Genomic DNA, 51,871 nt, shown 5'->3' with positions numbered 1-51,871 from the left:
GTGCGCACAAAACCCGGGACGGTTCAGGATTGCCGAACGGTCCGGTGATGATATGGCGTTGGCCTTCGCCCGGGTGATTCTGTGTCTTGCACTTGTGCACCGCGACATGGATGCGGAACGTGAGCGCGGACAGAAGCTACTCGTGGAGATCACCGACGTGCTCGTACGCCGGAAGCACAACCTGAGCGAGCTACGGCTCATGAACGTGTATCTGGCACGTGAGAAGGCTCGGCGTGGAGACCGCGATGAGGCCATACCACTCATGCGTGCTGCCGTCGACGAACTGGTTCGTGAGGGACAACTGCTGTCGTGGGGAATTCCTGCGACGGCTGTTCTGGTGGAGACCCTGCTGAACCATGGGGATGCGCGCGACGTGGCGGAAGCCGAGGCCGCGATCGACCGGTTGGCGGCGGCGCCAGCTGATGACGGGCTGGTTATCCGGGAGGTCTGGCTCCTGAGGCTGCGCGCACTGCTGGCGCGGGCTCGCGGCGATGCCACGGCTTACGCGCACCTCAGGGATCGCTACCGCGCCATGGCGAAATCGCTTGGCTTCGAAGGACACATCGCCTGGGCCGAGGCGATGTTCGAGGGCGGGGAATAGCCGGCCATGGCGACACATCGAGCGTGATCGACCTCATCGGCGTAGTTGCCGCGTTGCGGGACTGTGCGTTTCGACGCCGGGCAGGCCCTGAAGGCTGGCGCGAACCATTAGGAATCGTGGCCGTCGTAGCCTGACGCGCCGCGTCAGGAGTTGCCAGTCGACGACGATGCGGCCGACGAGGATCGGCCCGTCGCCGCCCGTCGCGGTTCGGGTGGTTGGGCGGTCGCCTTCGCCGCGGTGGGACCGATCGGCGTGCCGCTGGCCCACCTCGAGTGAACCCCGCACCACAGGCCGAGGCTGCGCCGGCCGTCCGGCAGGCTTCGCCAGCTTGGGCGTTGAAGCGCCCCGACCGGTGAATTTCGCGGTACCCATGGCCGTTTCCCTTCTTGTCACCCGTTGCCGGCATTCGCGGTGTCGGCATCGTCCTTGTCGCTCTTGTCGCCACCCAGCGCCCGCTTGACACCCTCGGAAGCCTTGGTGACGGCTTTTGTGATGTCACCAGCTGCCTTGTTGACGGCGTCACGCACTGGCGTTTTGCGAGCCGGGTTGGCGGTGGTAACGGTTGAGTCTTGACCAGCCGCGGATCGCACCTCAGTGCGTCCGTTTCCGATGGCCGATTTCACCGCACCGATGGTCTCGTTGACGAGGTCTCGTGAATCCGCCAGTTTCTGACGAACTTTGCGCTGGCCTGATTGCAGTGCGTCGTGGGTGGCTGCGGGCAGAGCCTTTGTGAGGTTGCCACGCCCATCATGGCGCATGTTGTCGAGGATGGCCCCCGGCCGCGACTGGATCTGGTCGATCCCCTCGTCCTTGGCAATGTCCTGCTCTTCTGGAACGCTCAGCGGCGCCGGCAACGTGGATTCTTCTTCAGCAGCTTCGGTAGGTGCGGCAGAGAGCGGCAGCTGCGTGGGCAGGCCAAGAATGTTGGCAATCGTTTCGTAGATCGTCCCGAAGAACCAACCCACGGGAAGAAGCACGGCGAACCCGAAGATAATGGTGCCGAACAGGATTACCGGCCCGACGATCGGCGCCAATATCTGGTAGAGCTGGTTCTGATCCCAATTGATTGCAGCGGTCGTCGTCGGAAGAGCGGCGGCGGTCGCCGGTTGACCGCTGATCGCGGTATTCTCGGCGGCTTGCGTAGTGTGTGTCGGCCCGACGATCAGCGCCTGGCCCGCCGGTACGGCGGTTTGGGCTTGATCGATAGTGAATTTATCCAGAACAGTCCCCGGAGATGTCGGCCTAGGCAGTGCTAGAACTGCGAGCCGTACCGCGACGACTTCACTTCTCGGCTCGGAAACATCCGGTGGTGTCGTCACCAGGCTCACCACGAGGATGCCGGCGCTGCCGACGGCAACCCCGGCAGCGAGATGACGGCGAAAAGGCCTACGTGTGCTCGTGTTACCCATCATTCGTTCCTTTCATACGGCTTGGCGAAAAGTGGCCCGGTTAAAGCCTGTGCATTTCTCGTTCCATGGCAGCTGACTCGAGGAAGGCATCGCGCCGCGGCGGATAGTGACGCGGCACGCGACGTGACTTCTCCGATGAGCTCAGGAACATCGCGTGTAATACGGCAAGCACTCCGCGGTGGGACTTCGTCCGCGGCAACGGCACGGCCGCCGCCGTGCTGAGGGCCACAGCCTGCTCGGTGATGAGAACCGGTGGCTGACGCACCGTTTCGCTGGCATGTTCGGGATCGTCGGCGACAACCAGCGGATCTGCGGGTGTCGCAATTACTTCGGACACTTCGCGCCTCCTTTTGGGCGTTGTGACGGATCAACCGTCGCTCGCCTCCGGTGGCGCGAACCCAGTAGCGCCCTACTGCACTCTCGCCGGTCTCGCCGCGTCGCTACTTAGTCGCGAAAGGAGTTCACAGTGTTTGCGCTGTGTGGCGGCGCAGCAGGGCGCCCAGTTCCTCGCGGTTGGTGGTCCCGGTCTTCAACATGGCGCGGTAGATGTGGCTTTCCACGGTGCGTACAGACAACGTCAACCGCTCGGCGATTGCGCGGTTCGACAATCCCTCACCGATCAGCATCCCGATCTCCGCCTCGCGATCGGTCAGGGGGAGGGGTTCGGCGGCTTGACGAAGCGCAGGCGTACTCGCGCCGCCGCACTGCTCGGCCAGGGCGGACGCGCGGGTCGAGCAGCTCAACGCCGAGCCCCGCAGATCCTTGCCGCGGTATGCGTTGGCGGCCTGCGCAGCCGCGTCGAGCGCCGCCACGAGGTCTCCTATGCGTTCGAATTCCTCTGATACTAAAGCTAGTTCGGCACCATCGCCGTCGCGCAGTGCGTCGGCTAACCGCGCGGCCAGGCCTACGCGTGGCCCTTGCACCGTCGATTCGAGCTCCCGCAGCCTGGATGCGCCCGAATGGTCCCCGAACTGGGTGGCCGTTTGCAGACACATCACTTCGGCCGCGAATTGTCCCTTGCTGGCAGCCCTTTCGGCCGCCTCCCGCAAGACGGTTATTGCCTCACTGACGGCGCCCTGACCTGCGGACACCCACGCCCGGACCAGGCTCTGCTCATAGTCCAGTGACCGGAACGAACGCGGCAGCTCATCCAGCGCGGCAAGCGAGGCGGCCGCGTCCCCAATCGACCCGCGCATGGCGAGTGCAGCTGCGTGGGGGACGTGATAGCGATACCCCCAACCGATCTCATGCGAATCGGACAACCCCTGAGCGGCCAGCTCCAATAGCTGGTGCGCGGTGTTCAGCTCGCCGGCACCGAGGGCGGCGCGCCCCGCCACCGCCGCCCCCAGCAATTGAGCCGCCCCCGGCAGGTCGGCCGCCTCCTGCCGAACCCGTTTGGCCACCTCTACCGCGTCGTGGATCCGGCCGGCCAGCAGCAACGCCGTGAGGTGGGCGTCGGCGATGTTGAACCGCATCTGCGGAGCGTCGAAAGATCGTGTCGTGACGGCGTATCCCGCCTCTGCTGTGGCGACGGCCTCATCGACCCGGCCGGCGTCGGCGGATATCGCCGTGAGCGCCCAGGCAATCTCGGCACCGACCACGGGTGGCAGATCTTCTAGCGGCAGCTTTCTCGACGCACGTATCGCCGCCTGCGGCTGGTCCGTCGCAAACGAGTACACCGTCAGAAAGGCGTCGATGAAGCTGCGAGCCTGCGGCGGCGTGGAGCTGGCTGCGTCGTCGATGATCTTCTTAGCGCGCACGGGGTCGCCGAGTGCCCACAGCATGTTGCTGGCCCTCAGAAACGCGAACCTGGCACGGTCGTCATCGGTCAAGTCGCTGGTGCCGATCGCGGCGAGCACTGCGTCGGCCTCCTCGCCCCGGCCCAACCACGACAGCGCATGCGCGCGAACAAAACTGGGCTCTGGTCCGGCTCCGGCACGGATCGCGGCCTGCGCGAGCCGGTCTGCGAGATCCAGATCGGCCAGCCAGACGGCGCCATGCGCCGCCCGGGTCAAAAGATTGGTGTCGGGTGTGAGGTCGGAGTCCAGACTCAAGGCGGCCCGGCGGACGACGACCTGAATGTCGTCGCTGTCATCGGCTGCGGCCAGTTCGTTGGCGACCAGGCCCCGGAGCCGTCGCAGTCGGGTGAGTGGCGCGCGCCGGCGGCGAACCTCTCCGTACAGGGGATGCGCCACCCGCACCTCCACACCGCCGGCAACGGGTTCGAGCGTGATGAGGCTACGGGTGTCGGCCTCCTCGACCGCGGCGGGATCGGTGATCCGCGTCAGCGTCGTCAGTTCGATCGGCTCTCCGACGGCCAGCGCGTCGAGCACGTCGCTAACCGCCGCGGGTAGGGCGCCGATGCGGGACTCGATCAGCTCGATCAGGCCGGGTGGCATGATCGGATCGCCGATCCAGCGCCAGTATCCCTGCTGCTGCACGAGCCGGTCGTCGGCGAGCTCCCGTTCGACGATGTTACGCAGGTACAGCACATTTCCTCGGGTCAGGCCCCAAAGACGTTGGGCTGCATCCGGATCCATCAGACCGCCCAACACCACCGACAGCAGCTCGGCTGTTTCGTCGAGCGATAACGGCTGAACGTCGAGGCGGTCAAACTGGCCGCCCTTCCAAATCTCTTGCAACGCCGTGGGAATCGGCTCGCCATCGCGAAGAGTCAGGATGACTTTCGCCGCACCGCGCTGCACGATCTGGTGCACGACGAATATCGACAGGTCATCGAGCAGATGGGCGTCGTCGACACAGACCACCACTGGGGCGCCTGCAGGGGCCGCCGTCAGCGACTCGATCGTCCCCCGCACCAGCGCCACGGTGTCCGTCATATCGGGCTGTGTCCATGCGCTGAAGGCGCCGAGGGGAACCTCACGCGCTGACGAGGTTCCGACCACCCATCGGTCTTCGTATCCCCGCGTCGCGACTTCCGACAAGGCCTCACGTGCGATCCGGCTCTTACCCACGCCCGCCGGGCCGCAGACGACCATCCCGGGCACATCCGATCCCACGATGGCGGCTTCGATGGCCCGCAACTCTTCTGAGCGGCCAATTAACGGCCACGACAGTCGCACGCTATGAGCGTAGGAGCGTTGATCGCCAGTGGCCGGGAAACGGCAACTTTCCGCCGGCGCGAAGGACAGACCTCAGCGGTTGCGGGCCCGTTCGGGCCGACGCCGCCGTCGCGCAGGCCTTGTCTGGGCCGCTGCCGGTTCCGCAGTCGGCATCGGGCCGCCGAATGAGCGCTCGCCCGGCGCGATCTGCTGCAACACCGGGTGTGACGCGCCGCTGAACCGGGTGATCGTCGGCTTGACACCCGCCTTGCGGGTGAGGCTGCGCACGTCGGCGACCTGCGCGTCGTGCATCAACGTCACAACCGTGCCTTCCGCACCGGCGCGCGCCGTGCGGCCCGACCGGTGCAGGTATGCCTTGTGCTCGACCGGCGGATCCGCGTGCACCACAAGGCCGACGTCATCGACGTGAATGCCACGCGCAGCGATGTCGGTGGCGACCAGTACCGCTGCCGAACCGTCCGCGAACGCCGCGAGATTTCTCGTACGGGCGTTCTGAGACAGGTTGCCGTGCAGTTCGACTGCCGCGACACCACGCGAATTCAACTTACGCGCAAGGCCTTTAGCGCCATGCTTGGTGCGGGCGAACACGATGGTGCGGCCCGGCGACGCCGCGAGGTCGGTCAGCACGTCGATGCGTGCCGCGTTGTCGACATGCAAGACGTGATGGACCATCGCCGATACGGGCGACTGCGCCGAATCGACACTGTGCTCCACAGGGTTGCGCAGGTAGCGCTTGACGAGCACATCGACGCCGCCATCGAGCGTCGCCGAGAACAGCATCCGCTGGCCGTCGCGCGGCGTGCGGTCCAGCAGCCGCTTCACCGGCGGCAAGAAGCCCAGATCGGCCATGTGGTCGGCTTCGTCGAGCACGGTGATCTCGATTGCGGACAGATCCGCGTGGCCGGATTTGACGTGGTCTTCGAGCCGGCCGGGGCAGGCGATCACGATGTCGACGCCGCGACGCAGCTTGTCGATCTGCGGGTTGGGTCCGACACCGCCGAACACGACGACCGAACGCAGGTCCATCGCGGCGGCCAGCGGCGCAAGTGCGGCATCGATCTGCGCGACGAGCTCGCGGGTCGGCGCCAGGATCAGTGCCCGCGGCCGCCGGGCCCGACGCGGCTTGGGGTCGTCCGCGAGTCGAGCGACGACCGGCAGCAGAAACGCGTAGGTCTTGCCGGACCCGGTCCGGCCACGGCCGAGCACATCGCGGCCGCCCAGGGAATCTGGCAACGTCGCCGCCTGGATGGGGAAGGGGTTCTCGACGCCGCTGGCGGCGAGGGTGTCGACGATGACCTCAGGCAGGCCGAGGTCGGCGAAGGTGGGCATGGGTGACCCACCGGTGTCATGAACAGACAAAGTGAAACTCCGAAAGATTGAGTGGTCGTCCTGCCCGGCGCGGGTGGTCCCGCGGCGCTCGGTTTGACGATCGAACTGGGTCGATTATCGCCTTCGGCGATGCGGCAAAAGGCAGAACAGACGATGCCGCTGAAAATGAGCCTACAGGTCAGTCGCCGAAATCCCGCATTTGGTGGCCGGACTCACACCTACGGCAACAGCGCCTTCAATTCCTCGACGAACCGTACGGATTCGCGGCGGTCGGCGCTCATCGGGTGCACCAACAGCGTCGTGACGCCCGCCTCGGCGTAGGCGGCGACGCGTTCCTTGACGAAACCCCTTGGCCCGATGAGCGATACGTGTCGCACCAACTCGTCGGGCACCGCGTCGATGGCTTCGGTCTTCTTACCCGACAGGTATAGATCTTGGATGTGATTGGCCACCTCGCCGAACCCATAGCGGGTGGCGAGGTTGTGGTAGAAGTTCTTGCCGCGCGCGCCCATACCGCCGATGTACAGCGCCAGTTGGGGTTTCGCCCATGCCAGCCGATCCTCGACGTCGTCGCCGATCGCCAGGCTCGCACTGACCATGACATCGAGCGGTCCCAACGCAGGATCGCGTTTGGCGAAGCCCGCGCGTAGCGCGTCGCCCCACACGTCGTCGGCCTTCTCGGGATAGAAGAACACCGGTTGCCAGCCCTCGGCGATCTCGGCGGTCAGCTCGACGTTCTTCGGGCCCAGCGCCGCGATCGTGATCGGAATACGTTCGCGCACAGGGTGATTGATCAAATGCAACGGCTTGCCCAGTCCAGTGCCACGGTCAGGCGGCAGCGGCACCTGGTAATACTTGCCGTCGTAGCTGACGTTTTCGCGCCGCCACACCTGCCGGCAGATGTCGACGACCTCGCGGGTACGGCCCAGCGGCGCGTCGAACGGGACGCCGTGGAAGCCCTCCATCACCTGCGGGCCGGACGTGCCGATGCCCAACCGGAATCGTCCGTCGGACACGTAGTCCAGGCCGGCCGCCGTCATCGCCAACAGCGTCGGCGTACGCACGTAAATCGGCACCACACCGGAACCCAGCTCGATGGTGGACGTCTTCGCGGCCAGATAGCCGAGCTGGCTGATCGCGTCGAAGGAATACGCCTCGGCCACCAACGCGATGTCGACGCCGAGCTTTTCCAGTTCGACGACGTCCTTGACGGCCTCTTTGAAGCCGTCGGTGTAGTTGAGGAAGATCCCGGTGCGCATCGCCCAGTTATACACCCAACCGGTTGGTTGGTCCTGTGGGCCTCACGGCTTGAGCAGGGCGACCACCCTGTCCTCGAGATCGACCGGGTTGGCGTTCGGATCGGCGACCTCGGTCTTGGGCAGCGCTGACTCGGGATCGGCGAAATCGCGGTACGCCTTGTCGCCGGTCAGCATGTGCAGCAGGTAGCCCGTCAATAGCGCGCGCACGGTCTTCTGCGTGCTGCGGTCAGCGCCCGGCAACCCGGCCACCCGAGCCAGCCGGCGCCCCTCGATGAGCCCACCGGCCTTGGCCTTGCTGACCGTGCGCAGCGTGGCGGTCTTCCAGGCGCGCGAAAGCTCTACGGCGTTGGAGCGCAGAGTCACCGGATCGCCGGGGGCGGTGAGCACCAGCCCGGGCACCCGCAGCGTCGCAGCCGGATCCTCCGCGGGGGGTTTGGTGACCGTGGGAAACAGCGCGGCCACCGCTTTTGGCTTGGCCGGCATGCCCGCCGCCGCGAACACCGCCGCCGAACCGCCGAATCCATGGCCAACGAGGCCCAACTTCGTCGGGTGCACGCTGATCTTGCCTGGACCGAGCCGCACCCCCACGATGATGTCCAGCGTCGTGCCCAGATCGGAGGCCAGGTTCAACACCGACGGCGCAATGCCCGTCTCGGTGTCCGGTGCGGCGGCGACGATGCCCCACGACGCCAGGTGCTCGAGCGTGCCGTAGTAGCGCTCCGCCTTCGCCAGCCAGTCGTGTGCGAAGGCCACACCGGGCAGATTCATCCCGGATTCCGGTGTGTAGACGACCCCTGGCAGCCCGGCGAACGCCAGGTCACCGCGCAAAACGCGGTGCGGTCCGCGGCGGGTCAGGGCCTTGAACAGCTTCTTCGTGCTGGCCACCCGATGACCGTAGCTCACTGCGTTATGCGCGTTGATTCTGTGCTGGTGGCGAGGGTTACTCGCAGTTCTGCGCCCTGTGCGCAGAATCAACGCTTGGCACCGTGTGCACTACCCTGGATCCCTATGTGTGGGATCGTCGGCTACGTCGGGTCGCGTCCGGCCCGCGACATCGTGGTCGACGCGCTGCGCCGGATGGAGTACCGCGGCTATGACTCCGCGGGCGTGGCTTTGCTCGACGGCCGCGGGGGCTTGACTGTCCGTCGGCGCGCAGGCCGGCTGGCCAACCTGGAAGCCGCCCTGGCCGACACCGACGACACCGTCCTAACCGGCAGCACGGGCCTTGGCCACACCCGGTGGGCCACCCACGGCCGACCCACCGACCGCAACGCCCACCCGCACCGCGATGCCGCCGGCAAGATCGTCGTCGTCCACAACGGCATCATCGAGAACTTCGCCGCGCTGCGCCGCGAACTGGAAGCCGCCGGCGTGGAATTCGCCAGCGACACCGACACCGAAGTCGCCGTGCACCTTGTCGCACAGCAGTACCGGCACGGCGACACAGCCGGCGACTTCGCGGCCTCCGTGCTGGCCGTGCTGCGCCGACTCGAAGGCCACTTCACCCTGGTCTTCGCCAACGCCGACGAGCCCGGCACCATCGTCGCCGCGCGGCGCTCCACTCCGCTGGTGCTCGGTGTCGGCGAGGGCGAGATGTTCGTCGGCTCCGATGTGGCCGCGTTCATCGAGCACACCCGGCACGCCATCGAACTCGGGCAGGACCAGGCGGTGGTGATCACCGCCGACGGCTACCGCATCTGCGACTTCAACGGCGACGACGCCTCGGAGTTCCGCGAGTTTCACATCGACTGGGACACGTCGGCCGCCGAGAAGGGCGGCTACGAGTTCTTCATGCTCAAGGAGATCGCCGAACAGCCCGCCGCGGTGGCCGACACACTGCTCGGCCACTTCGTCGACGGGCGGATCGTGCTCGACGAGCAGCGCCTGTCTGATCAAGAGCTTCGCGAGATCGACAAGGTCTTCGTGGTGGCCTGCGGCACCGCCTATCACTCCGGACTGCTGGCCAAGTACGCGATCGAGCACTGGACGCGGTTGCCCGTCGAGGTCGAGCTGGCCAGTGAATTCCGTTACCGCGACCCGGTTTTGGATCGCAGCACGCTCGTCGTCGCAATCTCACAGTCCGGCGAGACGGCCGACACGTTGGAGGCGGTGCGGCACGCCAAGACACAGAAAGCCAAGGTGCTGGCGATCTGCAACACCAACGGCAGCCAGATTCCGCGCGAGGCCGACGCGGTGCTCTACACCCGCGCGGGGCCGGAGATCGGCGTCGCGGCCACCAAGACGTTCCTGGCGCAGATCGCGGCCAACTACCTCGTCGGGCTGGCGCTGGCGCAGGCCCGCGGAACCAAGTACCCCGATGAGGTCGAGCGCGAGTACCGCGAACTGGAATCCATGCCGGACCTCGTGCAGCGGGTGCTCACCACCACCGAACCCGTTGCGCAACTTGCCCGCCGGTTCGCGCCGTCATCGACGGTGCTGTTCCTCGGCCGCCATGTCGGCTACCCGGTCGCGCTCGAAGGCGCGCTCAAGCTCAAGGAATTGGCGTACATGCACGCCGAGGGTTTCGCGGCCGGTGAGCTCAAGCACGGCCCGATCGCGCTGATCGACGAGGATCTGCCGGTCATCGTGGTGATGCCGTCGCCGAAGAACGCTTCGACGCTGCACGCCAAGCTGCTCTCGAACATCCGGGAGATCCAGGCGCGCGGCGCGATCACCATCGTCATCGCCGAGGAAGGCGACGACACGGTACGGCCGTATGCCGATCACCTGATCGAAATCCCTGCGGTGTCAACACTTTTTCAGCCACTGCTGTCGACGATTCCGTTGCAGGTGTTCGCCGCCGGAGTGGCGCAGGCGCGCGGCTACGACGTTGACAAGCCACGCAACCTGGCCAAGTCCGTCACCGTCGAATAGTGCCGGTCGGACACTTCAGGAGCGAGCGGGCACACGCGCATTACCGGCAGGCGTACCGCGATGCCATGGCGCTGCTGCCGCCCGTGCTGCGGCCCGGGCGCGGAGCCTCCTACAGCGCGGGCAGGTCGAGCTGTGGCCGGACGCGTCGCACGCCATCAACGGCGAGAGTATCCGGACGCGATCGCCGAGCGCGCCGGTCGGTTCTGGGATGAGGTCGACGCGGCCGTATAGCCCGGCTCGAAACTGAGCTTATGTGCGAGATTTGCCCGGAATCTCGCACATATCTTCAGTTTCGACGACTCGATTGCCATCAGTGTGCTGCTCGGGGCGTCGGTCACCGGGGCGGCCGCGGTCGCTCGGGTGGCACAATTGTAGGTACACGTAGGTACAAATCCACCTGGGAGGATTGCGCCATGACCACGGTTTCGGTGCGCGAGTTCTCCTACAACCCGAGCGCGATGTTCGCCCGCGCCGAAAAGGGCGAGACCATCGAGATCACCCGCCACGGCAAGGTCATTGCCAAATTGATCCCGGGCCATACGAGTTCCTGGCACGTCACTCGGCGTTTACGGGGGCGACCAGCACCGTCGGATTAATCGAGACGGTGCGCACCTGTGACCGCGTGGGCAGCTACCCGAATCTGATGAGCCAACTACTCCGTGACTATGACGAGCTCGAGATAACCAACGAGATCCGTGACCGGGCGGCAGCACTACCCGGTCGACTGAAGGCGTCAGACGCCATCCACGTTGCGACTGCCGAGATGCTGGGAGACGAACTCGTCTCGTGCGTCACCTACGACGAAGCGATGGCAGCGGTCGCCAGATCCCGCGGACTGCCCGTCGCCTCGCGGGCCTGAAACTCTGACGCTAGGCCAGCTAATCCACGTAACGTAGTTCACCGATGCGGACCTACTACACCGCCGACCAAATCCGCCACGCCGAAGCGCCGCTGCTGGCGTCACTGCCCGATGGTGCTCTGATGCGTCGGGCCGCCTATCCGCTGTCCATCGCGATCGCCTGCGAACTCCGAGCGCGCACCGGCGGCATCGCGGGACGCCACCTCTGCGCCGTCGTCGGCTCCGGCGACAACGGCGGTGACGCGCTGTGGGCGTCGACGTTCCTGCTGCGCCGAGGCGCCGCTGCCGCCGCGGTGTTGCTCAACCCGGAGAAGGCGCACAAGAAGGGCTTGGCCGCGTTCCGCAAGGCCGGCGGCCGCGTGGTGGAAAGCATCCCGGCGGCAACCGATCTGGTGATCGACGGCGTGGTCGGCATCTCCGGGTCCGGCCCGCTGCGGCCCAACGCCGCCGAGGTGTTCAAGGCGAACACCGCGCCCGTCGTCGCCGTCGACATCCCCAGCGGCATCGACGTCCACACCGGAACCACCGAAGGCCCGTACGTGCAGGCCGTGCTCACCGTCACCTTCGGCGGCCTCAAACCCGTTCACGCGCTGGGCGATTGCGGCCGCGTCGCATTGGTCGACATCGGCCTCGATCTCGCCGAGACCGACATACTCGGGTTCGACTCCGCCGACGTCGTCGCCCGCTGGCCGGCGCCCGGCCCGCATGACGACAAATACACCCAGGGCGTCACCGGCATCCTCGCCGGCTCCGCGACCTACCCCGGTGCCGCCGTGCTGTGCACCGGCGCCGCGGTGGCCGCCACGTCCGGGATGGTCCGCTACGCCGGAAGCGCTTCCCAACAAGTGCTTTCGCATTGGCCTGAAGTCATCGCCGCGCCCGGCCCGCAGGCGTCCGGCCGGGTGCAGGCCTGGGTCGTCGGCCCCGGCCTCGGCACCGACGAAACCGCAGCGGCCGCATTGTGGTTCGCGCTCGACACCGACCTGCCGGTCATCGTCGACGCCGACGGGCTGACCATGCTCGCCGCCCACCCCGACCTTGTCGGGGGCCGACAAGCACCGACCGTATTGACGCCGCACGCAGGCGAATTCGCGCGCCTGGCCGGGGCGCCGCCGGGAAACGACCGCGTCGCCGCGACCCGGAGGCTGGCCGACGAACTCGGCGTGACGGTGTTGCTCAAGGGCAACGTCACCGTCATCGCCGAACCGAACGGCCCGGTTTACCTCAACCCGGCAGGCGAATCCTGGGCCGCCACCGCGGGATCCGGCGACGTGCTGTCCGGCATGATCGGCGCGCTATTGGCCGCCGGTTTGCCTGCGGGGGAAGCCGCTGCGGCGGCCGCGTTCGTGCACGCCCGGGCCGCCAACCTGTCGGCCGCCGATCCCGGTCCGCACCCCGCACCGACGTCGGCGTCGCGCATCCTGGCCCATATCCGGGCCGCTCTCGCCAGCCTGTGACGAAAGGACTTGCCATGGCGCACAAGCACTCCCAGGCCCCGCAGATCGCCCCGGCCTACACTGGGCGGCTGGCCATGTCGCCCGTCCCGTCGCTGCGACTGCCCGACGATGCGCTGGATCCCGTCGCCGCCTACCGCTTCATCCACGACGAACTGATGCTGGACGGCAGCTCGCGGCTCAACCTCGCCACGTTCGTCACCACGTGGATGGATCCCGAGGCCGAGAAGCTGATGGCCGAGACGTTCGACAAGAACATGATCGACAAGGACGAGTACCCGATCACCGCAGCCATCGAACAGCGTTGCGTGTGCATGGTCGCCGACCTCTTCCATGCCGAGGATCTGCGTGACGACGACCCGTCCAGCGCCACAGGGGTTTCCACGATCGGGTCGAGCGAGGCCGTCATGCTGGCTGGGTTGGCGCTCAAATGGCGCTGGCGGGAGAAGGTCGGGAAGGATTGGCGCAGTCGCACACCCAACCTGGTGATGGGCTCGAACGTGCAGGTGGTGTGGGAGAAGTTCTGCCGCTACTTCGATGTCGAGCCGCGATACCTACCGATGGAGAAGGGGCGCTACGTCATCACGCCCGAACAGGTGCTCGACAACGTCGACGAAGACACCATCGGCGTGGTGGCGATCCTGGGCACCACGTTCACCGGTGAACTCGAACCGATCGCCGAAATCTGCGCGGCCCTCGACAAACTGGCTCAAGGCGACGGGGCGTCGAAAGGCCCAGACGTGCCTGTGCACGTCGACGCGGCCAGCGGCGGGTTCGTGGTGCCGTTCCTGCATCCCGATCTGGTGTGGGACTTCCGGCTGCCGCGGGTGGTGTCGATCAACGTCAGCGGCCACAAGTACGGGCTGACCTATCCCGGCATCGGCTTCGTGGTGTGGCGCAGCCCCGAGCATCTGCCCGAGGATCTGGTGTTTCGCGTCAACTACCTCGGCGGCGACATGCCGACCTTCACGCTGAACTTCTCCCGCCCCGGCAATCAGGTGGTCGGGCAGTACTACAACTTCCTGCGGCTCGGCCGGGCCGGCTACACCCGGGTGATGCAGTGTCTGTCGCAGACGGCGCGGTGGCTGGGCGATCAGCTGCGCGACAGCGAACACTTCGAGTTGATCTCCGACGGCTCGGCGATCCCGGTGGTCAGCTTCCGGCTGCGCGGCAACCGTGGCTACACCGAGTTCGACGTTTCCCATGAGCTGCGGTCCTACGGCTGGCAGGTGCCGGCCTACACCATGCCGGAGAACGCCACCGACGTCGCGGTGCTGCGGGTGGTGGTCCGGGAGGGGCTGTCCACCGATCTGGCCCGGGTGCTCAAGGACGACACCATCGCCACGCTGAGCCACCTCGACAAGCTCAAGCCCGGCGGGCAGTTCGACGTGCAGCAACCGTTCGCGCACTGACAAGCTCACGTTGGGCGGGCAAAGAGCGCCGTCTGGGACAATGGGCATGACCATGCGGACGACCGAGCTCATGACCTCTTCGCCCACCAACGCCGAGGCGGTGGTGGACCTCGGCGCGATCGCCCATAACGTGCGGGTGCTGCGTGAGCACGCCGGCGCGGCCCAGGTGATGGCGGTCGTCAAGGCGGACGGCTACGGGCACGGCGCCACGCCGGTGGCCCGCACCGCGCTGGCCGCTGGGGCGGCGGAGATCGGCGTCGCGACCATCGACGAGGCCCTGGCCTTGCGCCGGGACGGCATCACTGCCCCGGTGCTGGCGTGGCTGCATCCGCCTGGCACCGATTTCGCCCCCGCGCTGCACGCCGATGTCGAGGTGGCGCTGTCGTCGCCGCGCCAGCTGGCCGAGTTGCTGGACGCCGTCGCGCGCACCGGCCGCACCGCGACGGTCACGGTCAAGGTCGACACCGGGCTGAGCCGCAACGGCGTGAGCGCGGCCGAATACCCGGCGATGCTGACGGGGCTGGGGCGCGCGCATGCCGACGGTGCGATCCGGCTGCGCGGCATCATGAGCCACTTGGTGCACGGCGACGACCCGGAGCACCCGTTCAACGATCTACAGGCCCAACGACTGACCGAGATGCGGGCGCAGGCCCGCGATGCCGGGGTGCAGTTCGACATCGCACACCTGTGCAATTCGCCGGCGGCGATGACGCGCCCGGACCTGGCCTTCGACATGGTGCGTCCGGGCATCGCGGTCTACGGCCTGAGCCCCATCCCCGAGCGCGGCGATATGGGCCTGCGCCCCGCGATGACGCTGAAATGCCCAGTGGCGCTTGTGCGTTCGGTACAGGCCGGTGACGGCGTGTCCTACGGCCACACCTGGATCGCCGACCGGGACACCACGCTGGCGCTGCTGCCGATCGGCTACGCGGACGGTGTGTACCGCTCGCTGAGCGGGCGCATCGACGTGCTCATCAATGGCCGGCTGCGGCGGGGTGTCGGCCGAATCTGCATGGACCAGTTCGTCGTCGACCTGGGCCCGGGCGCCACCGACGTCACCGAGGGTGACGAGGCGATCCTGTTCGGCCCCGGTACCGAAGGTGAACCCACCGCACAGGACTGGGCTGATCTGCTGGGCACCATCCACTATGAAGTCGTCACCAGCCCCCGCGGCCGCGTCCACCGGACCTATCGCGGCGGCTCAGAGGCAGGCCAAAAGCGTTGAGCGATAAGGAGACCAGTCAGGGGCACGGGCGAAAGGCCGGCTTGCTGGCCGGAGGTGCTGGGCTGGCCGCGGTCGGCACCGCCGCAGGTGTTTCGGTGGCCCGGTCGATGCGTCGGCGGGTCACCGTCGACGACCCTTATGCCGACGAGGATTTCGGGCTGCTCGACGCCGACCGCAGCTACGTGGTGACCACACCCGACGGGGTGCCGCTGGCGGTGCGTGAGGTGGGGCCGCAGGACGCGCCGCTGACGGTGGTGTTCGCGCACGGTTTCTGTTTGCGCATGGGCGCCTTCCACTTTCAACGGGCGCGGCTGGCCGAGGAGTGGGGGCCGCAGGTCCGGATGGTGTTCTATGACCAACGCGGACATGGCCAATCGGCCGAAGCCCCACCGGAGACCTACACCGTCGAGCAGCTCGGCCAGGACCTGGAAACGGTGCTGGCCGTGATGGCCCCGCGGGGCCCGGTGGCCCTCGTCGGCCACTCTATGGGCGGCATGACGGTGCTCTCGCACGCCCGCCAGTACCCGCAGCGCTACCCGACACGGATCGTCGGTGCCGCGCTGATCGCCTCTGCGGCAGAGGGGGTTTCGCGGTCACCACTGGGGGAGATCCTGAAGAATCCCGCGCTGGAGGCGGCGCGTTTCGCGGTTCGGTACGCCCCGAAGACGGTGCACCGCGGCCGGGGTGCCGCGCGGTCGGTGCTGGGCCCGATCCTGCGGGCGGCGTCCTACGGCGACGAGAAGATCAGCCCGAGCGTGGTGGCGTTCTCCGAGGAGATGATGCACGGCACCCCGATCGCGACGCTGATCGAATTTCTGCATGCGCTGGAGGTCCACGACGAAACCGGGGGACTGACCACGCTGGCCAAGGTCCCGACGCTGATCGCGTGTGGGGACCGCGACCTGCTGACGCCGATGGAGTACTCGCAGGAGATGGCGGCCGCGTTGCCGAAGTCCGAGCTGGTGATCGTCGGCGGCGCAGGGCATCTGGTGCAGCTCGAGCGGCCTGAGGTGATCGACGACGCGTTGGTTCGGTTGGTGCAGCGTGCCACGCCGTCGAAACTCGTCGCGATGACGCGGCGGCTGCGGGAACGGGTGCAAAAGCATGGTTGAGCAGCCGCTGAAGTTCCGGGCGGGTACCGCTGAGCTGCCGACCGTCGAGGACACCATCGCGCTGGGCGCCCGGCTGGGTGAACAGCTGCAGGCCGGCGACGTAGTGGTGCTGTCGGGGCCACTGGGTGCGGGAAAGACGGTGCTGGCCAAGGGCATCGCGCAAGGTATGCAGGTCGAAGGGCCCGTCACGTCGCCGACGTTCGTGCTGGCGCGGGTGCATCGGCCGCGACGGCCCGGCACGCCGACGATGATCCACGTCGACATGTACCGGCTGCTCGATCACACCGGCGCCGATCTGCTGGCCGAACTCGACTCTTTGGATTTGGACACCGATTTGGCCGACGCGGTCGTGGTGGTGGAGTGGGGCGAGGGCATCGCCGAACGGCTTTCCGACAGCCATCTCGACATCCGGCTGGAGCGCAGCTCCGACACCGAAACCCGCACGGCGATCTGGCAATGGAGCCGCCCGTGACGTCGCCCGCGACCCCGGTAGCCACCACGATCCTGGCCATCGACACCGCCACCCCGGCGGTGACGGCCGGCATCGTGCGCCGCACCGACGGCGCCATCGACGTTCTCGCCGAACGGGTGACCGTCGATGCGCGCGCTCACGCGGAGCAGTTGACGCCGAATGTGTTGGCTGCCATCGCCGATGCGGGGCTCACCGTGACGGATCTCGACGCGGTCGTCGTGGGTTGCGGCCCAGGGCCGTTCACCGGTCTGCGGGTCGGGATGGCCACGGCCGCGGCCTACGGGCATGCCTTGGACATCCCGGTGCACGGTGTGTGCAGTCTGGACGCCATCGGAGTGGACACCGCGGGCGACGTCCTCGTCGTCACCGACGCGCGTCGCCGGGAGGTGTACTGGGCGCGCTACCGCGACGGCGACCGCATCGCCGGGCCGGCGGTCGACAAGCCGGCCGACGTGCCCACCGATGCCCAGGCAGTGGCCGGATCACCCGAGCACACCGTCCTGTTCGAGCTGCCGAGGCAGCCGGCGATGTACCCGACGGCCGCCGGCCTGGTGCGCGTGGTGGCGGACTGGTCGGCCGAGCCGGCACCGCTGATTCCGCTGTATCTGCGGCGGCCGGACGCGAAACCCCAGCAGGTGGAGCGACGGTGATCACCTACGGGCCGTTGACCAACGCCGACGCCGCGCGGTGCGCGGAGCTGGAGAAGCAGCTGTTCGACGGCGACGACCCGTGGCCGGCGCGGGCCTTCTACGCCGAGCTGGCCGTCGAGCACAACCGCTACGTCGCCGCCCGCGCAGACGACAAGCTCGTCGGCTATGCCGGCATCTCGCGGCTGGGCCGAAAACCGCCGTACGAGTATGAGATTCACACCATCGGCGTCGACCCCGCCTATCAGGGGCAGGGCATCGGCCGGCGGATGCTGTCCGACCTGCTCGACTTCGCCGGCGACGGTGTGGTCTTCCTCGAAGTGCGCACCGACAACGAGGCTGCGATCGCGCTCTATCAGAGCATGGGTTTTGTCAAAGTCGGTGTCCGCAAACGGTATTACCGAGCCAGCGGCGCCGATGCCTATACCATGAGACGAGATCCGCGATGATCATCTTGGCCATTGAAAGCTCCTGCGACGAGACCGGCGTGGGCATCGCCGAGCTGGCCGCCGACGGCACCGTCAGGCTGCTGGCCGACGAGGTGGCGTCCAGCGTCGACGAGCACGCCCGGTTCGGCGGCGTCGTACCCGAAATCGCGTCGCGCGCACATCTGGAGGCCCTCGGCCCGACGATGCGCCGAGCCATGGACAAGGCCGGCGTGCGTAAACCGGACGTCGTGGCGGCCACCATCGGCCCGGGCCTGGCGGGCGCCTTGCTGGTGGGAGTGGCTGCGGCCAAAGCGTATTCGGCCGCATGGCAGGTGCCGTTCTACGCCGTCAATCATCTGGGCGGGCATCTGGCCGCCGATGTCTTCGAGCACGGCCCGCTACCGGAATGCGTGGGCTTGCTGGTGTCCGGCGGGCACACCCACCTGCTGCACGTGCGGTCGCTGGGCGAGCCGATTGTCGAACTCGGCAGCACCGTCGACGACGCGGCGGGGGAGGCCTACGACAAGGTCGCCCGTCTGCTCGGGCTCGGTTATCCCGGCGGCAAGGTGCTCGACGACCTGGCCCGCGAAGGTGACCGGGACGCGATCGTGTTCCCCCGCGGGATGACCGGGCCGCGTGACGACCCGTACGCGTTCAGCTTCTCCGGGCTGAAAACCGCGGTGGCCCGCTACGTCGAGCGCAACCCGACCGCACCGCAGGCCGATGTGGCCGCGGGCTTCCAGGAAGCCGTGGCCGACGTGCTGACCATGAAGGCGGTGCGGGCGGCCACCGAGCTGGGAGTGTCGACGCTGCTGATCGCCGGCGGGGTGGCGGCGAACTCGCGGCTGCGGGAGCTGGCCGAACAGCGGTGCGAGGCGGCCGGCCTGACGCTGCGGATTCCGCGGCCGCGGCTGTGCACCGACAACGGGGCGATGATCGCGTCGTTCGCCGCGCACCTGATCGCGGCGGGTGCGCCGCCGTCACCGCTGGACGCCGTCAGCGACCCTGGTCTGCCGGTCGTTGCGAGCCAGGTGGCCTGAGGGAACGCCGCGCCATGGGGCATACGCACCGGGGTGACCTTGAGTGCTAGCACTCTCATGTATAGAGTGCTAGGTGGCAGGCGGCCAACCCCCGCGCCGGCACCCGCGACGACGGCGCGAGGACACGGACGCATGCCGAACACCTGGTAATTCCGGCAGTCCGGGGACCGACCCCGGACCTATACCCGAACTAGTGGAGGGCTCCATCGTGGCGAGCGTGAACATCAAGCCACTCGAGGACAAGATCCTCGTACAGGCCAACGAGGCCGAGACCACGACCGCGTCCGGTCTGGTTATTCCCGACACCGCCAAGGAGAAGCCGCAGGAAGGCACCGTCGTTGCCGTCGGCCCCGGCCGCTGGGACGAGGATGGCGAGAAGCGGATTCCGCTGGACGTGTCGGAGGGTGACACCGTCATCTACAGCAAGTACGGCGGCACCGAGATCAAGTACAACGGCGAGGAGTACCTGATCCTGTCCGCACGCGACGTGCTGGCTGTCGTCAACAAGTAAGCACCCGTGTCCGCCCCGGAGATCCCCGTAGCCACGGGTGATGTCCGGGGCGGCATGCGTTAGCGGCATCCCCTTAGAGGAAGACGAATATGAGCAAACTGATTGCGTTCGACGAAACCGCGCGCCGCGCAATGGAAGCGGGCGTCGACAAGCTCGCCGACGCGGTACGGGTGACGCTGGGCCCGCGCGGCCGGCACGTGGTGCTGCAGAAGGCGTGGGGCGGTCCGACGGTGACCAACGACGGTGTCACCATCGCGCGCGAGATCGACTTGGAAGACCCGTTCGAGAACCTGGGTGCCCAGCTGGTGAAGTCGGTGGCCACCAAGACCAACGACGTGGCCGGCGACGGCACCACCACCGCGACCGTGCTGGCGCAGGCACTGGTCCGGGCCGGGCTGCGCAATGTGGCGGCCGGGGCCAACCCGATCGCGCTGGGCTCGGGCATCAGCAAGGCCGCCGACGCCGTGTCCGAGGCGCTGCTGGCCGCGGCCACCCCTGTCAAGGACAAGACCGGCATCGCCCAGGTCGCCACGGTGTCCTCACGGGACCCGCAGATCGGTGAGCTGGTCGGTGAGGCGATGACGAAGGTGGGCCATGACGGCGTCGTCACCGTCGAGGAGTCCTCGACGCTGTCCACCGAGCTGGAGATCACCGAGGGCGTCGGCTTCGACAAGGGCTTCATCTCGGCGTACTTCATCACCGACTTCGACTCGCAGGAAGCGGTTCTCGAGGACGCGTTGGTGTTGCTGCACCGCGAGAAGATCAGCTCGCTTCCCGACCTGCTGCCGCTGCTGGAGAAGGTCGCCGAGGCCGGCAAGCCGCTGCTGATCGTCGCCGAGGACGTCGAGGGCGAGGCGCTGTCGACGTTGGTGGTCAACGCGATTCGCAAGACGCTCAAGGCCGTTGCGGTCAAGGCGCCGTACTTCGGTGACCGCCGCAAGGCGTTCCTCGACGATCTCGGCGTGGTGACCGGCGGGCAGGTGGTCAACCCCGACGTCGGTCTGCTGCTGCGTGAGGCCGGTCTCGACGTGCTGGGCACGGCACGCCGCGTGGTGGTGACCAAGGACAGCACGGTCATCGTCGACGGCGGTGGCACGCAGGAGGCCATCGAGGCGCGCGCCAAGCAGTTGCGCTCCGAGATCGAGACCACTGATTCCGATTGGGACCGCGAGAAACTCGAGGAGCGGCTGGCCAAGCTCGCCGGCGGCGTCGCGGTGATCAAGGTGGGCGCCGCGACCGAGACGGCGCTCAAGGAGCGCAAGGAAAGCGTCGAGGATGCGGTGGCGGCGGCCAAGGCCGCGGTCGAGGAGGGCATCGTCACCGGCGGCGGCGCCGCGTTGGTGCGGACCCGGTCGGCGCTGGACAAGCTGCGCGAGGAGCTGGAGGGTGACGAGCGCCTCGGCGTCGACGTGTTCGCCTCCGCGCTGACGGCGCCGCTGTACTGGATCGCCACCAATGCCGGTCAGGACGGTTCGGTGGTGGTGAACAAGGTGGCCGAACTGCCTGCGGGGCAAGGCTTTAACGCGGCCACGCTGTCATTCGGCGATCTGGCCGCCGACGGCGTCGTCGACCCGGTGAAGGTCACCCGCTCGGCGGTGCTCAACGCCGCCTCGGTGGCCCGGATGGTGCTGACGACGGAAACGGCCGTCGTGGAGAAGCCGGAGGACGAGGAAGAGCACGGCCACCATCACGGCCACGCTCACTAGGTAGTCCGCGCGTCTGCTCGGCAGCCGCTGAACCGCGAAACGCCCCCGATCTTTGTGGACTGGGGGCGTTTTCGTGCGTGCGCTTGCTAATCTCCGACGATCGCAAACAGCAAATGGAGGTCCGCGTGACCCAACCGTCGCCTGCACCTGGCTGGTATCCCGATCCATCAGACCCTGGGAAGAAGATCTACTGGAACGGCACCGCATGGGGCGGGCCGCCGCCGCCGGCCGAAGCGGACGGATCCAACATCAGCAAACGAACAGCGGTCGCAATTGGTGTGTGTGTGCTAGTCGCCATCGGGCTTGTGATGTCGATGCAGTCGGTCAGCCTGCTAACCGGCACAGGCCCGATTTGGACTGGCGTTGGTGTGGTCGCCGCCGGTACGGCTATCGCGTTCTTCATGCGCGCCACCACGTGGGTGCGAGTCGTCGCTGCCCTGTGTTTGGCGTTCGCACTCTTCAACGCCATCTACATGGAGAAGCAGCTGTCGGACAAACGCAACGAGATCAGCCAGATCTTCAACAACTGATCTCCCATTGCGCAGTCTTCTCGGGTTGATCACGGGCTGAAGGGAATATCAGTCCCACAGAGGTTTTCGGGCTCGATCCTGCGGTGACGCAGTCCATCCCGGCTGAATGCCGAACGCTCGCTGCTCAAGTGCGTTGAATCCTCAGCGATCAGCCAGGAGCTTGCGTGTTAGTCCGAGGCCTCGGGACACGGTTATAGGCTGAGGAGGACCCGTGAACCGTCCGGGCGCTTCACAGCGAGCTCCAATTCACCGCCCGTCGCCTCAACGTACTTGCGGAGAGTGTCGACACGACTTGTGCCTAGTTCGCCGTGCTCGATCTGGGAGACACGATTCTGGCCAACACCAATAGCCGCAGCAAGTGTGGTCTGCGTGAAGCCAGCGGCCTCGCGCAGTTCACGGAGGCGATACCGGGCAACTTCGCGATCCATCTCAGCCTTGATCGCGTCGATACGGGCACGGTTGCCCGGACGCCGACGGCGCATGTCATCAAGTGTGGTCATCGCTTCTTCCTCTTCCTTGTCTTCTGATTCACGTCTTTGGCGGCTTTGTCTTGTTCCTTGAGCAGACGCTCTTGGTGAGCAGTGAACAAGTCATCGGCGATGGGAATGTGCTTGGCATACCACTTGGACCAATTCCCAGCCTTATCTCCAGCGACGAGCATGATCGCCCGGGCTTCGATATCGAAGGCGAACAGCACACGGATGTGGGCTCCGGCCTTGGTGGGGCGTAGACGAAGCTCCTTCATGTTTGGGTGCTTCGACCCTTCGAGGGTGTCCACGAACGGTCGGCGGGTTACTGGGCCGTGTTCCTCCAACTGCTCCAGCGCTGCTATCAAGTTGTCGTACTCCTCGTCGCCGAGGGTGTCTATCCAGGCTTCAATGAGGGTGAGATCGACCTCCCATTTCCGCACACACCACACGATATCAGCTTGAGCTTATATCAGTTAGGAGTGATTGTCGACGGTCGACAGGCTCACACAACTGCGTCGCGCTGTGTGGCGATGATCCAGTTACTGGTATTCGGTGGCGAGCTGCCAGCGATGCGAGGGCACCGCGAGATCGACAAAATGGTCGCTGGCGGACGCGGAATCGCAGCCATTGCGTCGATCTCGACGCAAGGCGCAAGGCGCAAGGCGAAAGACCTAAGCAGTGCGGCGGATGCCCCGCTTCAACAACAGCTCGCGCTCGGACTCGCTCAACCCACCCCAGATGCCGTAGGGCTCGCCGACCGCCAGCGCATGCGAGCGGCACTGGGCGATCACCGGGCAGGCGCGGCACATCTCCTTGGCCCGCTTCTCGCGCTGCATGCGGGCGCGGCCCCGCTCGCCGTCGGGGTGAAAGAACATTGACGAATCCACACCTCGGCACAGGCCATGCATCTGCCAATCCCAGATGTCAGCGTTGGGGCCGGGTAGCTGCTGCGGCTGTGGCATTGGAAACCCCTCTCTACACACCCTTTTCGCAAACGCGGGAATGCGTGAGTTGACCGAACCGATCCGAGCACAGTCGCCGATGACTACTCGTGCACACAAACTAGGGGGGCTTACGAAATTCCGTCAATAGCCGAGGCATGTGCTCAAGGCCATAACAGCAGCTCAAGAATTTACATCACGTTCATCCTTGCGTCGCTTAGGCACTCGGAACCCTGTTCACGAGACACCCGCCGCGACAGCCGGATTCGCGTTTGACCTGCTCGTGACCGGCGAGTGCGCCGCCGACAATTTCCAGCGCTGCCAGCCGGTTGACATCGAATTAACGTACGCAGCACCAATTGTTAACCAAACCAATGCTGATTTCGCATCGCTTTATACCCGTGCCCGCCGGTATCGCACATTAACGCGTTATTGATACCGTCGCCATCCGATGCCCGTGACCGCTGTGCTGGAAGACGCCGCCTTCGGGGATGACCCGGGGCGTTGGCCGCTGCCCGCAGCGGCCACCCCGCACGACGTGTGGCTGCGCGCCGTTGCCGCCGGCGGGCAGGGACGCTACGGCAGCGCGATGGCGGACCTGGCCACGCTGCGTCGCCTCCAACCCGGACGGCTGGTGTCGCTGGCGCACAGCACGCACGCCTCGTTCCTCCGCCAGCTCGGCTGGCATCACAAGGCTCGAGGCTTCGACGGCCGCGCCCTGGCTCTCGCCAACGACGACCCGGAGGCGACGGCGGACGCTTTGATCGGCCTGGCTGCCGACGCCCTCGGCGTGGGCCGGTTCGCGGCGTCAGCCCGCCTGCTGGACCAAGCGCTGCTACCCGAGGACTCGGATCGGCTGCCGATCCGCCTCGCCTGGGTGAGCGCCGAGCTCGCGATGGCCCGCGGCGACGGCACCACCGCCGTCGGGCACGCGCACCGGGCCGTCGACCTCGCCCAGGACTTCGGCTCTGCCCGTCACGCCGTCAAATCGCAGGTGGTCCTCGCGGCCGCGCTGTGCAGCGTCGGCGAGCTCGACCGCTCACGAAAGGTTGCCGACGACGCACTGCAGGCCTGCGACCGGCTGGGAATGGTGCCGTTGCGGTGGGCGTTGGCGTGTCTACTGGTAGGCATCGGCGGCACCGTCCATTCGTCCACCCAGGTGCTCGCCATCCGCGACAAATGCGCAGATACAGTGCGTCGCAGGGGTGGCGTGTGGTCTGATCGCTGATCCGGACCGCCCCGTCCGGATCGTTATTGTTTAGCTGAGCAACCCACCGCCGCGTGTCGGCGTTCGTAACGCTGGAGATATCGCCCACGATGACAAGTTCGGGAGAACGTCTCGATGCTGTCGTTGCTGAGGCAGTAGCCGGCGACAGGGACGCCCTCCGGGAGGTGCTGGAGACCATCCGTCCGATCGTGGTTCGGTACTGCCGAGCCAGGGTCGGAGCGACGGAACGAAGCGGTCTTTCAGCAGATGACGTCGCGCAGGAGGTTTGCTTGGCCGCCATCACGGCGCTGCCGCGCTACAAGGATCAGGGACGACCGTTCCTGGCCTTTGTGTATGGCATCGCCGCGCACAAGGTAGCTGACGCCCATCGGGCGGCCGCCCGTAACCGCGCGGATCCGACCGACTCACTGCCCGAACGGTTATCGCCCGATGCAGGCCCCGAACAGATGGCGTTGGAGTCCGAATCGTCGGCGCGGATGGCCAAACTGCTGTCGGTGCTGCCCGAGAAGCAGCGCGAAATCCTGATCCTGCGCGTGGTCGTCGGCATGAGCGCCGAGGAGACCGCCGAAGCGGTCGGCAGCACCGCCGGCGCTGTGCGGGTGGCCCAGCATCGTGCACTGGCGCGGTTGAAGGCCGAGATCTTGGCGACGGAGCAGGGCCATGCCTGATTTCGGACGCTGGAGCGCAAACGGGGGCGATCCGTCGCTCAACGAGATCAATCGCACGGATCGTTTCCTCGACGCGCTCGCCACCGAGCAGCCCGTCTACTCGACGGATCCCGGCGAGGCGGAACTGGCCTACCTGCTGGCCGGATGGCGTGACGAGGTGCGCGATCCGCCGATCACCGCGGTGCTGACGCGCCACGACGCGTCGGTGGCGTTACAGCGTGCGCTCGCCTCCCGGCATCGCACGCGGATGTCGATGGCGATCGTCGGATCGGTTGCCGCTGCGCTGTTGTGCCTCGGCGGATTTGGCGCCGTGGTCTACGGCGCGGGCCCGGGCGACCCGCTCTACGGGCTGCACACCATGCTGTTCGGCGAGAAGCAAGCCACCCGCGACGATCAGGTGGTGCTCGCGGCGCAGACCGAGCTGGCCGAGGTGCAGCAGCTGATCGACCAGGGCCAGTGGGCCGCCGCCCAGGACAAGTTGCAGGCCATCACCACCACGGTCGCCACGGTTGACGACACCGAGCGCAAACAGGAGCTCGTCGAGAAGTGGCAGCAGCTGTCGGTGAAGGTGGAAACCCGCAATCCGGCTGCGACGGTGCCGCCGGACGCGCCGCCGCCGGTGCTGCCCCTGCCGCCGGTCGACAACCCGGATAGTCCGCTGCCCGCGATCGTCGACTCGGCAACGTCGACCACGCCGTCCACGACAACGTCGGAGACCACCACGACGAGCACGTCGCCCTCCCCATCCGAGGAGCCATCCGAGGAGCCCTCCGAGGAGCCAAAGCCCTCGCCCTCCGAGGAGCCCACCGAGGAGCCCTCCGAGGAGCCCTCCGAGGAACCAAAGCCCGATCCAGAGCCAGAACCGCCGACTACGACGACGACGACCGTCGTCAGCCCGGAGCCGGAGGAGCCTGCCGTCGAATTGCCGGCCCAAAAGCCCCCAACTCAAGAGCCCCCGACGCAGGAGCCGGGCGGTGGCGATTCGGGTGTCGTGGACGACCAGTCGGGCCGCGGGCAGGGTGACCAACAGGGGCCCCAGCAAGGACGCGGCGACGACTCAGGTGGTCGCGGTGGCGACGAGGATCCAGCCGAGATCCCCGTGACGACGACGCCGGTGTTCGAGCTGCCCGAGTTGGACCTGGGCGGCGATGGGGCTGATAAGGGCGGAAAGCCTCAGCGGTAGCCGTCGGAATCCGACGTCGCTTCGTTGAGCGAGGCGTCGGCGTATCCCCGGCAGTAATCCCACGTCACATAGGCGTCGGGTTCCGGGTCATAGGCGGGCTCATGCGGGCGCACGGTGCCGTCGACGAGCAGCTGCAGCAGGTTGGCGCGCAACATGTCCCAGTCGTGGTAGTGGTCCTGCTGACATTCGTCGCAGCACACCACCAGGCCACGAATACCTTTGTGTGCCAACAGGGCCTCGTAGACCGCAAGGTCGGCGAGGTCGGCCTCGACCGCGGTGCGCTCCTGCGGATCCAGCGGCTGGCCCGGTTCGAGGGCGTCAAGCGCCGCCGACGGGTCGCATGGGTCGTCGGCGAACGGATCGGGTGGCAAACCAGGTGGTAGGTGGTCTCGCACGTGTCCCACATTACGCAGCGGCACTGGTATCGCGCCAGCCGATCGCCGCCGCCCGCGTGCCACCGAAGCGGCGAGGTGAATGCCGATAAGATGGTTATCTAGCTCAGCCTGTGCCTGTCTGGAGGCCCCACCCATGTCGATCGCTGAAAGCAGCGTTCCCATCGCCGTACCGGTGCCGACCGGCGGCGACGATCCGACGAAGATCGCGATGCTCGGGCTGACCTTCGACGACGTCTTGCTGCTGCCCGCCGCCTCCGATGTGGTGCCCGCCACCGCCGACACCTCCAGCCAGCTCACCCGCAAGATCCGCCTGAAGGTGCCGTTGGTCAGCTCGGCAATGGACACCGTCACCGAGTCCCGGATGGCCATCGCGATGGCGCGCGCCGGCGGTATGGGGGTGCTGCACCGCAACCTTCCGGTGGCCGAGCAGGCCGGCCAGGTCGAGACGGTCAAACGCTCCGAGGCCGGCATGGTCACCGACCCGGTCACCTGCTCGCCGGACAACACGCTGGCCGAGGTCGACGCCATGTGCGCGCGGTTCCGCATCTCGGGGCTGCCCGTCGTCGACGACACCGGCTCGCTCGTGGGCATCATCACCAACCGCGACATGCGCTTCGAAGTCGATATGAACAAGCCCGTGTCGGAGGTGATGACCAAGGCGCCGCTGATCACCGCCCGCGAAGGCGTGACCGCCGACGCCGCGCTTGGCCTGTTGCGGCGCAACAAGATTGAGAAGCTGCCCATCGTCGACGGGCACGGCAAGCTGACCGGGCTGATCACCGTCAAGGACTTCGTCAAGACCGAGCAGTTCCCGCTGGCCACCAAGGACAGCGACGGCCGGCTGCTGGTGGGCGCCGCGGTCGGTGTCGGCGACGACGCCTGGACCCGGGCGACGACGCTGGTCGACGCCGGCGTCGACGTGCTGGTGGTCGACACCGCGCACGCCCACAACCGCGGCGTGCTCGACATGGTGCACCGGCTCAAGACGATGGTGGGCGACCGCGTCGAGGTCGTCGGCGGCAACGTCGCCACCCGCGCCGCGGCGGCCGCGCTCGTCGAGGCCGGCGCCGACGCCGTGAAGGTGGGTGTGGGCCCCGGCTCGATCTGCACCACGCGCGTCGTCGCGGGCGTCGGCGCCCCGCAGATCACCGCGATTCTCGAGGCCGTCGCGGCCTGCAAGCCCTACGGTGTGCCGGTGATCGCCGACGGCGGTCTGCAGTACTCCGGCGACATCGCCAAGGCGCTGGCCGCCGGCGCGTCGACGGCGATGCTGGGCTCGCTGCTGGCCGGCACCGCCGAGGCCCCGGGCGAGCTGATCTTCGTCAACGGCAAGCAGTTCAAGAGCTATCGCGGCATGGGTTCGCTGGGCGCGATGCAGGGTCGCGGCGGCGGCAAGTCCTACTCCAAAGACCGCTACTTCCAAGACGATGCTTTGAGCGAGGACAAGCTGGTGCCGGAGGGCATCGAGGGCCGCGTCCCGTTCCGGGGTCCGCTGTCGACGGTGATCCATCAGCTCACCGGCGGCCTGCGCGCCGCGATGGGTTACACCGGTTCGGCCACCATCGAGCAGCTGCAGCAGGCGCAGTTCGTGCAGATCACGGCGGCCGGTCTGAAGGAGAGCCATCCGCACGACATCACGATGACCGTCGAGGCGCCGAACTACTACGCCCGCTGAGGGGGAGAGCGGTCATGCGTGACATGGTCGAAATTGGCATGGGCCGAACCGCCCGTCGCACTTACGAACTCGCTGACATCAATATCGTGCCGTCGCGGCGCACCCGGTCGTCGCAGGACGTGTCGACGGCCTGGCAGATCGACGCGTATCGCTTCGAGATTCCGGTGGTGTCGCACCCCACCGATGCCCTGGTCTCACCGGAGTTCGCCATCGAGCTGGGCCGCCAGGGCGGGCTGGGTGTGCTCAACGGCGAGGGGCTGATCGGCCGCCACGCCGACGTCGAGGAGAAGATCCACCAGATCATCGAGGCTGCCGAGAAGGAGCCCGAACCGTCTGCGGCGATCCGCCTGCTGCAGCAATTGCATTCGGCGCCACTGGATCCCGACCTGCTGGGCGCCGCGGTGGCGCGGATCCGGGAAGCCGGGGTGACGACGGCCGTGCGGGTCAGCCCGCAGAACGCGCGGACACTGACGCCGTCGCTGATCGCCGCCGGCATCGACCTGCTCGTCATCCAGGGCACCATCGTCTCCGCGGAGCGGGTCGCCAATGATGGTGAGCCGCTGAACCTCAAGACGTTCATCGCCGAACTGGACGTGCCGGTGGTGGCCGGCGGCGTGCTGGACCATCGCACCGCCCTGCACCTGATGCGCACCGGCGCGGCGGGCGTGATCGTGGGCTACGGGTCGACGGCCGGGGTGACGACGTCCGATGAGGTGCTGGGCATCAGCGTGCCGATGGCCACCGCGATCGCCGATGCCGCCGCGGCCCGTCGCGAATACCTCGACGAGACCGGCGGGCGATACGTACATGTGCTCGCCGACGGCGACATCCACACCTCCGGTGAGCTGGCCAAGGCCATCGCCTGCGGCGCTGACGCGGTGGTGCTGGGCACCCCGCTGGCGATCGCGGCCGAGGCGCTGGGCGACGGCTGGTTCTGGCCCGCCGCGGCCGCGCACCCGTCGCTGCCGCGCGGCGCGCTTTTGCAGGTGGCGATCGGCGAGCGCCCGCCGCTGCAGCAAGTTCTCAACGGCCCGTCGGACGATCCGTTCGGTTCGCTGAACCTGGTCGGCGGGCTGCGCCGGTCGATGGCCAAGGCCGGCTACTGCGATCTCAAGGAGTTCCAGAAGGTCGGCCTCACCGTCGGGAGCTAGGTAGGCGGCCCGCCGCCCGGCCGCTCGGGTCCTGACTCGGGCCGCGAGTGTGCGCTTTCATACGCACTGCGCGGCGTGTCGCGTATGAAACCGCACGCTCGGCGGGCGGTCGGGAGCCGCCGCGAAGTTAGGCGAACCTCTCTAGCAAGTTACCGGCGGGTAAGCCCATACTTAGCCGATGAAGCCTGACTACGACGTCCTCATCATCGGTTCGGGGTTCGGCGGCAGTGTCAGCGCGCTGCGGCTCACCGAGAAGGGCTACCGCGTCGGCGTGCTCGAGGCCGGGCGCAGGTTTGCCGACGAGGAATTCGCGAAGACCTCGTGGAATCTGCGCAAATTCCTGTGGGCCCCGAAGCTGGGCTGCTACGGCATCCAGCGGATCCACTTGCTGCGCAACGTCATGATCCTGGCCGGCGCGGGCGTCGGCGGCGGCTCGCTGAACTACGCCAACACGCTGTACGTGCCGCCGGAGCCGTTCTTCGCCGACAAGCAGTGGGCGCACATCACCGACTGGCGCTCCGAGCTGATGCCGCATTACGACCAGGCGCAGCGGATGCTCGGCGTGGTCAAGAATCCGACGTTCACCGACGCCGACCGCATCGTCAAAGAAGTCGCCGACGACATGGGCGTCGGCGACACGTTCGTGCCCACCCCCGTCGGGGTGTTCTTCGGTCCGGACGGCAAGAAGACGCCGGGCAAGACGGTGCCCGACCCGTATTTCGGCGGCGCCGGCCCCGCCCGCACCGGCTGCATCGAATGCGGCTCGTGTATGACGGGCTGCCGCTACGGGGCCAAGAACACGTTGGTGAAGAACTACCTCGGGCTCGCGGAATCCGCTGGCGCAGAAGTACATCCGATGACGACGGTGACGGGCTTCGAGCAGCGTGCCGACGGGCTGTGGGAGGTGCGCACCGCACGCACCGGCCTCGGGTTACGTCGCAAGCACCGCACCTTCACCGCCGAGCACCTGATCCTGGCGGCCGGCACCTGGGGCACCCAGAAGCTGCTGTTCAAGATGCGCGATAAAGGCAAGCTGCCCAAGCTATCTGACAAGCTCGGCGTGCTGACGCGGACCAATTCGGAGTCGATCGTCGGCGCGGCCACCATCAAGGTGCGCGACGACCTGGACCTGACGCACGGGGTGGCGATCACATCGTCGATCCATCCCACCTCCGACACGCACGTCGAACCGGTGCGCTACGGCAAGGGCTCCAACGCCATGGGTCTGCTGCAGACACTGATGACCGACGGGGCCGGTCCGCAAGGCACCGACGTGCCGCGGTGGAAGCAGTTCCTCCAGCAGGGCGCCAAAGATCCGCGCGCGCTGCTGCGGCTGCTCAATCCCTCGCATTGGAGCGAGCGAACGGTGATCGCGTTGGTGATGCAGCATCTGGACAATTCGATCACCACGTTCACCGAACGCACCAAGCTCGGTGTCCGCCGGATGACCAGTAAGCAGGGGCATGGCGAGCCCAACCCGACGTGGATCCCGGTCGGCAACGAGGTCACCCGTCGCATCGCCGAGAAGATCGATGGCGTCGCAGGCGGCACCTGGGGTGAACTGTTCAACATCCCGCTGACCGCGCACTTCCTCGGCGGCGCGGCGATCGGCGACAGCCCCGAACACGGCGTGATCGACCCGTATCAGCGGGTGTACGGCTATCCGACGCTGTACGTGATGGACGGCGCGGCGATCTCGGCGAACCTCGGGGTGAACCCGTCGCTGTCGATCACCGCGCAGGCTGAACGCGCAGCGTCGTTGTGGCCCAACAAGAGTCAGGAGGATCGCAGGCCGCCTCAGGGTCAGCCGTACAAGCGGTTGGATCCGATTGCGCCGCAGAATCCGGTGGTGCCCGCCGACGCGCCGGGTGCCCTGCGGTGGCTGCCGATCGAACCGGTCAGCTCGGCCGGTTAGACGTCCTCGGGTACGGGTATCCACAGCTAATGCGGAACGCCTACCACGAACAGCTGTCCGCATTGGGCGAGCAGTTGGGCGAGATGTGCGGCCTGGCGGCGGATGCCATGGAGCACGCGACCGACGCCCTGCTGCAGGCGGATCTGGCGATGGCCGAGCAGGTGTTCGCGGACTACGACCGTATCGCCGCGCTGAGTAAGCGCGCCGAGCATGGTGCCCTCAAATTGCTTGCGCTGCAACAGCCGGTGGCCCGCGACTTGAGGGAGATTGTCGGCTCGATCCACATCGCCGCCGACATCGACCGCATGGGCGGACTGGCCCTGCACGTCGCCAAGATCGCGCGTCGACGACACCCCGCGAACGCGGTGCCCGACGAAGTTCGTGCCTGCTTCGCCGAGATGGGGAGCAAGGCGGTCCAATTGGCCAGAACCGCACAGGACGTGCTGCTGTCGCGCGACCCGGTCAGGGCCGCACATCTGCGCGACGAGGACGACGCCGTCGACACTCAGCACCAGCACTTGTTCACCGTGATGATGGACCGCAACTGGACAAGCGGGGTGTGTGCCGCCGTGGATGTCGCACTGCTGGGCCGGTTCTACGAACGCTTCGCCGACCACGCCGTCGAGATCGGCCGACGCGTGGTGTTCGAGGCGACCGGCGGATTACCGCGTCAAAGCGCGGGCTAGCCCGACGGCGGACGGCCGCCAGATTCTCACCGCCAATACGGCTTTCGCCGATTCCAGCCCATGGCCTGCTGCTGCCCAAATCGCAGCGGGCTATTGACTGTGTATCACTGAGACGTTTATGGTTCTGTGTAACACCGATGGCGCGCGCTCGTGCCGCCAAGTGAAGGGACTCACGTGACCTCTGCCACCGCATCGGACGCGCACCAACACGAGGAACCGACGCGGGCGCGTGAACTGCCGCGGCCGCCGGGCCCGTCGTTACCCGGTTTGGCGGCCCTCGCGGCGCGGTACGCACGCAACTACTACGCGCTGCTGCCGGAGCTTGCCCGCCGCTACGGCGACGTGGTGGACGTGCCGGTTCCCCTTCCGGGTTGGACCGTCACGCTCGTCAGTCACCCCGACCACGTCGACCACATCATGACCCGGTACCACCAGCGCTACGTCAAACATGAGGCGACGCGTGAGCTGGTCACCGGGGAACCGCCGGCGTTGCCGCTACTGGAAGGCGAGGAGTGGAAGCGCACGCGCCGGCCGCTCAACCCGCACTTCGGAGAGAAGGCGCTCGCGAAGGTCACCCCGCAGATGGCCGAAGCGGTGACCGAGCGTGTCGAGAGTTGGGCCACTCGCGAGGGGGAGTGGCTCGACCTCGAACACGAGCTCGGCGCGGTGGTGATGGATGGCCTGATGCGCTCCATGTTCAGCGAAGTATTGCCCGACGAGAAAATCCACCGCTACGTCGAATATGCAAGAGACTACGGGTTTTACGTCATCGGCCGTGCCGTGATGTACCAGCTGCCCGGGTGGATTCCGCGGCCGTATCAGCGCCGCGGGATTCCCGCCAAGAACACATTGATGGCCGATCTCGACGCGCAGATCGCCCGCCGCCGTGCCGACGGGCCGCGCGATCCGATGGACATCATGGATGTCCTACTGACGATGGAGCCGGATTTCCCGGGCACCCGCGAAGATCGGTATCGCCGCATGCGTTCGGAGCTTTCCGGTTTGGTGTTCGCCGGGTTCGAGACCACCGCCGAGGCGCTGGCGTGGACGCTGGCGCTGCTGACGCGCAACCCGCACGCGCTGGCACGCGCCTACGAAGAGGTCGACGCGCTCGGCGGAGCCCCGCTGGAGTACGCCCATCTCGAGCGGCTCACGTACGTCCGCGCGTGCTTCGACGAAGGGCAGCGGTTCCAGGCGGCGCCGGGCAATATTCGCACCGCGACCGAAGACGACGAGATCGGCGGCTACTTCATCCCGCAGGGTTCACACGTGATGATCTCGCCGTACGGGTTGCACCGCGACCCCCGCTTCTGGACCGAGCCAGAGCGTTTCGAGCCGCAACGATTCCTCACCGACACGATAAACCGAAATGCGTTCGTGCCGTTCAATGTTGGCCCGCGAAAGTGTATGGGCATGCGGATGGCCTACATCGAGGGGACGCTGACGCTGGCGGCGATCCTGCAGCGGTACAGCATCCAGGTTCGCGATGGCTGGCAGCCCAAACACCAAATCCGCGTCTCCACCGGGCTGGCGGGCGGCCTGCCCGCCAAGCTCTTCCGTCGCTGACGAAGGGAACCGCATGAAAACGCTCTACCATCTCGGCCCGTCCCCCGAACACGCCCAGTATCAGGCGATCATGCCGGAGTTCTGGAAACGGACGAAGAAGCAGGAAGAGGAGGCGGTCAAACGGGGACTGCCGGCGAAAGGGTTGTACGACTTCGGAAGGCGCTGGTTCGAGGCGTGGAATACCCAGAGCGTCGACCGCTTGCGCGACTGCATGACACCGGACTGCGGGTTCATCGACTCGTCAACGTTTCAAAACCAGCGCACCGGCCGCGAAGAAACCCTGGCCAACTGTGCGGCCTGCTTCGAAGCGTTTCCCGACATGGGGTTCTACCCGCAGGACGGCACTGTCCGGTCGCTGCCGTACGCCGACTACTTCGACGGCCAGTGGCGGGTGGTCATTCCGTGGCGCGGTGTCGCACGCTGGACCGGCCCGGTGCGTGTGCCGGCCACCGATATCGTGGTCCCGCCCACCGGCAAGTGCATCAATTTCATTGGCGTGGACCGCTATATGGTCACCGACGACTGGAAGATCAGTCACATCGACACCGACTGGGACATCTTGTACATCGCCATCCAGATGTCGCCGGTCGGCGTTCCGGCACCGTCGCTGCCCGTCATGCGGGCGATGACGCTGGCCGCGCGCGTAGCGATGCCGGCGCTGCGGTTGCTCGGCCGTAGCGGCACCCCAGACGGCCACCGCCGATTCAGCTTGCCCTTCCCGAGCATCACGTCGTCGAGCCAGTGGGACGGTGGCGCGGACGCGGTCGCGGAAGCACTTTCGGAGTTCCGGAGCAAGTCCTCGGCGTGAGCGCTCTCGCGGCATTAGCAATAGGGCTATCATATGCCTATGAGTGCGCGGACTCAGACGATGGTGCAGCTGAACGAAGACCTCATAGCACAACTCGACAAGCGTGCGGCTCGGACAGGTGTGTCGCGGTCGCAGTTGATTCGTGAGGCGATCGAGGCGTTCCTCGCGGCGGATCGAACGGCGGAGATCGACCGGCAGATCGTCGAAGGCTACTCGCGGATGCCGCAGGGCGGCGAGTTCGACGATGATGAGTGGGGAGATGTCGGCGAGTTGCTGACCGTGCTGACCGCCGATCAGCAGCGACAGCTGAACCGGGAAGAACGCGCGGCGGGCTTCGAGCCGTGGTGACCCGCGGCGGCGTCTATTACCTCGAACATCCGGAATGGGGCCGCCGACCGGTCCTCGTGCTGACCCGCGACGCCGCGATTCCGGTGCTCAAACGGGTGACGATCGCGTCCATCTCCCGGACCGTGCGCGGCATCCCAACCGAAGTGGTCCTCGATGAGGATGACGGAATGCCGGTGCGCTGCGCGGTAAGCCTGGACAATCTCGGCGACGCATGGAAGGCCACCCTCGCCGAACATGTGACGACACTTGGCCCGAACCGTATGCGGGAGGTCTGCGACGCGTTAGCGCTCGCTGTGGGGTGCGACGCGACTTGATCCCAGCGCGTCACGGCGGGCCCGATTGGGCGGAAGCCTCGATAAGCGGAACGAAATAGGTTCTCGCGAACCAGCGCGCTCGTTCGTCGGTGTCCACTGGCAGGACGTCGCTCGGTGCAAGCAGCAGCGAAACCGTTATGCGGACCAGCAATTCGGCCGCGCGCACCGCAGCGTCGAACGGGAAGTTCGGGCCCGCGAGGACGGAGGCGATGACCATCCGTACCGTTTCCATCGATCCCGAAAACTCCGGAGAGGCAAGGGATCCCAGCGTCTCGGGCTCGAACTTCTGAATCGCCGCCACTAACGGATGGGTTCGACATGCCGAGATCCCGAGGACAAACGCTTCCACGGCGCGATCGCCCGGGGTCGGTTTCGCGAGTACGTGCACCGAAATGCTGGTGAAGAATTCGACCACCTCGGTGAGCACCACCGCGCGCACGATCTGATCCTTATCCCCGAGGCGCCGATACACGGTAGGGCGGGACACCTTGGCGCGGCGTGCGATATCGCCGACCGATGTCCGGCGAAACCCGTGGGTTACGAACTCTTCGCGCGCGGCGTGCAATAGCCGCTGTTGCTCGGGATCCGTGCCGAGCGTGGCGCCAGACGCGAGCTGACTGACATCCACGGACGGGCCCCTTCTTGCAGTGACAATGAACAAATCGCGCTCATTGTAACGCTGCCCGCGCGCCGTCAGCGCCGCGCGACCGTGATGGCGCCTGAGGGACAGATGGCGGCGCAGTGCCGCGCGTCCTCGACGTCCTGATCAGCTAATTCGACCGGTCCGCGCGCGGTGTCACCGGTACATATTTCGGCAACTCCGTCCGCAGCGATCCGAAACAGGCGCGGAGATGCGTTGGCGCAGTAGCCCGAGCCCATGCACGTGTCCTGATCCAGGATGAGGACCATCTTGGGTGCCGAGGAATCGGCCATCTCACACACGCGCCAAGGTAATCGGCAATCCGCCCTTGAGCGTCACCGAGAAGTTGAAGTGGTGCTCCGGCGTCCACCCGGGTAGCAGGCTCAGCCGATAGCGCTGGAAGATGAGCGCCAACAGGAATTGGGCATTCATGTAGGCCATACCGGTGCCGATGCAGTGATGCGGTCCGGACCCAAATGGCATGAATGCCAACCGCGGACGTGCTCGCACCGCCGATTCGTCAGTGAATCTAGTCGGGTCGTACATCTCGGGATCCGGCCACCACCGCGGGTCGCGGTGAATCGAATACAGCGACGGCCCGACGATGCTGTACCGCGGTATCAGATAACCACCGATCACGTCGTCATCCATCGCGAACCGCGGATTGAGTGGATGCCCCTGCAGCCGTTGGCCCTCATCGAAACACGCCCGCGCAAAGGCAAGGCGGGGCTGGTCGTCGGGGGTTGGCATCGCACCGTCGAGCGCATCGACCTCGGCATAGAGTTTTTCGAGATGCTGTGGGTGGGCAAGCAACAGCGCCAGGGTCCACGAGAGTGACGCGACGACGGTCTCGTAACCGCCCGCCATGAGGATCATCAGCTCCATGCTGAGGTCGCGTTCGGACAGCGGCGAACCGTCGTCGTAGCGCGCATCGAGTAAGAGGCTCAGCAGATCTGGCGTGTCGAGAGGATGGGTACGTCGGTCCCGAATCAGCCGCCGGGTCAGCATCCAAAGCCGTCGCATCGACTTGATCGCGGTGGTCCGTCCGGGCCACGGAAGGAGTTTGGGGCGCGGGCTCATCAGCGTCGGCGCGGCCATCAGCGACATGAAGGTGCGCAGATCGACATCGGTGTTGCGGATTTCCTGCTCGGTGATCGACGAGGAGAACATCGCCCGCAGAAACGCCGGCAGTGTCACCTGAGCGATCTCGTGCTGCAGATCGACGACCTGGCCGGTCCCGGCCCACGCCGACCACCTGTCGATCCGGGTGACGAACTCGTCGGCGATGACATCGGCCACGCGAGCGAGATGTCGCCGTCCGAACATCGGCATCAGCATTCTGCGGCGTTGCCGGAACTTCCCGCCCTCGAGCATCGGGATGGCCGCCCCGACGAGTGAGGGCACGATGCCGAACGGGCCGATCATGCTGTACCGCCCGGTCGCGTCGTCCATGACGTGGCTTGCGTAATCCGGATGGTTGACGACGACGAGGTTCCCGGCCGGCACCGGGACCCGGTAGATATCGCCGTACTCCGCGGTACAGCGCCGGAAGAACTCGAAAGGTTCCCGGCGCATGGCGCGGGTGCAGCCGACGAGCGGTAATCCCCGCGGCCCAGGCGGCGAAAGCGTCGGCGCCCCAAGCCCTCTCATGGATGCCGACAGCAAGGGTAGGGGGCTGCGGGTCAACCACAGTGGGTCGGTCTTCAACGACGCCCAACGTCCCTGGGCACTGCTGGCCTCACGGACTTGGCGTACGGTCGGATTCGGCGGCAATGGCCCCGGCTGACCGGCCGAGTCGCGGTTCGGTTCGACGGCGCTCGACGTTGCGCTCACCGGACATCCGTTCGTCGTCGGGGTGGCACTGGCCAGTTGCGGTGCGTTCATGCCAGTGCGGGCTGCCGGTCCACCGCCTGACGGCCGATCACCCGGGCGTCGGCCTCGTCGCGATAGCGCTGCACTGTCGGTGAGTGCGCAACCAGCACCACGGCCAGCAGGTTCAATGCCGTCGACACGATGGCCAGCGCCCACGACGGCAGCGGGGGAAGTCCCATGTGGATGGCGAAGTAGCTGGGCAGCGTGCAGACGATCGTGTAGGCGAGGTATGCCGCGGGGGCAACGAACGGGATGATGGCCCAACGCCATCCGCGCATGTGCGGCTGGAGTAGGAGCAGCACCCAGGCGATGATGACCAGGAATCCGCCGTTTTGCACCAGGCTGGGCAGCGGTACGCCGAACACCAACGCGTTGTTGCTGTAGTAGAGCATCAGGCCAAAGTGCACGTTGACCATCTCACCGATGCATTCGACGATCCCGAAGACCAACGCGAACGCAATGAGCGTCCACGCCGGCAAGCCCTTCTTGATCATGTAGTAGACGATCAGCGCGGTGGGCGCGGTGCCCACCCACACCAGTGGGACGAAGATCGGCAGCGGCCGGTCGGCGATCGTGACATAGGGCAGAGCATTGGTCATGTAGGTGGTGGCACCGATGACGTCGAGCCACGGTTCCACGAAGTACGGCAGCACCGTGACCCCGCCCAGCATGATCAGCCAGTACATGAGTGCGTCTTCGTGGCGGCGGACGGTCAGCATGATCACGTAGACCAGCGATAAGACAAGGCACGCGACGAGCACTGCCACCACTGTCCACGCCCACCACGGCTCTCCCGTGGTCACGGGCGGCACGCCCCATTCGGCTCCCGACGGCTGTGTCACATCGTCTCCCTCGGTCGGTTTGCTGCCATCTCTGTGCGGAACGCTAATGCCGGGTGCGGAACAAGTCAATCAGTTTGTGACAATCCATTCCGTTTTGCGAGTGATTGTCGGAAGTGGGCTATTCTCGCCGCATGGTCGACCAGGCAGCGACGCGGATGGCCGAGCGTCAACGGCTCAAGAGAAGCGAGTTGGTTCGCGAAGAAGTCATCGAGGCGGCACTTGCCGAGTTCGCCGACCGCGGCTACCACCAGACGTCGATCGCCCACATCGCGAAGCGACTGGGGGCGGGCCATTCGATGTTCTATCGCTACTTCGAGAACAAGCGCGACATCCTCGAACACGTCGTTCGCCACGCCATCGACCGCATCATGTCGACGATCGGCCAGACCTTGTCGGGACCGCCCACATCACTGGCCGAGTTCCGCGACTTCTCGAACAATTTGGGGTTGGCCTGTATCGACCTGCTCACCGAGGATCCGCGGCTCGCTCGCCTCATGCTGCTGCAGAGCTGTGGCGTCGACCGTGAGATGACGGAGAAGTTCTGCCGCGGTTTCGATGAGGGTGCCGCGGTGTTGAGCGGACTTTTGCGCGCGGGCATCGCGGCGGGGTACGTCCGAGGCGACATCGATGTCGAAGCGACCGCGGATTCCGTCGTCGCGATTCCGTTCGGCGTGATGCTGCGCCATGGCCATCAGCCCGATCGTGAGGTGTTGGCGGCGCGGGTGCGCGCGACCGTCGACATGGTGTGCCGCGGTATTGCCGCGGAGGCGGCATGATGGTTGCTGGGCCGCAGCAGCCCGAAACGCAAACCAGTTGCCATCAGCGACGGCGGGCGCACGAGTTGACTGAGATCGGCAGAGTCGACGCCGTGACGCTGAACGCTGACTCGTTGCTGTGGCGGTGGGCGGGCGATCTGCGCATCGCCTTCGAAGGCGGCACGGCGGGCTTGTTGCAGACGATGCATCCGGCCATTGGGTATGCGTTGATCGAGCATTCCAACTTCTTCGAGGACCCCGTCGATCGGGTATTCCGTTCCCTGCCCGGGATTCTCGGCACGGTCTACGACGGTCCCGATGCCGCCACAACCGGCACACAAGTACGCGACTACCACCGAGACATCAAGGGGCACATGCCCGATGGCACTCGTTACCACGCACTCAACCCCGAGACGTACTGGTGGGCGCACGCCACGTTTCAACGGATGGTCGACCGCGTCGCCCGCTATTGGGACAGCTACCGGCTCACCGATGCGCAGTGGGAGCAGCTCTATGACGAGGGATGCGAGTGGTATCGCCGCTACGGGGTCAGCGATTCCGTCGTGCCCGCTGACCGAAGGGCATTCGACGCGGAGTTCGACCGCTACTGCCGCGACGTTCTCGAGCCCAACCCGGCGTCCGACTATCTGATCGACGTCATCAATCGCGTCGCGATACCCGACATGAGCACATCCCCGCACCTGCCCGCGCATCCGCGGTTGCGACCGCTCGCCGATCGGCTGTTGCCCACCTGGCCGGTGCGCGCCGCGCTGGCTGTGCCGATGCGGCTGGTCATATTCGGTGGCCTACCGGCCGGCGTGCGGGACCGATTCGGCATCGCATGGTCGGCCGCCGACGAGACGGCCTATCGCAGCGTGCGGTCGGCGATTCGCGTCGCATGGCACTTGGTGCCCGCGTCGTTGAAGTGGCATGACGCGGCACGACGCGGATAGCTGCGCGAACGCCACACGGTGCCAAGGACAATCCGCTCAGCGCGACGAGCCGACGACGTGAACGCGCGCGCCGAGTTCGCGGATGCCGCGCAATTCCGCAGTGGGCAGGCCGGGGTCGACGAGAACGGTGTCGAACGCGGTGAGCGGCGCCAACAGGTACAGGCCCTGCCGCGTGAACTTGGTGTGGTCGGCGAGTAGCACCGGCCGCGCGGCGACGTCGATCATCGCGCGCTCCACCGCGACGGTCTCGTGGGTCTGGTTGTAGCAGCGACCATGTGTGACCGCAGTGGGCGACATGAACAGCAGATCGGCGCGCATGCCCGCGACCGCGTCGACCGTCTGCACCCCGAAGAACGCGTCATAGGACGGGTAGTACGTGCCGCCCAGCGCGACCAGGTTCACGCCGGGTTGGCCGGCGAGCACCTTGATCAGTGCGAGGAAGTGGGTGACGACGGTGATCGGCGCCCGCTCCGGCAGCCGCTGGGCGAGGTAGAGGCAAGTGGTCGAGTCGTCGATGAGGATGGTCTGGCCCGGCGTGACCAGTTCGAGTGCGGCGGCCGCCAACCGCCGCTTGACCGGCATCCCCGTCGGCACGCCGGTGGTGGCCGGTATGACCGACGGCTGCGCCGCCCAACTCGGCGCGGGTGCCCTCGAGGTCGGCGCGTGGAACTCCGTGCTCGGCACGACGCTGGTGCTCAAGGGCGTCACCAAGCATTTGCTCGACGACCCACTCGGGGTGGTGTACTCGCATCGCGCGCCGCACGGCGGGTGGCTGCCCGGTGGCGCGTCGAGCACTGGCGCCGGCGTGCTGACCGCCCACTACCCGGGCCGCGACCTGGAGGAGTTGAATCGCGCGGCAGCGAGCCGCGAGCCCGCCGGCGTGATCGCCTACCCGCTGGTGTCACGGGGCGAGCGATTCCCGTTCACCGCGCCGGACGCGGAAGGATTCGTGCTCGGCGAACCCGTCGACGAGATCGACCACTACGCCGCGCTATTGCAGGGCGTCGCGTTCATCGAGCGGCTCTGCTTCGACTACCTCGACCTTCTCGGTGCCCCGACGGATGGCCCGCTCACGCTCACCGGCGGCGCCACCAAGAGCCGCTACTGGTGCGGGCTACGCGCCGACGTGCTCGGCCGGCCGGTGCAACTGGTCGAGAACGCCGAACCGGCGGTCGGCATGGCCGTGCTGGCCGCGTCCGTCGGCCGCCGCGCCGACGACGTCGCCGCCACGATGGTGCGGGTGCGGGAGGTCATCGAACCCAGGCCCGGCGACCGATTCACCGAGCCCTATCTGCAGCTTGTCGACGAACTCAACCGCCGCGGCTGGCTGCCGGCCGAGGTCGCGGCACACGCACATCGGAGGGGAGCGTGATGACTCAGCTGGTGTTGACCCGTCACGGCGAAACTGTGTGGCACGCGGAGAACCGCTACGCAGGCAGAAGCGACATCGCGCTCACCGAGCGCGGCGTCGAGCAGGCGAGGTTGCTCGGTGAATGGGCGCGCCACGCCGGCCTCACCGCGCTGTGGTGTTCGCCGCTCGGGCGGGCGCGCGACACCGCCGCCCGGGTCGCCGACACCACCGGCCTGGCCACGCAGGTCGACGAGCGGCTGGTCGAACTCGACTTCGGCGACGGCGAAGGCCTCACCACCGCGGAGATGCGGCACAAGTTTCCCGACGCGTTCGACGCCTTCGTCGCCGACCCGGTGGCCAACCACCTGCCGGGCGGCGAGGACCCCCGCGACGCGGTCGCACGAATGTTGGCCTGTCTCAACGAGATCTGCGTCGCCGAGCCGGACGGCAAGGTGCTCATCGTCGGGCACACCACCGTGCTGCGGCTGGTGCTGTGCCAGCTGCTGGGCATCCCGCTGGCCAACTACCGCCGGTTGTTCCCGTTCATGCGCAATGCCGGGCTCACCATGCTGAGGCTGCGCGACGGGCAGACCGCGCTGCTGGAATTCAACACCCCGATCGAGCTGATCCCCGGATCGATCCGAACCCACTGACCCATCGACACGGAAAGGTCACCGCCATGCCCACGACCGTCTTAGCCGCCGGCGATCACTTCGTCCTGCCCTGGCTGCTCGCCGATGCCGTTCGCGCCGAATCCGGCGACGACGTCACCATCCGCGAGCTCACCCTGCCCTGGCCGCACACGCCGTTCGGCCGGGTCGCCGAGGTCGACGAGGCCTCCGGCACGGAAGACGAGCTCATCGAGGCGCTGGCCGGCGCGCGGATTTGCGTCACCCAGATGGCCCCGCTCACCGAGAAGGTGCTCGACGCCTGCCCGGACCTCGAGCTGTTCTGTGTCAGCCGGGGCGGCCCGGTCAACGCCAACATCGAGGCGGCGACGCGGCACGGTGTCGCGGTCACGTTCGCGCCGGGCCGCAACGCCGCCGCGACCGCCGAGCACACCATCGCGCTGATTCTCGCCGCGGCGCGCCGCATCCCGGACCTGCACTCAGATCTGCGCGCGGGCACCTGGCGCGGCGACTACTATGCATACGAGAACTGCGGCATCGAAATCGACGGCAGCACAGTCGGTTTGATCGGGTTCGGTGCAATCGGGCGGCGGGTCGCCGCGGCGCTCACCGCGCTCGGCGCGACCGTGTTGGTGCACGACCCGTACGTCACCGACGATGCGGTGGCCGGAGTGGCGACCAAGGTGACGCTGGACGAGTTGCTGTCGCGATCGCGCATCGTCTCGCTGCACGCGCGCGTCACCGACGAGACCAAGGGCATGATCGGCGCCGAGCAGATCGCCGCCGTGCCGCGCGGCAGCGTGCTGGTCAATTGCGCCCGCGGCGCGCTTGTCGACGACGACGCCGTGGTCGAGGCTTTGGCGTCCGGGCGGCTGTACGGCGCGGGCTTCGACGTGTTCGCCGCCGAACCCATCCCGCCGGGTGACCCTCTGCTCACCGCACCCAATGTGGTCATCACCCCGCACGTCGCCGGTGCCAGCCGTCAGGTGGCGCACAAGGCCGCGCAGATCGTCGCCGCCGACGTCGGCCGGTACCTCCGCGGGGAACCGCTGGCCCACTGCGCCAACCCGGAGCTGCAGCGCCGGCGCGTGGGCTAGCCCGTGCTCAGCGGACCGCGCCGGCGCACCGGCTCGCGGCCCGGTGGCTGCAGCGGGGGCGGCAGCAGGGGATGGCGCGGCTGGATCTCGACGGTTGACGGTGTGCTGGTGGACAGTTCGAGATCCTTGCCGGCATGCCGGATGGTCAGCGCACCGTCGGGCCCGTCGCGCAGCGTATAGGTGACATTGGCGTGGTTGGCGTCGACGGTGAGTCGAAAAGCCCGCCAGCGCAACCGGAATCGTAAGCAGGAGATGCCATCGGGCAGATGCGGATCGAGCGACAGCACACCCTCGTCGTCACGCAAGCCGCCGAACCCGGCGACCAGCGCGGTCCATGCGCCGGCCAGTGACGCCATGTGCAGGCCGTCGCGGGTGTTCTGGTGCAGATCACGCAGATCGATCAGCGCGGCCTCATAGGTGTAGTCGTGTGCGAGCTCCAAATGCCCAACCTCCGCGCACATCACCGCCTGCGTACAGGCCGACAATGACGAATCGCGTGTGGTACGCCGTTCGTAGTAGTCGACGTTGCGGGCCTTCTGCTCGGGGGTGAAGGCGTGGCTCTGCCAATGCATCGCCAGCACGAGATCGGCCTGCTTGAGCACCTGCGCGGGATAAAGCCGCACATAGGGCTCGTTCATCAGCAATGGGTAGGTGGTGTTGGCCGAAAAGTCCCACTCCCGCAGGGTGGTGAAGCCTTCGCATTGCGGATGCACGCCCAGCTCGGCGTCATACGGGATATGCGCGGCGGCCGCAGCGTCGCGCCACGCGGCGGTCTCCTCGGTGGTAACACCCAGGTCGTAGGCCGCCTCGGGATGACGGGTGCAGGCGTCGGCCGCCACGCGAAGATTGTGCGCTGCCATCAAATTGGTGAACACGTTGTCGCGGACCACGGCGGTGTACTCGTCCGGCCCCGTCACGCCGTCCAGATGCCACACCCCGTGCCGGTCGTGGTGTCCGAGCGAAAGCCACAGCCGCGCCGTTTCGACCAGTACAGCCAGCCCGCATTCGCGCTCCAGCGAATCATCGCCCGTCACAACGCGATACCGCTCAAACGCGATCGCGATGTCGGCGTTGACGTGCCACGCGGCGGTGCCTGCCGGCCAGTACGCCGAACATTCCTGGCCGCGGATGGTGCGCCATGGGAAGCTCGCGCCCTGTAGGTCGAGCAGCTGCGCGCGTTCCTTGGCCAGATCCAGCGTCGCCGCCCGCCAACGCAGCGCGTCGGCGGCGGCGTGCGGTTTGGTGTAGGTCAGCACTGGCAGCACGAAACCCTCTGTGTCCCAGAAGGCGTGGCCGTCATAACCGGTCCCGGTCAGGCCCTTGCCCGCGATCGCGCGGCGTTCGGCGCGGGCGCTGGCCTGCAGCACGTGGAACAGCCCGAACCGCACCGCCTGCTGACAGTCGGGGTCGCCCTCGACCTCGACGTCGGCGCAGTCCCAGAACTCGTCGAGGTAGGCGCGCTGCGCGTCCAGCAGGCCCTGCCAGCCGCTGTAGCGAGCCCCGGTGATAGCGCCCGCGGCCTGATCGCGCAGCGCGGGCCGCGAACGCAGACTCGACCACCCGTACGCGAGATACTTGACGACGCGCAGCTTTTGGCCGGGCCGAAGCCCACAGATCACCGTCGTGCGGGCCAGGTCGTCCTGCGAGTCCGTGCTGACCTCGACCCGGCCGGGAACCTCGACGTCGTGCTCCATCGCGGCGGCCATCATCAGAGCGCTACCGCGCGTGCGGTGTATCAGCAGGGCGCCGCGGTCGGAGTGTTCATGGTGAACGGCCTGCAGAGGGTGTTCCAACACGGCCGCGACGCGCGGATCCGCAGAGACCTCCGGTTGGTCCTCGTTGGCCACCAGTTCGGATTGCACTGTCACGCAGACGAATTCGTCGAGCGCCTCCACGACGTACTCGATGGCGGCGACACTGCGCTGGGTCAGCGACACCAAGCGGGTGGACGTCACCTTCACCTGCTTGCCCGCCGGGGACCGCCAGTGCGCGCGACGGGTCAGGGTGCCGGCGCGCAGGTCGAGAACTCGTTCATGGTCGATCAGTTCGCCGTAGCGGACGTCGAACGGTTCGTCGTCCACCAGCAGCCGCATGATCTTGCCGTTGGTGACGTCGACCACGGTCTGGCCGGCTTCCGGATAGCCGAATCCCGCTTCTGCGTAGGGAAGTGGCCTCACTTCGTAGAACGAGTTCAGGTAGGTGCCCGGCAGGCCATGCGGTTCGCCCTCGTCAAGATTGCCGCGTAATCCGATGTGTCCGTTGGACAACGCGAACAGCGACTCCGACTGGGCGAGTAGCTCGAGATCGAGGCGGGTCTCGCGGACATGCCAGGGTTCGACGGGAAAGGCGTCATCGGTGATCATCATGGCGCTACAGGAGCTCGGCGAGATCGGTGAGGACGACGTCGGCGCCGTTGCGCCGCAACTCATCTGCCTGCCCGACGTGGTCGACGCCGACGACGTATCCGAAGTTTCCGGCGCGGCCGGCCGCGACGCCGGACAACGCGTCTTCGAACACCGCGGCCTCGGCAGGGGGGACGTCGAGCAGCTGCGCGGCGCGCAGGAAGGAGTCCGGCGCGGGCTTGCCGACGATGTTCTCCTCGCTCAGCGTCACACCGTCCACCCGCTGCTGGATGAACTGGTCCAGGCCGGTGACCTCGAGCACTTCGCGGGTGTTGGCGCTGGAGGACACCACGGCGCGGCCGAGGCCCGCGGCGGTGGCCGCTTCGAGGTAGCGGCGGGACCCCTCGAACACCTCGACGCCCTCGTTGTGCAGCGTCTGATGGAACGCCTCGTTCTTGCGGTTGCCCAGCCCGTGCACGGTCTCGGCGCCCGGCGGATCGTCGGGGCTTCCTTCGGGCAGTTCGATGCCGCGGCTGGCCAGAAACGCGCGGACGCCGTCTTCGCGCTTCTTGCCGTCCACGTAGGTCAGATAGTCGGCTCCGATGTCGAACGGGACGAACGGTTCGGCGGTGCGTTCGGACCGCTGCCGCAGATAGCCGTCGAACATGGCTTTCCAGGCCTTCTTGTGCACGCTTGCGGTGTCGGTGAGCACCCCGTCCAGGTCGAACAGGCAGGCGCGCACGGTGTCGGGCAGGCCCAGCACGATAAACCTCGCTTTCTCTGCAAAGGTCATTACCCACTTCAGCACGTCGACACCACGGCGGCGGCATTCTTAGGCCGAAGACCCCGCCCTTAGACTGAACCGGTGCAGGCAGCCCCCTCCCGTCCCGTCCTCGTGGTCGACTTCGGCGCGCAATACGCCCAGCTGATCGCCCGCCGGGTTCGCGAGGCGCGGGTGTACTCCGAGGTCATCCCGCATACCGCCAGCGTCGAGGACATCAAGGCCAAAGATCCGCAGGCGATCGTGCTGTCCGGCGGGCCGGCCAGTGTGTACGCCGATGGCGCGCCGCAGCTGGATCCCGCGCTGTTCGACCTCGACGTGCCGGTGTTCGGCATCTGCTACGGCTTTCAGGCGATGGCCCAGGCGCTCGGCGGCACCGTCGAGCGCACCGGCACCAGCGAATACGGCCGCACCGAACTGAAAGTGACTGGCGGGCAGCTACATTCGGATCTGCCCGCCACCCAGCCGGTCTGGATGAGCCACGGCGACGCCGTCACCAAAGCGCCCGACGGATTCGAAGTGGTGGCGGCCAGCGCGGGCGCCCCGGTCGCGGGCTTCGAACACCGCGCCCGTGGACTGGCCGGCGTGCAATACCACCCCGAAGTGCTGCACTCGCCGCACGGTCAGCAGGTGCTGAGCCGCTTCCTGCACGAGTTCGCCGGCATCGGCGCGACATGGACCCCCGCCAACATCGCCGACCAGCTGGTCGAGCAGGTGCGCCAGCAGATCGGTGACGGGCGCGCCATCTGTGGGCTGTCCGGGGGGGTGGACTCCGCGGTGGCCGCCGCGCTGGTGCAGCGCGCCATCGGCGACCGGCTGACATGTGTGTTCGTCGACCACGGCCTGCTGCGCGCGGGGGAGCGGGCCCAGGTGCAACGCGACTTCGTCGCCGCCACCGGCGCCAAGCTCGTCACCGTCGACGCCGCCGATCGATTCCTCGAGGCACTCTCCGGCGTGACCAACCCCGAGGGCAAGCGCAAGATCATCGGCCGCGAATTCATTCGCGCGTTCGAAGGTGCGGTGCGCGACATCTCCAGCGGCGCCTCGGAGGTCGAGTTTCTGGTGCAGGGGACCCTGTATCCCGACGTGGTGGAATCCGGCGGCGGGTCGGGCACCGCGAACATCAAGAGCCACCACAACGTCGGCGGCCTGCCCGACGACCTCAAGTTCACCCTCGTCGAACCGCTGCGGCTGTTGTTCAAGGACGAGGTGCGCGCCGTCGGACGCGAGCTCGGCCTGCCTGAGGAAATCGTTGCGCGCCAACCGTTCCCGGGCCCGGGTCTGGCCATCCGGATCGTCGGGGAGGTGACCGCGCAGCGGCTGGAGACGTTGCGACGCGCGGACGCGATCGCGCGTGAGGAGCTGACGTCAGCCGGGCTGGACAACCAGATCTGGCAGTGCCCGGTGGTGCTGCTGGCCGATATCCGGTCGGTGGGCGTGCAGGGCGACGGCCGCACCTACGGCCACCCGATCGTGCTGCGTCCGGTGTCCAGTGAGGACGCCATGACCGCGGACTGGACCCGGGTGCCTTACGAAGTGCTGGAACGCATTTCGACGCGCATCACCAACGAGGTGGCCGAGGTCAACCGGGTGGTGCTCGACGTCACCAGCAAGCCGCCCGGCACCATCGAATGGGAGTGACGGCCTGCGTCTGCTCGGCAGGGTCAGTCGCGGGACTGTTCGATGAGTTCGGCGAGTAGTTCGCCCACCAGCGATTCGATCGTCGATTCGATCGAATGCGCCAGCGTGCCCGTCACCGCCGCCACCGCCTGCGTCCGGAATCGCACCAGCATGGTGATCAGTTCGGCGACTTCGGTATCGGCGGGCAAGGCTTCGCCGGGCTTGATGCGCTGCAGCACATGCTCGGCGCCGGCGCGCACCAAGATGCCGCTGATCTCGTCGATGTGCGGCAACACCTGTTCGTGAATGTCGATCAACGTGTCGAAGCTGACGCCGTAGCCACGCATCTCGTTGAACGCCTCGATCAGCTTGGGCCGCAACACCGTTGCGTTCTCGCCGTCGATGCGGATCAGCCCGATTGCCACCAGCCGGTCGAAGGCCGCCTCGTCGTCGATCAGCCCCTGCGCCGCGGAAAGCGCCATGGTCTCGGGCTTCTCCGCCGCCCACGTCCCCACGATCGCCGATTCCAGCCCCAGCACGTCGGCGAGGTTGTTGCCCTGCTCCCAGGCGTTGAGCATCTCGTGCACGTGCGCGATGTTGTAACCGCGATCGAGCAACGACGTCACCAGTCGCAGCCTCGTCAAATGGGTGTCGTTGTAGAGGGCCAGCCGACCGACACGCAGCGGCGGATGCAGCAGCCCGCGGTCGCGGTACACGCGGATGTTGCGCGTCGTCGTGCCCGCGAGCCGCGCCAGTTCCTCGATGCGATACTCGCCGGAGCCTTCGGTGCCGTGCGACTGGCGCACGGCCGCGTCGAACAACTGCGACACCGCGTTCTCGACGACGTCGCGTGACTGCCGGCGCAGGTTCGCCAGGATGGCGCCGATCGGGCCGGCCTGTGGGCGTGACTGCCTGCTGGCGGACATCTCAGCCCGACGCGTACACGGCGCGACGCGCGTCGCGTTCGATCGCCTCGTAGTCCCCGAATCGGAAGTCCCGCATCTGTCGAAGATACTGCGTGGCGAATCCGGGATACATCGCCGCATTGAACCCGTCGGCGGTCAGGTACCAGCTGCGGCACCCCGACATCCACGTCGTCTTGGCGAGCCGCGCCTGGATGCGGTCGTTGTAGCGACGTTGCACATCCTCGCGCACATCCAGATAGCGCAGGTCGTTGCCGAGGATTGTGGTGATGCCCTTGACGGCGTAGTCCAGCTGCCCTTCCACGTAGACCAGCAGCGAGTTGTGCCCGGGGCCGGAGTTCGGCCCGGTCATGAAGAACAGGTTCGGGTAGCCGTGCGCGTTGATGCTCTTGTAGGCCTGCGCGCCGTGCGCCCACTCCTCGGCCAGGGAGCGCCCGCCCAGTCCGGTGACGGGGAACGGCGGTCCGGTCAGATGCACGTCGTAGCCGGTGGCGAACACGATGCAGTCCAGGTGGTGCTCGACTCCGTCGCTGGTGCGAATGCCGGCCGGGCTCAGCGTCGCAATGGGCCAGGCGATGAGTTTGCAGTTATCGCGTTGCAGCGCAGGGTAATAGTCGCTGGAGATCAGCATGCGCTTGCACCCCGGGGCGAAGTCGGGGGTGAGTTGTCGTCGCAGCCACGGATCCTTGACCTGCATGCGCAGATGCGCCTTGCCCAGCCGCGCGACCAGCGATGTCAGCGGTGTGTGCCACACCAGCGCGGTGGCGCTGGCCTCGTGTCCCCAGAACAGCGCCTCGCGGGCAAGCTGTTGAACCGCAGGGACGTTCGCGAACAACTCTTGGGCGATGGGCGGCATGGCGATGTCCAGGCGCGGCAGCACCCACCCCGGGGTGCGTTGGAACACCTTGACGAACTCGGCTTGCTTGACGAGCTCGGGCACGATCTGCACGGCGCTGGCGCCGGTGCCGATGACCGCGACGCGCTTGCCGGTGAAGTCGTAGTCATGATCCCATCGCGCACTGTGGATTTTGTGTCCTTGGTAGCTGTCGATACCGCGGATGTCGGGGAAGCTGGAATCCGGGAGCGGGCCCGACGCCAGCACCACCGTGCGGGCACGGAACCGTTTGCGGCCCTTGGTGTTGGCGATCCACACGCCCTCGGCTTCGTCGAACGTCAGGCCGGTGAGCTCCACGCCCAACCTGAGGTGGCGCCGCAGGCCGTATCGGTCGACCATGGCTTCGATGTGCCGCCGGATCTCCTCTGCCGGCGGGTAGGCCCGCGACCACGTCGGGTTCGGCACGAACGAGAACGAGTACAGCAGCGACGGAATGTCGCACGCCGCACCGGGATAGGTGGTGTCGCGCCAGGTTCCGCCCACCCGCTCGTCGCGCTCGAGTATGACGATGTCGTCGACGCCGGCCTGGGTCAGCTTGATCGCCGCGCCGATGCCGGTGAATCCGGCGCCGACGATGAGGGTGTCGTATACGCGGGCGGGCACGTCAGGCCGCCGGCTCGTGGGTCACTTCTTTGACCCAGCTCGGAACTTTGGGCAGCAGCTGCCGCGGGTAGCGGTCGGAGACCCAGACCATCGAGTTGGCGAGGAGGTGGTATGGATGGCGGGGGTTGGTGACCACGCCGGCGTAGCGCCGCAGGAATCGGTATGTCGGTACCCGCCAAGTGTTTTCGCCCTGATCGCCGAGTTCTTTGAATCGCTTCACGGCCTTGTACAGCCGCTCGGGTTCCATGCCCATCGCGACGATCTCGTTGCGGATCCTGTTGATCAGAGGTGCGCCTGTGATCGCGCCGACGATCAGGCCCGGAGTGGCGTGATGGCCGACGAAATCGATCACCAACCGTCGGATCTTCGCGTGCCCGATCATGTCGAGGACCTCGAAATCGACGACGAGGTGGCGTGACTCGTCGTTGTTGATCTTCTCGAAGACCTGGTGGCACACCGGATCATGAACCTCGTCGAGCAGGAACTTCAGCAGCGCTCCGTCCAGGGCGACCTCCAGCATCGGGATCACCGTGCCGAGCAGCGACAGCGGCATGTCGTCCGCCCAGCGGTCCAGCCAGTCGATGGCCAGCCGGATGTTGACGTTCGGTTCGGGGACTTCGCCGTCTTCCAGCATGCCCCACCGCTTCATCAGCGCCAGTTCGGCTTTCGCGTGGCGCTGCTCCTCGGCGTGGAAGTAGCGGTAGATCTCCGCGATCGTCGGCGTCGGCGCCTTCTTGGCCAAGGCGGCGAACCCGCGGGCGCCGATGTTCTCGATCCAGCACAGGTCGGCCATGAACGCCTTCAGTTGCGGCCGCTGCTCGTCGGTGATCAGCTCGGCACCCGGTGCGTCCCAGTCGATGTCGGCCAGGGCCCACTGGCGGTCCTTGATCTTGTCGAGCATCGCGTCCATGTCTATCGCCATGGCGTCCTCCTATCCGATGGTGTTGCGGGCCGCGAGGCCGACGACGCGGGTGTACATTCCCGGCGTGAAACGCTTGATGCCCCAACCGATCCGGGCATCAGGCTGCGGCATGCAGTACAGGCCGCCGCGGTCGTTGGTGTCCAGGCACATGCGCGCGACGCGTTCGGCGGAGAAACCGGTCCAGCGCATCAGCCGGGTGGCGAGCTGCGTGGACTGTTCACTGATTCGGCCCGATTCGACGATATTGGTCTTGACGAACGTCGGGCACAGCACCGTGACGTTGACCCCAGTGCCCGACAGTTCGGCGGCCAGGGTTTCAGACAGCGACAACACCCCGGCCTTGCTGA

At 67.0% G+C, this 51,871-nt stretch carries 53 protein-coding genes and 2 pseudogenes (1 of these 55 cut by a window edge); 33 read left to right on the top strand and 22 right to left on the bottom strand.

Features of this window, described 5'->3' with window-relative positions; translation table 11 throughout:
• A pseudogene (locus CWS39_RS07670) lies at positions 1 to 601 on the top strand (cyclase); the annotation flags it as partial.
• A gap of 150 nt (positions 602 to 751) precedes the next feature.
• Positions 752 to 877, top strand: coding sequence for a hypothetical protein (locus CWS39_RS30030; RefSeq protein WP_255412986.1), 126 nt, complete (start codon positions 752 to 754; stop codon positions 875 to 877).
• Positions 878 to 990: 113 nt separating this feature from the next.
• On the opposite strand, the gene CWS39_RS28610 is transcribed toward CWS39_RS30030, so the two are convergent.
• From CWS39_RS28610 to CWS39_RS07640, 6 genes are all read right to left on the bottom strand, one after another.
• Positions 991 to 2,010, bottom strand: a complete 1,020-nt coding sequence (locus tag CWS39_RS28610; RefSeq protein ID WP_142386812.1) for a hypothetical protein — start codon at positions 2,008 to 2,010, stop codon at positions 991 to 993.
• Positions 2,011 to 2,050: 40 nt separating this feature from the next.
• Positions 2,051 to 2,347: a hypothetical protein gene (locus CWS39_RS07660; RefSeq protein ID WP_102142306.1), complete on the bottom strand. Its 297-nt coding sequence runs from the start codon at positions 2,345 to 2,347 to the stop codon at positions 2,051 to 2,053.
• 124 nt (positions 2,348 to 2,471) lie between these two features.
• On the bottom strand, positions 2,472 to 5,093 hold the full coding sequence (locus CWS39_RS07655; RefSeq protein ID WP_102142305.1) for a LuxR C-terminal-related transcriptional regulator: 2,622 nt from the start codon (positions 5,091 to 5,093) through the stop codon (positions 2,472 to 2,474).
• A 72-nt stretch (positions 5,094 to 5,165) separates the two neighbouring features.
• Entirely contained in the window at positions 5,166 to 6,422 is a 1,257-nt protein-coding gene (locus tag CWS39_RS07650) for a DEAD/DEAH box helicase (protein ID WP_102142304.1), read from the bottom strand.
• Positions 6,423 to 6,640: 218 nt separating this feature from the next.
• Positions 6,641 to 7,681 (bottom strand): LLM class F420-dependent oxidoreductase, encoded by a 1,041-nt coding sequence (locus CWS39_RS07645; RefSeq protein ID WP_102142303.1) that lies wholly within the window; start codon positions 7,679 to 7,681, stop codon positions 6,641 to 6,643.
• Positions 7,682 to 7,723: 42 nt separating this feature from the next.
• Positions 7,724 to 8,566, bottom strand: coding sequence for a dienelactone hydrolase family protein (locus tag CWS39_RS07640; protein WP_199177996.1), 843 nt, complete (start codon positions 8,564 to 8,566; stop codon positions 7,724 to 7,726).
• A gap of 123 nt (positions 8,567 to 8,689) precedes the next feature.
• Here CWS39_RS07640 and glmS point away from each other — a divergent pair, with 123 nt between their 5' ends.
• The 14 genes from glmS to CWS39_RS07565 all read left to right on the top strand — a co-directional run bounded on the left by glmS (position 8,690) and on the right by CWS39_RS07565 (position 21,951).
• Positions 8,690 to 10,555, top strand: a complete 1,866-nt coding sequence (gene glmS, locus CWS39_RS07635) for a glutamine--fructose-6-phosphate transaminase (isomerizing) (protein WP_102142301.1) — start codon at positions 8,690 to 8,692, stop codon at positions 10,553 to 10,555.
• A gap of 413 nt (positions 10,556 to 10,968) precedes the next feature.
• Positions 10,969 to 11,151 (top strand): type II toxin-antitoxin system Phd/YefM family antitoxin, encoded by a 183-nt coding sequence (locus CWS39_RS28850; protein WP_102142300.1) that lies wholly within the window; start codon positions 10,969 to 10,971, stop codon positions 11,149 to 11,151.
• Positions 11,152 to 11,159: 8 nt separating this feature from the next.
• Positions 11,160 to 11,414, top strand: a complete 255-nt coding sequence (locus CWS39_RS28845; RefSeq protein ID WP_102142299.1) for a PIN domain-containing protein — start codon at positions 11,160 to 11,162, stop codon at positions 11,412 to 11,414.
• Positions 11,415 to 11,458: 44 nt separating this feature from the next.
• Positions 11,459 to 12,871 carry an NAD(P)H-hydrate dehydratase gene (locus tag CWS39_RS07615; protein WP_102142298.1) on the top strand — a complete coding sequence of 471 codons (1,413 nt, stop codon included), beginning with the start codon at positions 11,459 to 11,461 and terminating at the stop codon, positions 12,869 to 12,871.
• A 14-nt stretch (positions 12,872 to 12,885) separates the two neighbouring features.
• Complete coding sequence (gene gad / locus CWS39_RS07610) at positions 12,886 to 14,280, top strand: glutamate decarboxylase (RefSeq protein ID WP_102142297.1); 1,395 nt, start codon at positions 12,886 to 12,888, stop codon at positions 14,278 to 14,280.
• A gap of 52 nt (positions 14,281 to 14,332) precedes the next feature.
• Positions 14,333 to 15,505, top strand: coding sequence for an alanine racemase (gene alr / locus CWS39_RS07605; RefSeq protein ID WP_102142321.1), 1,173 nt, complete (start codon positions 14,333 to 14,335; stop codon positions 15,503 to 15,505).
• Positions 15,502 to 16,617, top strand: coding sequence for an alpha/beta fold hydrolase (locus tag CWS39_RS07600; RefSeq protein WP_102142296.1), 1,116 nt, complete (start codon positions 15,502 to 15,504; stop codon positions 16,615 to 16,617). The genes alr and CWS39_RS07600 overlap by 4 nt, the downstream gene beginning before the upstream one ends.
• Positions 16,610 to 17,089, top strand: coding sequence for a tRNA (adenosine(37)-N6)-threonylcarbamoyltransferase complex ATPase subunit type 1 TsaE (gene tsaE, locus CWS39_RS07595; protein WP_102142295.1), 480 nt, complete (start codon positions 16,610 to 16,612; stop codon positions 17,087 to 17,089). The genes CWS39_RS07600 and tsaE overlap by 8 nt, the downstream gene beginning before the upstream one ends.
• A complete protein-coding gene (tsaB, locus tag CWS39_RS07590) occupies positions 17,086 to 17,739 on the top strand; it encodes a tRNA (adenosine(37)-N6)-threonylcarbamoyltransferase complex dimerization subunit type 1 TsaB (protein WP_233213397.1) in 654 nt (217 codons plus the stop codon). The genes tsaE and tsaB overlap by 4 nt, the downstream gene beginning before the upstream one ends.
• Positions 17,736 to 18,185 (top strand): ribosomal protein S18-alanine N-acetyltransferase, encoded by a 450-nt coding sequence (rimI, locus tag CWS39_RS07585; RefSeq protein WP_102142293.1) that lies wholly within the window; start codon positions 17,736 to 17,738, stop codon positions 18,183 to 18,185. The genes tsaB and rimI overlap by 4 nt, the downstream gene beginning before the upstream one ends.
• Positions 18,182 to 19,204 (top strand): tRNA (adenosine(37)-N6)-threonylcarbamoyltransferase complex transferase subunit TsaD, encoded by a 1,023-nt coding sequence (gene tsaD, locus CWS39_RS07580; RefSeq protein WP_102142292.1) that lies wholly within the window; start codon positions 18,182 to 18,184, stop codon positions 19,202 to 19,204. Before rimI ends, tsaD begins: the two co-directional genes overlap by 4 nt.
• Before the next feature lie 208 nt (positions 19,205 to 19,412).
• The gene (gene groES / locus CWS39_RS07575; protein WP_046754122.1) at positions 19,413 to 19,715 is read left to right on the top strand and encodes a co-chaperone GroES; all 303 of its coding nucleotides are present in this window, start codon (positions 19,413 to 19,415) and stop codon (positions 19,713 to 19,715) included.
• An 89-nt stretch (positions 19,716 to 19,804) separates the two neighbouring features.
• Positions 19,805 to 21,421, top strand: coding sequence for a chaperonin GroEL (gene groL, locus CWS39_RS07570; RefSeq protein WP_102142291.1), 1,617 nt, complete (start codon positions 19,805 to 19,807; stop codon positions 21,419 to 21,421).
• Between the two features lie 125 nt (positions 21,422 to 21,546).
• Positions 21,547 to 21,951, top strand: a complete 405-nt coding sequence (locus CWS39_RS07565) for a DUF2510 domain-containing protein (protein ID WP_233213396.1) — start codon at positions 21,547 to 21,549, stop codon at positions 21,949 to 21,951.
• Between the two features lie 191 nt (positions 21,952 to 22,142).
• Here CWS39_RS07565 and CWS39_RS07560 read toward each other — a convergent pair whose 3' ends face one another.
• From CWS39_RS07560 to CWS39_RS07550, 3 genes are all read right to left on the bottom strand, one after another.
• Entirely contained in the window at positions 22,143 to 22,451 is a 309-nt protein-coding gene (locus CWS39_RS07560) for a helix-turn-helix domain-containing protein (protein WP_102142289.1), read from the bottom strand.
• Complete coding sequence (locus tag CWS39_RS07555) at positions 22,448 to 22,861, bottom strand: type II toxin-antitoxin system RelE/ParE family toxin (RefSeq protein WP_102142288.1); 414 nt, start codon at positions 22,859 to 22,861, stop codon at positions 22,448 to 22,450. The genes CWS39_RS07560 and CWS39_RS07555 overlap by 4 nt, the downstream gene beginning before the upstream one ends.
• A gap of 231 nt (positions 22,862 to 23,092) precedes the next feature.
• Positions 23,093 to 23,383, bottom strand: a complete 291-nt coding sequence (locus CWS39_RS07550; RefSeq protein ID WP_102142287.1) for a WhiB family transcriptional regulator — start codon at positions 23,381 to 23,383, stop codon at positions 23,093 to 23,095.
• A 430-nt stretch (positions 23,384 to 23,813) separates the two neighbouring features.
• On the opposite strand from CWS39_RS07550, the gene CWS39_RS07545 reads away from it, so the two are divergent.
• The 3 genes from CWS39_RS07545 to CWS39_RS07535 all read left to right on the top strand — a co-directional run bounded on the left by CWS39_RS07545 (position 23,814) and on the right by CWS39_RS07535 (position 26,441).
• Entirely contained in the window at positions 23,814 to 24,590 is a 777-nt protein-coding gene (locus tag CWS39_RS07545; protein ID WP_102142286.1) for a tetratricopeptide repeat protein, read from the top strand.
• A gap of 89 nt (positions 24,591 to 24,679) precedes the next feature.
• Entirely contained in the window at positions 24,680 to 25,258 is a 579-nt protein-coding gene (locus CWS39_RS07540; protein ID WP_102142320.1) for a sigma-70 family RNA polymerase sigma factor, read from the top strand.
• A complete protein-coding gene (locus tag CWS39_RS07535) occupies positions 25,251 to 26,441 on the top strand; it encodes an anti-sigma-D factor RsdA (RefSeq protein WP_102142285.1) in 1,191 nt (396 codons plus the stop codon). Before CWS39_RS07540 ends, CWS39_RS07535 begins: the two co-directional genes overlap by 8 nt.
• Here the strand turns inward: CWS39_RS07535 and CWS39_RS07530 are convergent.
• Entirely contained in the window at positions 26,432 to 26,836 is a 405-nt protein-coding gene (locus CWS39_RS07530) for a DUF5319 domain-containing protein (RefSeq protein ID WP_011768106.1), read from the bottom strand. The two genes, CWS39_RS07535 and CWS39_RS07530, sit on opposite strands and share 10 nt — an antisense overlap.
• 133 nt (positions 26,837 to 26,969) lie before the next feature.
• Between CWS39_RS07530 and guaB the strand changes: the two genes are divergently transcribed.
• From guaB to CWS39_RS07490, 8 genes are all read left to right on the top strand, one after another.
• A complete protein-coding gene (gene guaB / locus CWS39_RS07525) occupies positions 26,970 to 28,511 on the top strand; it encodes an IMP dehydrogenase (RefSeq protein WP_102142284.1) in 1,542 nt (513 codons plus the stop codon).
• 23 nt (positions 28,512 to 28,534) lie between these two features.
• Positions 28,535 to 29,662, top strand: coding sequence for a GuaB3 family IMP dehydrogenase-related protein (locus CWS39_RS07520; protein ID WP_199177998.1), 1,128 nt, complete (start codon positions 28,535 to 28,537; stop codon positions 29,660 to 29,662).
• Between the two features lie 178 nt (positions 29,663 to 29,840).
• Positions 29,841 to 31,577: a GMC oxidoreductase gene (locus CWS39_RS07515; protein ID WP_102142282.1), complete on the top strand. Its 1,737-nt coding sequence runs from the start codon at positions 29,841 to 29,843 to the stop codon at positions 31,575 to 31,577.
• A gap of 29 nt (positions 31,578 to 31,606) precedes the next feature.
• On the top strand, positions 31,607 to 32,263 hold the full coding sequence (gene phoU / locus CWS39_RS07510) for a phosphate signaling complex protein PhoU (protein ID WP_102142281.1): 657 nt from the start codon (positions 31,607 to 31,609) through the stop codon (positions 32,261 to 32,263).
• Positions 32,264 to 32,437: 174 nt separating this feature from the next.
• Positions 32,438 to 33,829 (top strand): cytochrome P450, encoded by a 1,392-nt coding sequence (locus CWS39_RS07505; RefSeq protein WP_102142280.1) that lies wholly within the window; start codon positions 32,438 to 32,440, stop codon positions 33,827 to 33,829.
• A gap of 13 nt (positions 33,830 to 33,842) precedes the next feature.
• Complete coding sequence (locus CWS39_RS07500) at positions 33,843 to 34,637, top strand: nuclear transport factor 2 family protein (RefSeq protein WP_102142279.1); 795 nt, start codon at positions 33,843 to 33,845, stop codon at positions 34,635 to 34,637.
• A gap of 39 nt (positions 34,638 to 34,676) precedes the next feature.
• Positions 34,677 to 34,985, top strand: coding sequence for a CopG family ribbon-helix-helix protein (locus CWS39_RS07495; RefSeq protein ID WP_102142278.1), 309 nt, complete (start codon positions 34,677 to 34,679; stop codon positions 34,983 to 34,985).
• A complete protein-coding gene (locus CWS39_RS07490; protein WP_158240326.1) occupies positions 34,979 to 35,299 on the top strand; it encodes a type II toxin-antitoxin system PemK/MazF family toxin in 321 nt (106 codons plus the stop codon). Before CWS39_RS07495 ends, CWS39_RS07490 begins: the two co-directional genes overlap by 7 nt.
• A 10-nt stretch (positions 35,300 to 35,309) precedes the next feature.
• Here the strand turns inward: CWS39_RS07490 and CWS39_RS07485 are convergent, their stop codons facing one another.
• The 5 genes and pseudogenes from CWS39_RS07485 to CWS39_RS07470 all read right to left on the bottom strand — a co-directional run bounded on the left by CWS39_RS07485 (position 35,310) and on the right by CWS39_RS07470 (position 38,653).
• The gene (locus CWS39_RS07485; protein WP_233213404.1) at positions 35,310 to 35,738 is read right to left on the bottom strand and encodes a hypothetical protein; all 429 of its coding nucleotides are present in this window, start codon (positions 35,736 to 35,738) and stop codon (positions 35,310 to 35,312) included.
• Positions 35,739 to 35,927, bottom strand: a pseudogene (locus CWS39_RS29495) (helix-turn-helix domain-containing protein); the annotation flags it as partial.
• Between the two features lie 65 nt (positions 35,928 to 35,992).
• Positions 35,993 to 36,232: a ferredoxin gene (locus CWS39_RS07480; RefSeq protein ID WP_102142275.1), complete on the bottom strand. Its 240-nt coding sequence runs from the start codon at positions 36,230 to 36,232 to the stop codon at positions 35,993 to 35,995.
• A gap of 1 nt (position 36,233) precedes the next feature.
• Positions 36,234 to 37,823, bottom strand: coding sequence for a cytochrome P450 (locus tag CWS39_RS07475; RefSeq protein WP_102142274.1), 1,590 nt, complete (start codon positions 37,821 to 37,823; stop codon positions 36,234 to 36,236).
• The gene (locus CWS39_RS07470) at positions 37,820 to 38,653 is read right to left on the bottom strand and encodes a hypothetical protein (protein WP_102142273.1); all 834 of its coding nucleotides are present in this window, start codon (positions 38,651 to 38,653) and stop codon (positions 37,820 to 37,822) included. Before CWS39_RS07470 ends, CWS39_RS07475 begins: the two co-directional genes overlap by 4 nt.
• Positions 38,654 to 38,784: 131 nt before the next feature.
• Between CWS39_RS07470 and CWS39_RS07465 the strand changes: the two genes are divergently transcribed.
• Positions 38,785 to 39,429 (top strand): TetR/AcrR family transcriptional regulator, encoded by a 645-nt coding sequence (locus CWS39_RS07465; RefSeq protein WP_233213395.1) that lies wholly within the window; start codon positions 38,785 to 38,787, stop codon positions 39,427 to 39,429.
• A gap of 92 nt (positions 39,430 to 39,521) precedes the next feature.
• A complete protein-coding gene (locus CWS39_RS07460; protein ID WP_233213394.1) occupies positions 39,522 to 40,361 on the top strand; it encodes an oxygenase MpaB family protein in 840 nt (279 codons plus the stop codon).
• A gap of 36 nt (positions 40,362 to 40,397) precedes the next feature.
• Here the strand turns inward: CWS39_RS07460 and CWS39_RS07455 are convergent, their stop codons facing one another.
• Positions 40,398 to 40,943: a DeoR/GlpR family DNA-binding transcription regulator gene (locus CWS39_RS07455; protein ID WP_102142272.1), complete on the bottom strand. Its 546-nt coding sequence runs from the start codon at positions 40,941 to 40,943 to the stop codon at positions 40,398 to 40,400.
• Here CWS39_RS07455 and CWS39_RS07450 point away from each other — a divergent pair.
• Genes CWS39_RS07450 through CWS39_RS07440 form a run of 3 tightly spaced genes read left to right on the top strand, consistent with a single transcriptional unit; the run spans position 40,897 to position 43,438 of the window.
• Positions 40,897 to 41,733 carry an FGGY-family carbohydrate kinase gene (locus CWS39_RS07450; protein ID WP_233213393.1) on the top strand — a complete coding sequence of 279 codons (837 nt, stop codon included), beginning with the start codon at positions 40,897 to 40,899 and terminating at the stop codon, positions 41,731 to 41,733. The genes CWS39_RS07455 and CWS39_RS07450 overlap by 47 nt on opposite strands.
• Positions 41,733 to 42,365: a histidine phosphatase family protein gene (locus CWS39_RS07445; protein ID WP_102142270.1), complete on the top strand. Its 633-nt coding sequence runs from the start codon at positions 41,733 to 41,735 to the stop codon at positions 42,363 to 42,365. Before CWS39_RS07450 ends, CWS39_RS07445 begins: the two co-directional genes overlap by 1 nt.
• 26 nt (positions 42,366 to 42,391) lie before the next feature.
• Complete coding sequence (locus CWS39_RS07440) at positions 42,392 to 43,438, top strand: 2-hydroxyacid dehydrogenase (protein ID WP_102142269.1); 1,047 nt, start codon at positions 42,392 to 42,394, stop codon at positions 43,436 to 43,438.
• Here the strand turns inward: CWS39_RS07440 and CWS39_RS07435 are convergent.
• Positions 43,435 to 45,801 carry a glycoside hydrolase family 65 protein gene (locus tag CWS39_RS07435; RefSeq protein ID WP_102142317.1) on the bottom strand — a complete coding sequence of 789 codons (2,367 nt, stop codon included), beginning with the start codon at positions 45,799 to 45,801 and terminating at the stop codon, positions 43,435 to 43,437. The two genes, CWS39_RS07440 and CWS39_RS07435, sit on opposite strands and share 4 nt — an antisense overlap.
• Positions 45,802 to 45,808: 7 nt before the next feature.
• Positions 45,809 to 46,573 carry a beta-phosphoglucomutase family hydrolase gene (locus tag CWS39_RS07430; protein ID WP_102142268.1) on the bottom strand — a complete coding sequence of 255 codons (765 nt, stop codon included), beginning with the start codon at positions 46,571 to 46,573 and terminating at the stop codon, positions 45,809 to 45,811.
• Between the two features lie 72 nt (positions 46,574 to 46,645).
• Between CWS39_RS07430 and guaA the strand changes: the two genes are divergently transcribed.
• The gene (guaA, locus tag CWS39_RS07425) at positions 46,646 to 48,202 is read left to right on the top strand and encodes a glutamine-hydrolyzing GMP synthase (RefSeq protein ID WP_102142267.1); all 1,557 of its coding nucleotides are present in this window, start codon (positions 46,646 to 46,648) and stop codon (positions 48,200 to 48,202) included.
• 23 nt (positions 48,203 to 48,225) lie between these two features.
• Here the strand turns inward: guaA and CWS39_RS07420 are convergent, their stop codons facing one another.
• The 4 genes in view from CWS39_RS07420 to CWS39_RS07405 are tightly spaced (at most 9 nt apart) and all read right to left on the bottom strand, a layout consistent with a single transcriptional unit that may run on beyond the window.
• Positions 48,226 to 49,107, bottom strand: a complete 882-nt coding sequence (locus CWS39_RS07420; protein WP_102142266.1) for a MerR family transcriptional regulator — start codon at positions 49,105 to 49,107, stop codon at positions 48,226 to 48,228.
• Between the two features lies 1 nt (position 49,108).
• Positions 49,109 to 50,602, bottom strand: a complete 1,494-nt coding sequence (locus tag CWS39_RS07415; RefSeq protein WP_102142265.1) for a flavin-containing monooxygenase — start codon at positions 50,600 to 50,602, stop codon at positions 49,109 to 49,111.
• Between the two features lies 1 nt (position 50,603).
• A complete protein-coding gene (locus CWS39_RS07410; protein WP_102142264.1) occupies positions 50,604 to 51,524 on the bottom strand; it encodes a reductase in 921 nt (306 codons plus the stop codon).
• Between the two features lie 9 nt (positions 51,525 to 51,533).
• A protein-coding gene (locus CWS39_RS07405) for an SDR family NAD(P)-dependent oxidoreductase (protein ID WP_431306093.1) crosses the window boundary here: on the bottom strand, positions 51,534 to 51,871 show its end. 499 nt of this gene lie beyond the right edge of the window; only the last 338 of its 837 coding nucleotides appear in the window; its start codon lies beyond the right edge, outside the window; the stop codon is at positions 51,534 to 51,536.

The organism is Mycobacterium hubeiense (assembly GCF_002838065.1).
GTDB classification, from domain to species: Bacteria; Actinomycetota; Actinomycetes; order Mycobacteriales; family Mycobacteriaceae; genus Mycobacterium; species Mycobacterium hubeiense.
Note: the sequence above shows the minus strand (reverse complement) of the source record. Positions and strands in the feature narration are given on the sequence as shown.

What these genes read in the sequence shown, in the direction of transcription:
- CWS39_RS28610 (WP_142386812.1), bottom strand. Translation starts at nt 2,010, where the DNA reads ATGGGTAACACGAGCACACGTAGGCCTTTTCGCCGTCATCTCGCTGCC.
- CWS39_RS07650 (WP_102142304.1), bottom strand. Translation starts at nt 6,422, where the DNA reads ATGCCCACCTTCGCCGACCTCGGCCTGCCTGAGGTCATCGTCGACACC.
- CWS39_RS07645 (WP_102142303.1), bottom strand. Translation starts at nt 7,681, where the DNA reads ATGCGCACCGGGATCTTCCTCAACTACACCGACGGCTTCAAAGAGGCC.
- glmS (WP_102142301.1), top strand. Translation starts at nt 8,690, where the DNA reads ATGTGTGGGATCGTCGGCTACGTCGGGTCGCGTCCGGCCCGCGACATC.
- CWS39_RS28850 (WP_102142300.1), top strand. Translation starts at nt 10,969, where the DNA reads ATGACCACGGTTTCGGTGCGCGAGTTCTCCTACAACCCGAGCGCGATG.
- CWS39_RS07615 (WP_102142298.1), top strand. Translation starts at nt 11,459, where the DNA reads ATGCGGACCTACTACACCGCCGACCAAATCCGCCACGCCGAAGCGCCG.
- gad (WP_102142297.1), top strand. Translation starts at nt 12,886, where the DNA reads ATGGCGCACAAGCACTCCCAGGCCCCGCAGATCGCCCCGGCCTACACT.
- alr (WP_102142321.1), top strand. Translation starts at nt 14,333, where the DNA reads ATGCGGACGACCGAGCTCATGACCTCTTCGCCCACCAACGCCGAGGCG.
- tsaE (WP_102142295.1), top strand. Translation starts at nt 16,610, where the DNA reads ATGGTTGAGCAGCCGCTGAAGTTCCGGGCGGGTACCGCTGAGCTGCCG.
- tsaD (WP_102142292.1), top strand. Translation starts at nt 18,182, where the DNA reads ATGATCATCTTGGCCATTGAAAGCTCCTGCGACGAGACCGGCGTGGGC.
- groL (WP_102142291.1), top strand. Translation starts at nt 19,805, where the DNA reads ATGAGCAAACTGATTGCGTTCGACGAAACCGCGCGCCGCGCAATGGAA.
- CWS39_RS07560 (WP_102142289.1), bottom strand. Translation starts at nt 22,451, where the DNA reads ATGACCACACTTGATGACATGCGCCGTCGGCGTCCGGGCAACCGTGCC.
- CWS39_RS07550 (WP_102142287.1), bottom strand. Translation starts at nt 23,383, where the DNA reads ATGCCACAGCCGCAGCAGCTACCCGGCCCCAACGCTGACATCTGGGAT.
- CWS39_RS07545 (WP_102142286.1), top strand. Translation starts at nt 23,814, where the DNA reads ATGCCCGTGACCGCTGTGCTGGAAGACGCCGCCTTCGGGGATGACCCG.
- CWS39_RS07540 (WP_102142320.1), top strand. Translation starts at nt 24,680, where the DNA reads ATGACAAGTTCGGGAGAACGTCTCGATGCTGTCGTTGCTGAGGCAGTA.
- CWS39_RS07535 (WP_102142285.1), top strand. Translation starts at nt 25,251, where the DNA reads ATGCCTGATTTCGGACGCTGGAGCGCAAACGGGGGCGATCCGTCGCTC.
- guaB (WP_102142284.1), top strand. Translation starts at nt 26,970, where the DNA reads ATGTCGATCGCTGAAAGCAGCGTTCCCATCGCCGTACCGGTGCCGACC.
- CWS39_RS07520 (WP_199177998.1), top strand. Translation starts at nt 28,535, where the DNA reads ATGGTCGAAATTGGCATGGGCCGAACCGCCCGTCGCACTTACGAACTC.
- CWS39_RS07515 (WP_102142282.1), top strand. Translation starts at nt 29,841, where the DNA reads ATGAAGCCTGACTACGACGTCCTCATCATCGGTTCGGGGTTCGGCGGC.
- phoU (WP_102142281.1), top strand. Translation starts at nt 31,607, where the DNA reads ATGCGGAACGCCTACCACGAACAGCTGTCCGCATTGGGCGAGCAGTTG.
- CWS39_RS07500 (WP_102142279.1), top strand. Translation starts at nt 33,843, where the DNA reads ATGAAAACGCTCTACCATCTCGGCCCGTCCCCCGAACACGCCCAGTAT.
- CWS39_RS07495 (WP_102142278.1), top strand. Translation starts at nt 34,677, where the DNA reads ATGAGTGCGCGGACTCAGACGATGGTGCAGCTGAACGAAGACCTCATA.
- CWS39_RS07480 (WP_102142275.1), bottom strand. Translation starts at nt 36,232, where the DNA reads ATGGCCGATTCCTCGGCACCCAAGATGGTCCTCATCCTGGATCAGGAC.
- CWS39_RS07475 (WP_102142274.1), bottom strand. Translation starts at nt 37,823, where the DNA reads ATGAACGCACCGCAACTGGCCAGTGCCACCCCGACGACGAACGGATGT.
- CWS39_RS07465 (WP_233213395.1), top strand. Translation starts at nt 38,785, where the DNA reads ATGGTCGACCAGGCAGCGACGCGGATGGCCGAGCGTCAACGGCTCAAG.
- CWS39_RS07455 (WP_102142272.1), bottom strand. Translation starts at nt 40,943, where the DNA reads ATGCCGGTCAAGCGGCGGTTGGCGGCCGCCGCACTCGAACTGGTCACG.
- CWS39_RS07445 (WP_102142270.1), top strand. Translation starts at nt 41,733, where the DNA reads ATGACTCAGCTGGTGTTGACCCGTCACGGCGAAACTGTGTGGCACGCG.
- CWS39_RS07440 (WP_102142269.1), top strand. Translation starts at nt 42,392, where the DNA reads ATGCCCACGACCGTCTTAGCCGCCGGCGATCACTTCGTCCTGCCCTGG.
- CWS39_RS07435 (WP_102142317.1), bottom strand. Translation starts at nt 45,801, where the DNA reads ATGATCACCGATGACGCCTTTCCCGTCGAACCCTGGCATGTCCGCGAG.
- CWS39_RS07430 (WP_102142268.1), bottom strand. Translation starts at nt 46,573, where the DNA reads ATGACCTTTGCAGAGAAAGCGAGGTTTATCGTGCTGGGCCTGCCCGAC.
- CWS39_RS07420 (WP_102142266.1), bottom strand. Translation starts at nt 49,107, where the DNA reads ATGTCCGCCAGCAGGCAGTCACGCCCACAGGCCGGCCCGATCGGCGCC.
- CWS39_RS07410 (WP_102142264.1), bottom strand. Translation starts at nt 51,524, where the DNA reads ATGGCGATAGACATGGACGCGATGCTCGACAAGATCAAGGACCGCCAG.